Genomic DNA, 57,671 nt, shown 5'->3' with positions numbered 1-57,671 from the left:
GATACTCCCATTAAGCTAGAGAAGGCATTACCTCGGACAAAGGGTGAAGAGGGCGACGAGCAAGCTCCTAAACCAGTTACTGTTGCTAGTAATAGTACCCCGACTCCTAGCCCCAACAGAGAAGGTAGCCGCCGCGAGAAAAGCTCTAAGAAGCCTCGTCGTGGAGGCGGTGGAGGCGGTTCTCGTGAAAGCAACAATACAACTACCGATTCAGACGCTATTCGTCCAGATCCTCGTTGGGCTTCGGAATTAGAAAAGCTGAAGCAGATGCTAGCTGCACAAACTACAAATTAATCCTCAAGGGAGAAAAACTAAAAATTAAAAATCAGAATTTTTTTGATTTTTAATTCTTAATTGTTGATAATTATCTAGCTGCTTAGTTTAATGAACTTGCAGCTAATTTTGTAAGTACGTAGGCGCAGTCTGCAGTAGGCATCGCATCGCCACTAGTACCGCAAGACGGAAGTCAAAAGGAGCCAGTGCGTTGGGGAGACAGCGCCGTGGTGAGGCAGTCGCTCAGAGGGGGTTCCCCCCAGGAGGAACTGCCTTCATGGTTTCCCGACTTGAGGCGACTGTCGTCGGCAGAGCCGCCCAACGCACTGGCTCCCCATGAGGAACTGCCGTTAGCGCAGCGTAAAGCCTTCGGCATGGCTTCGCTTAGAGCGAGCCTGCGTTCGCGCAGCGTCTCGTAGAGAGTGTCACCCGTTAGCGCAGCGTTAGCGAGTCCTCGAGCGTCAGGGGTATGTTTATTTACGCCGTGCTGTACTAGTCACATTAAGACATACCTGAGAGTTAGCAGCTAGGAGCTTGCAAACTGCCCAAGCTCTACAAAATCTATCTGGATTTCAATCAAATCAAAGACACATAAGTTTCACGAATTCATCATACTTACGTAAAAAAGTATATATTGATGCAACTATAGATTTCCGTAGACTTATTGTTAAAGCTTGCTTATGGAAAAATAAAATTAAGTTTTTGTGATTAGACACATCAAAAAACCCTGATCTTTATCAATGCGATCGCAGTAATTAGCTGGATTTGATAAATTATAGTCAGTATGCCAAGAGAACCAGAGGCGCGTAGGCGCAGCCCGCCGTAGGCATCGCTCTAAAGATAATCTACACTCAAGGAGATACCGATCATTTTCAGCTTCTGTTTATGTCCTCAACTCTAGATTCTTTGCCACCTGCGCTCGCTAAAATTGTCCAGCGCTTTCAACGCGCTTCCGAACCGAAGCGACGCTACGAACAGCTAATCTGGTATGCTCAGAAGCTCAATGAGTTCCCAGAAGCTGATAAATTACCCGAAAATAAAGTTCCTGGTTGCGTGTCTCAAGTTTATATTACAGCAGCCTTGGATGACGGTAAAGTTGTATTTCAGGGCGATTCCGATTCCCAGTTAACCAAAGGATTAGTAGGGCTTCTGGTAGAGGGATTAGATGGACTAACGCCAACTGAGATTGTTCAACTTACTCCAGATTTTATTCAAGAAACAGGTTTAAATGTTAGCCTAACACCTTCCCGTGCTAATGGATTTTACAACATTTTTAAAACCATGCAAAAAAAAGCATTGGAATCTAAAATTGGTCATTAGTCATTAGTCATTAGTCATTAGCAAAGGACAAATGACTAATGACAAAGGACAACTGACAAATAAGGTACAATTACCAAAATTTAGTCTAATGTCAACAAATTTATTATCTACCTCTGCTGCTATTGGCTTTGGTGGAGTAGTTAAAGAATATCTCTGGAACTGGGAAAATCAACAATTGCGCGTTGTTTATGAAACCCTCGGTAAAGGTTCACCGCTATTGCTACTACCAGCTTTCAGCAGTGTTTCAACGCGTTTGGAAATGGGCGAACTTGCCAGGTTATTAGTTCCCCATTTTCAAGTTGTAGCCGTAGACTGGCCTGGATTTGGTGAATCTTCTCGCCCTAGTTTGAATTACCGACCCCAAATATATCAGCAATTTCTGGAAGATTTTGTCAAAGCTATTTTTAATACTCCCATTACTGTGGTCGCAGCTGGTCATGCTGCTAGTTACGTTTTACAATTAGCTGTCAAACAACCTGCTGCTTTTTCACAGATTGTGTTGTTAGGTCCTACTTGGCGTGGTCCTTTGCCGACAATGGGAGCAAGTCAGCAAATAGCTAGTCTGGTGAGAGAATTGGTGCGATCGCCTATACTTGGTCAAGCTCTCTACAAACTCAACACTACTCAATCTTTCTTAAGTTTTATGTACCGCCGTCATGTGTTTACTGACGCGGCTAAAATTACACCCAGTTTCATTGAGAAGAAGTGGCACACGACTCAACAACCAGGAGCGCGATTTGCATCTGCTGCCTTTGTAACTGGTAATCTTGATGCTGTACGCGAACAATCTGCTTTTTTGGAACTTGTGCAGTCTTTAACCGTACCCCTGATGGTAGTAATTGGGGAATCCAGCCCTCCCAAATCACGAGAAGAAATGAACGCTTTGGTAGCCTTACCAGGAGTGAGAAGCGTTGTTATACCTGGTTCTCTAGGACTGCATGAAGAATACCCAGCAGTTGTTTTAGAAGCAGTTCAAGATTTTTTGTTCTCTTGAGAAAATTAAATTCTCATACCAAAACACAAAGAATCATGTAAGGATTCAGGTCTAATATTGAGGAAGTAAAGAAGGGCGAGACTGAAAATTATTAGAGTCAGCCAGTAGAGCTTGTGCAAAAAAATCAATCACAGACCTGGCTTGACGACGGCAAGTTTGTACCACCGTCAATAAATTTGCAGTGTGTTGAAACCGCTCCATTGAACGGGAACCACCACTAATCTTACGTTTTGTCACAGCCAAGCGAAGCGATCGTTCAGCCTGATTGTTATCAGGAGCAACTTCAGGGTTGTCAAGGAAATACCACCATTGAGTTGCTTTATCACGCAAAGAACGTAAAAGGTTTCCTGCTGTAGCTGAGGCCAAGTTAATCCATTGATCAACAGAGGATTGCAACTTAGATTTGAATTGATTGACCCAATCGTTGTAACTACTAGAGTCAAGAGTTTCAAACCATTGGGCGTAATTTCTAAAGGCTTCATCAATTAAATCAACAAAAGCTTTACCGATAGCTTGGTTGTGAAGACCTGGAAGTTGAATTAATTTTTTGAAGTGACGACGTAGATGAGCCAAGCATTTCTGCTGTGCTAGAGCTTGATAGCCATTGTAAACACTAAAATCGTCGCTGCTGAGTACCCCTGTATATTTAGCCCCTAGAATTGTTTCTAATTCGGCTCTAGAACGAGTATCAGCCGCAGTAAACAGGCAGAAATCAGAATTAGCAACTACCCACAACCATTCTTTGATTCCCTTGACTGACCAAGGTGTTTCATCCACATGAACATTAGGTTGTGTCTGTTTGACCCAATTACTTAATTGACTAACGCTTGGTTCAATCGCTTGTTGAATTCGTTCATTGGTTGCGACTAAAGTTCCTAGCCCAACTTGAATTTGCCCCAGTTCATATAGCATTTCTTGCTGTTTTTCATAGGACATATGTGCATAATTGTTTACCCATCCTAAAAACGCCTGTAAAGAAATCCCTAAATCCTGTCCTGGGATGATCTCTTGTGGCCATTGCGCTGTTTGTAAATTTCCACAGCACTCACACATACAGGTTTGGCGTTGATACTCCACTATTTCGATGGGACGTTCCACTAGTTGCGCTACCGACTGTTTTTCTACTTTCACTGCTATAGACGCAAATGCTTTTTGACCACAGTAAACGCAATCCGTAGGACGTAATATTTCATAACGAGCTATTCTGCTAAAACCCTTACGAGTTTTACCTTGATGTCCTGGCTGCCCACCTGGTTTCTTTTTGAGCTGATTTGATTCCTCTTGAGGGGGTGCTTTTTTGTTTTCGCTTTTTTTGTGGATGTCCCCAGATGGGGGCTTTGATGAGTTAGAACTATCTAAATCTCTACTGACTTTTAAACGTTCTACTTCTTGTTGTAGTTCTAAGATGATTTTCTGTAACTCACGTATTACCTTGCTCTGCTCAATAATTATCTCTACCAGTTCTTCCTTCGATAACTGGTTCAAGCTTTCTGAGTCTAATTCTTGAGGCAGGTTTTGGTTCATATTTGTGATACTCCTCCTCAAGTGTCCTCTTTGTCAATACTCTGCCACCTGAATCCTTACAGAATCATTTTGCGCCTTGGTGCGAGATTAAAATTAGTTCAAACTACTGCTGCTTCCCTACCTTGAGCGGGTTTTAGAAAACAAGCGGGAATCTTTTTCTTTTTTGAGGAAATTAAGAGAGCGACGCAAACGTTTTTTTCCTTCTGAAACTTCTGAAAACCCAGGTAAATTTGCATACTCAGACTTGGGATTTTCTGCAATATTTAAAGCCGTTTCTAAGTAGAATATGGCGAGATCCACTTCTTGATTAGATAGCTTAGTTGCGTTATCTTGCCAGCTTTCAGCGATGCGTCCCAAAGCTTCTTCTGCATTATAGCTAAGCTCCGGTTTCTTCAAAGCTTCAATAAGCACCGGGACGGCTGTTGCTGCTTTTTCCCCCATGCTTTCTAAGGCAGAGGCAGCACTTGAACGAACCTCAAGATCCAAATCATTTTTTAAAGCTTCAATAAGCACCGGGACTGCGGTTGCTGCTTTTTCACCAATGAATTTCAAAGCATAAGCAGCATTTGAGCGAACTTTTGCATTTTTATCCTGTTTCAAAGCTGTGATGAGTGCAGGCACGGCTTTTGCTACTTCTTCACTCTTGCCTTCCCAAATACCAACTCTTTGCAAGACAGAGGAAGCACTTATACGAACCAAATCATTTTTGTCTTTCAATGCTTGGATAATTATAGGAACTAGCGATGTTGTATCTTGCGCCATATTGCTCAAAGCACTAGTTGCATTTGCTCGCACTTGCTTGTTATCATCTTTGAGTGTTTCCATGAGTACGGGAATTGCTGCTTTCAGTTCGTTTGTGAGTTTTACATTAAAGTTGTCATCGGTAGAATAAGTAAAACTCATAGATTGAAAAGCCATGAGTGCAGTTAAGCGTACTTCCGTATCACTGTCTTTCACTGCTGCAATGACAACGGGGATAACTGCTTTCACTTCAGGGGTAGATTTATTTAAGTCGTTGCCAGCAATGCTAATCAAAGCTGAGACAGCACAAACGCGAACTTCCGCATCTGGATCGTTTTTTGAGGCGGTAATTAAGTTTGAAATTACCTCACTAGCTTCTTTTTTATCAATGCTTCCCAACAAGTGAGCAGCATCGGCACGCAGTTTTGTATCCCGGTTTTGTAACGCTTTAACTAAATCAGAAACAGCTTGTGAACCAATTCTTTGCCTAGCTCTAGCTGTTCTTTCAGAGCCACAATAGTTCCGGTTTGGTTCTTGGTAGCTTGAGACACCCAGTGTGCGCTCCATCTCTTGCCCCCAAACGTTGCCCATCGGCAACATAGATAACCAAAGGCATAAAAATGAAATTTCTAATGCCACTTGAAATTTAACTAAAAAGCTGACTGGAATAGATGCAGATGCTTGACCTGTTTGAGTTACTTGCTTTTTCGAGCAGGTAGTGTTTCTTGAAACCACCACACTTCTCCATCAAAGTATAGTTTTTTATGTGATGATTATCATAGAATTCCTCCTATTGTCAAGCTACTAACATGCAACTTACAGCAGAGTGGACTAGCTTGGATGCAATATTCCTACCAAGCTATGCCAACTTATGAATATTTATTACTTATTACAGATGCATAAAAATAAAATGTTTCTTGATTAAATTATGTAATTATTTTTCTGAAATCCAAAATAACAGCAAGTTCGCACAAAAATATAAAAAGATTTATCATAGGCGATAATGATTATCCATAAGGTGAGACAAGAGGAATTTAGAGTATGGTGGCTGACGTAATCAACAATTCAGTTCCCGTTACTGTTCTTACAGGCTATTTGGGTGCAGGTAAAACGACTCTACTCAATCACATCCTCACCTACGAACACGGCAAAAAAGTTGCTGTGATTGTCAATGAATTTGGGGAAGTGGGTATTGATAATCAATTGATTATCGATGCAGATGAAGAAATATTTGAAATGAACAATGGTTGTATCTGTTGTACAGTGCGAGGCGATTTAATTCGGATCATTGGCAATTTGATGAAGCGGCGTGATAAATTTGACCATTTAGTAATTGAAACAACTGGATTAGCCGATCCTGCACCAGTGATTCAGACATTTTTTGTTGATGAAGATTTACAAAGCCAACTGTCTCTAGATGCAGTGGTGACAGTCGTAGATGCCAAGCACATCTCGCAGCACTGGGATGCAGATGAAGCACTAGAACAGATTGCCTTTGCAGATGTAATTTTACTTAATAAAACAGATTTGGTAGCGCCAGAAGAATTAGATGAATTAGAAAAACGGATTCGGGTGATGAATGCGATCGCAAAAATCTACCGTACCCGCAATTCTGAACTAGGAATGGATGCTTTACTAGGTGTGAAAGCCTTTGATTTAGATCGTGCATTAGAAATTGATCCAGATTTCTTAGGCGAAGATGCCCACGTACACGATGAAACTGTTTTTTCTGTGGCTTTAGTAGAAGCAGGTGCAGTCGATGGAGAAAAATTAAACACTTGGCTTTCCGAGTTACTGCGTACCCAAGGCCCAGATATCTTTCGGATGAAAGGCATTTTAAATATTGCTGGAGAAGATAATCGATTTGTATTCCAAGGAGTACACATGATATTTGATGGCAAACCCGATCGCCCCTGGAAACCCAGCGAAACCCCCAAAAACGAACTAGTCTTCATCGGCCGCAATCTTGATGCAGCCCAACTCAAGCAAGATTTTCTCGCTTGTCTAGCTTAAAACAAGTTGTTCTTAAGCAGAAGAAGCAGGGGGTAAGAGAAGAAATAACTCATGCCCAATGCCCCATGCCCAATGCCCCTTTACAAATATGAACTCCACAACCAAATCTAAGGAATTTGAACAAAACTATTCGGGGACACTTTCAGATTATGTAACTGCGATCGCTTGGTCGCCACAAGGTCAAACTTTAGCAGCAACTTCCGCCGCTGGCGAAGTAGTTTTGTGGAATGATGGCGAACTCACAAGCTTACAAACTGGTAACGGTAAATCAGTAGACTGTCTCGCCTTTTCGCCCGATGGCAAATTTTTAGCTGTTGGCGGACAAGATGGACAGGTGAAAATCTGGTGCGACACTGAATTAATCGCCACGTTGGAAAATGCCCCTGCATGGGTTGACAAGTTAGCTTGGAATTACACCAGTAACCAACTGGCTTTTAGTTTGGGCCGTTATGTCCAAGTCTGGAATGCAGAGACTCGTGAAATTGTCGTGACGCTGAATTTCGACAACTCATCAGTACTGGGTATAGATTGGCGCATTGACGGACAGTACTTAGCAATTAGTGGTTATAAGGGAGTAAAGATTTGGCATAGTCAAAAGTGGGATGAAGAACCATACAGCTTAGATATGACTACTGTCAGTTTAGCTATGGCTTGGTCGCCCGATGGCAAATTTCTGGCTTCTGGCAACATGGATCGTAGTGTCACCGTTTTGGAATGGAACAACCCCGATCCTTGGGTAATGCGTGGCTTCCCCGGTAAAATTCGCCAATTAGCATGGTCAGAAGCTATGACTAAAGTAGGTGCGCCAATACTGGCATCTTCTAGCGTTGAAGGTATTGTAGTCTGGGAAAAGCTAGAGGATGATTCATTAGGTTGGGAAGCACGAGTCTTAACTAATCATGTGGGTGTAATCAATGCGATCGCCTTTGCACCCAAAAGCTTCCTACTCGCTTCTGCTGCTGCTGACGGCTGGTTATGTTTGTGGAACCAAGCCAAGGAAGTATCCCAAATTATTACAGGTGTCTCAGGAGGATTTTCTAGCCTAGCTTGGCATCCCCAAGGTAAGTTACTAGCCGCAGGGGGTGAACAGGGCGAATTAGTTGTATGGTCAAAGGTTTTGCGAGGTCAGGGATTCGCGCGTAGTTAAGCAATACTCACTAATTAAAGTTGAATTTCGGCAATTTATTGGCTATGCTTTATCAGCAAAGGTATATTTGTGTAAATTATGAAGATTGTCAAACTAATTTTACTTGCCTGTCCCGCATTTCTGGTATCTATGATGCTGATAGTCAATCCAGCAAATGCATCCAGCCTAAAATCTGCTTACACTACCCAAACTATGACGGTAGTATCTACACAACAAATTCCCGATTTGGCAACACCAAACTTGATTCAAACATCTAATCCGATAATCAATCAAGTTGGTTGCAATTGTCCCAACTGTGTTCAGTCTAAATTTCAGTCACTACAAGGCAAGCTGCCATCAGTTGGTTTTTAATAAAGTTAGGAGTTATAAATATTGTTGGGGCACAGCATTGCTGTGCCTTTATTAATTTTATAAGCTTTTTGTACGTAACTATCGCACTGGTTGCAGCATAATTATTTATGAGATTCGCTAAAAGTCACGCCTAAAAAACGAATTAGAAAAGTTGTTAAGTCAATAGGCTTGGGTTAGCGCCAAAAACCTTAAACTGCGTAGGTTGGGTTGAGGAACGAAACCCAACATTTAGCGTATTGGTTGTTAAGTAGAATCTCTGGAAACTGAGAAAGCTGCTGGTAAAGTATTAAGGTTGGTGCGTTCGCGTAGCGTGCCGTAGGCAATCGCCATCTGCATCCAAGCTGTTAAGCTCTTGTTAAAATAGCTAGTCTGGGGATTAGAAAACTTGCTAGAGTGAACGTAGAGTTAGCCTTAATGTCTAATCGCCAAAACCTATACATCTCATGGATTTTGCTAATATTGCATCCCAGTTAAACGCTGGAACGATTTTGCCAGAGGGGATTGTTATTCTTACCCTCTTGGGGGTTTTGATTGTTGATTTGATTTTGGGGCGTACATCCGCACGCTGGATCGGATATCTAGCGATCGCAGGTTTATTTGCTTCGATTATCGCCCTATATTTTCAATGGAACGCTGCTAATCCCATTTCTTTTAGCGGTGGCTTTAACGGTGACGACCTGAGTATTGTCTTTCGCGGTATTATTGCCTTGTCTGCGATTGTGACTATACTGATGTCAATTCGCTATGTTGAGCAGAGCGGCACCGCTTTAGGCGAATTCATCTCTATTTTGCTGAGTGCTACATTAGGAGGAATGTTTTTATCCGGGGCTAGTGAGTTGGTGATGATTTTCATCTCCCTAGAAACCCTGAGTATTTCCTCTTATTTATTGACAGGTTATACCAAGCGTGACCCCCGCTCCAATGAAGCAGCGCTGAAATACTTGTTAATTGGAGCTTCCAGTACAGCAATATTTTTGTACGGTGTATCCCTGCTGTATGGACTATCTGGAGGACAAACTGAACTTAGTGCGATCGCTAATGGCATTGCCACAGCGAACGTGGGACAATCTTTAGGTTTAGTGATTGCCCTAGTTTTTGCGATCGCAGGTATTGGCTTTAAAATCTCCGCCGCACCCTTCCACCAGTGGACACCAGACGTTTACGAAGGCGCTCCCACCCCAGTCATCGCCTTTTTATCTGTCGGTTCCAAAGCGGCTGGGTTTGCCCTAGCCATCCGCTTGCTAACAACAGCCTTCCCTCTTGTTGCTGACGAGTGGAGGTTTGTCTTCACAGCTCTAGCCGTTCTCAGCATGATTTTGGGTAACGTAGTCGCCCTAGCTCAAACCAGCATGAAACGGATGCTAGCTTATTCATCCATTGCCCAAGCTGGGTTTGTGATGATTGGCTTGATTGCTGGCACACAGGCAGGATACGCCAGTATGATATTTTACCTACTGGTTTATCTGTTCATGAACTTGTGCGGTTTTACCTGCATTATCCTATTCTCACTGCGGACAGGAACCGACCAGATTGCCGAATACTCTGGCTTATATCAAAAAGACCCACTCCTAACACTGGGGTTGAGTATCTCCCTGCTTTCCTTAGGTGGTATTCCACCATTGGCTGGGTTTTTCGGCAAGATTTACTTATTCTGGGCTGGTTGGCAAGCAGGACTTTATTGGTTAGTTTTGTTGGGCTTAGTCACCAGCGTAGTCTCCATTTATTACTACATTCGTGTAGTTAAGATGATGGTAGTCAAAGAACCCCATGAAATGTCCGACGTAGTGAAGAATTATCCACAAGTACGTTGGGATTTGCCTGGGCTAAGACCTTTGCAGGTCGGGTTGATAGTAACATTAATTGCCACTTCCATAGCAGGGATTTTGTCAAATCCACTGTTTACATTGGCTAACAATTCCATTTCCCATACTCAATTTTTGCAAGCAACAATCAACAGTAATCTAAAAGCAGAAAATCTACTGCTTTTACCAAAATTAGATTCGGTTAGTCAGTCTCAATCCTCAGTTGATTCCACTGCCAAGATATAACCGAGTCTGTACCATACTTTATACTCAAAGACACGCCTGTTTGCTAATTAGCAGACAGGCGTTGTTATATCTTTTAACTGAATTTTTATGAGACTGAGTTAATAGGTATTTTAATTACAAATTCTGCACCTTTTCCTAGAATAGAAAAACAGTTAAGTTCTCCCCTATGTTTTTCAACTATAATCTGATAACTTATATATAGCCCTAGTCCAGTACCTTTGCCCACAGTTTTAGTGGTAAAAAACGGATCGAATAGCTTTGAGAGAACTTGTTCATTTATGCCCAAACCATTATCAGCAATACTAACTGCTATCCATTTTTCATCGATTAGTTCAGTTTTAATTTGAATTTGGGGATTATTATTTCTCAGTTTTTGACTTTCAGTTTTTTGTGTATTTACTTCTGAATACTGACTGTTGAGGCCCGATGCTTCCAGTGCATCAATCGCATTAGCAAGAATATTCATAAACACTTGATTGAGTTGACCAGGATAGCAAGTTACATTCGGCAGTTGACTGTATTTTTTGATGACTTTGATTTCTGGGTACTCATGCCTAGCTTGCAGGCGATGCTCTAAAATCATTAAACTACTATCAATTCCTTCATGAATATTAACTTGCTTAAATTCTGCTTCATCAAGTCTGGAAAAGTTACGTAGTGATTTAACAATTTCCTCAATGCGTTCTGTTCCCACTTTCATTGAGTGGAAAAGTTTAGTTATATCTTGAATTAGAAAATCTAAGTCTATTTCATCTACTTGCTCTTGAATTTCTGGAGGAGTATTTGGACAAAGTTGTTGATAAATTTCTACCAATTTCAGTAAATCCTGAGTGTATTTATGAGCGTGGTGAAGGTTTCCATAAATAAAACTCACGGGATTATTAATTTCATGGGCAATACCAGCAACCATCTGACCTAAACTAGACATTTTTTCAACTTGGATAAGCTGAGTTTGGGTAAGTTGCAGTTCGTTTAGTGTTTCTTGTAAAGCAGTTGTACGTTCCTCAACCCGAATTTCTAGCTCTTGATTCGCTTTCTTGAGCGCTTCCTCTGCCTGTTTACGTCTTTGAACTTCTTTTGCTAACTCATCGATTTTCTCGTTCAAGAGAACGAAATTACTGATGGCTACAGCTCTATTTTCCAAGCGTAAGAGAATTAAAGCTGAACATTCAGCAGACCAAGGTTGAATAACTGCTCCTTGACTACGGCATATTAACGTTTGTCCATCATTCTTTCGTAAAGTCAAAGAGCCAATAACCATTGCCCTGCTACATGAACAAGCTTGCAGGTACTTGACAATATCATTGGTAGACTCAGTTACAAGCTCAAAGAGCATTCTTCCCCGCAGTTCCTGACGGCGTAACCCCAACATATCTGCTACTGGTTGATTGGTAGCTAACAACTGACCATCTCCACTCACCAGGAGTAAAGGTTCTGGTAAAACTCTGGCAAGTTCAAGAAATTGTTCAGGAGTCATGAGGCTTCAACTTTCACAGTTTGACTCTACTTTACATATCTGCACTAAGCTTATATCCTGGAGTTATTTTGTTTGATGCTGAAGGATTTACACAGATTCTATTCCCCTAAAGTATTCTCGACCTTCTGCATCTTCTGCCTCTTCTGTAAGTTTTAAGTAAACAATAACTCTACATCCAGAAGCACCTTGTGCTATGGTCTCTTGCAATTCTACTTTGGCATATCCTAAATTATTAGCTGCGATCGTTCCAAAAACGTTTGAAGTCATCATGCACATGCCAGGGCGATTAAGTACTTTGTCGCCAAATGGGCAAACACGGTTGCCAAAGACAATTTTTTCATCATTCTGCTCAATAATATAAAAATCGCCTTGGATTCGTTTTTTTAAATCAATCAAGACATCAGCTACCTGCTTACGAGAAAGGTTAGAGATTTCCAGGGCAGATTTATAATCTTGGTTAATCTGCCTTCCCATCCTTTCACCAACGACGCTAATAAATCCCGAAGCTTCTTCTAAACCAACTACATCCTGCAAAGTACCAGATAATTCTCTGATTAGTGTACGTAAAAATATATCGCGTTCTAAAGAAAGATTAAGCGTAGCTATTGAGTGCTTGGGTGTATTGATCATAAATTTTGAGGATACCATCTTGGAAGTACAGTTATAGAGTTCCCCAAAATGTCTCTAAAGTAACTACTTAATCTTTTTATTGTGAGAATTTAATGTTTGCTTTTAGTTTTAATGAAAAAAATGTCCATAACAAATTCTGAACCTTATCATTGTGACAGTTTACGGTTTGGCATAGTCTTTTCTATGTTACGTCCCTATTATCCTTTCTAACTCTAACCCTCCTTAAAAAGTAGGGAATTAGATCAAGTCTTAAAAAGGTTAGCCAGCAAAATATTAAGTGTTTTCCCATGAGCAGTGGGCTTGGGTTGGGAAAATCTTTTGGGGAAAAATATCGTTAACACTAAACATATTTTATTATTAACTAATGCAGATAATGCAGAAATGTACTATTTGGTAATCAAAATACACTTTTTCTGATTTATATAAATAAACTTTGATATCTTGATTGATCGCCTGCTAAACCACCGAATATCGGCACATATTGACCAAGAGCTAGCTTTAAGCCATTCAATATAGAGACACCACTAGTTGTGAGGCTCTCTGGATGAGTTAAGCATAGCTTTGCAGGTGCGGTACTTTTTGCTTTGGCTTGATCTACAGCTTGTTTAGTTGCAGTAATTGGATCGTCTGAAACTTTGCGTCCAACTCCTGCATGAATTTCAATTTCGTCTGAGCAAAACAACATCAAGGTGATTGAATCTTGCTGAAACTCTAAGACTGAAGAAATTTCTCCATCTGTGGTTCCACCAATCAACTCAATCCCCGGAAAAGCCTGATTTATTTGCTGCAAAATGAGAGAATGATCGAAGTCGATTGCAGCAAAAATAATTCCAGCTTTTGGTTTATCTCCTGCAAGAGAACTGGCACATTGCTGAAGAACTTCTTCAACTGCTGCTAGAGAATCTGGATCGTTACTGTGACCTACTACTGCTTTAAACATACATTTATTTATTATGTTGATGAACGTAACTTACTATAATTATTAAATAGGAAGTTTAATGATAAACTCTGAACCTTGCCCTATTGATGAATTTACCTCTAGAGTTCCTCCATGTTTTTCGACAACAATTTGACGAGCAATTGATAACCCTAATCCTGTACCTTGACCCACAAGCTTAGTGGTGAATAAATAGTCAAAGATTTTTTGTTGAATATTAGCCGACATTCCTACGCCATTATCTTTAATCTTAATCAAGATATAACTTTTATCTTCAGTAAGAGTAGTTTGAATCAAAATTTGATTAGGATTTGCTTCAATTTCCATATAAGTAAGTCCTACATTAGACTCCTCTAAAGCATCAATAGCATTAGCTAATAAATTCATAAATACCTGATTTAGTTGTCCGATAAAGCATTCTAATTCTGGCAAGATATCGTAATCTCTAATTACTTGAATATCGGGTCGAGTTTCGGATGCTTTTAAACGGTGTTTGAGAATCATAATTGTACTATCTATGCCATCATGAATATTGCAATAGACTTTGCGATCGCTATCTGCTCGAGAAAAGGTTCTCAAGCTAGTACTAATGTTGCGAATGCGCTGAACTCCTTCTTTCATTGAGGAAATTAAATTAGGTAGATCGGCAAGTATATACTTCAAATCTATCGCTGCAATTTCCTCTTGAATTTCTGGAACTGGATTAGGATAGTGCTGCTGATAAAGGTCAATAATCTTAATCACGTCTTGGAAATATATTGAAGCGTGTCCAAGATTGCCATGAATGAAACCAACTGGATTATTAATTTCATGAGCAACTCCTGCTACTAATTGACCAAGGGCAGACATTTTTTCTGTCTGTACAAGCTGAAGTTGAGACTCTTGTAAATCTTTTAATGCCCTAGATAATGCTGAAGTCCTTTCTAAAACTCGTTTTTCTAAAGTTTTTGTGAGATTTCGTAATTGAAGATGAGTTTTAATTCTAGCTAATAATTCTTCTTCATGAAAGGGTTTTGTGATGTAATCAACTGCTCCTATGTTTAGACCCTTTACCTTACTATGAGTATCAGAATTTGCTGTCATAAAAATTACGGGGATATCACAAGTAGCTGAATTCTCTTTCAGTCTTTTACAAGTTTCAAATCCATCTATTCCTGGCATCATAACATCTAATAAAATTAAATCAGGAAGTTGAAACTCAACCTGCTTAATTGCTCTTTCTCCATCATTTTCTGTTATAACTTTAAAACCTACATTATTTAATGTATTAAAGACAATTTCTAAATTAGTAGTAGTGTCATCTACCACTAAGATTAAACTATCTTTTGGGGTATAAAGCATTTTCATATCTGGTTTTTCATTCATATATTTAAATTAATTTTATTTATTGTTAGTTATTCCCTATTTGCCCTCGCAGCTAAGTCACCTCTATTTTATTGGCAGACTGACTGCAAATCTCTCGTCTGACAACCCTATAGTTCCCAAAAACTCTGATAACAGCAACATTCTCACACTAAATTGGCTACAGCTTTTTGCTGAAGCGATCGCTACATAAAGCATATTAACCACCAATCTTCGTTTTGAGTGGAGAAAAACATCTTCTTTTATAAAGGATATCGCACTAAAATTAGTTATTAATACCCTTGTATTTTTAGAGAAGTAACATTAATGCAGAAAAATATTGTTGATGCCATAAGTTAATTTTTTTAAATAGTCAACAGTATTTATCATTATTTTTAAATATTATAATTTTTCTTTAAAAACAAAATATAAATAAAGATAATTACGGTTATGTTTTTTAAAAAACTATTGAACAATACTAATTAGCTTTGAAAATATTCGTATAGATTTACACATCACTGGCAGTAACCTAAATATGATTTACACACTGTAGAACATGTGGTATTAAAGTGACTTATTTTCAAAAAAATTTCATAGGCTCTCTATGAGTCTATTGATTTTGTTCTGTTGTAATTAATGTTTTTTACTTCTAACCAATATATTTCTATGAAGGAACTACTTTCCTCTGATTTGCACTGTCCATTTTCATCCCATATCAATAAGCATGTTGATGTTTTGGAAGAGTATGCTTTGGAATGGGTACTACGCTTCAATCTCCTAACAAATAAATCGTCTTATCAGCGTTTCTCCAAGGCAAAATTCTTTTTACTAGCCGCAGGTACTTACCCTTCCTGTCAGCTTGAAGAACTGAAAATTGCAAATGACTTATTGAGCTGGTTATTTATTTGGGATGACCAATGCGATTTGTCAGATTTAGGAAAACAACCTGAACTGCTAAAGGGTTTTCACAATAGATTTTTGGAAATATTAAATGGGGAAGAACTTACAAATCAAGATGCACCCCTTGCTCATGCCTTAAGTAACTTAAGACATCGAATCTTGGAAAGAGGAAACACAAAATGGTTTCATCACTTTGTCCGTAGCTTTAAAGGCTACTTCCAAGGATGTGTCGAGGAAGCAACTAACCGTATACAAGGAGTTGTACCTGATATTGACACTTATATGGCAATACGTATATTAGCCGGAGGGGTGGAGCCTGTTCTCGAATTGATTGAATTTTGCGACCATTTAATAATTCCTGATTTTGTACGAGAACACGACATCGTAAAAGAATTAAAACTGATAGCAAACAAGGTTCTTTGCTGGGGTAACGATGTTTTCTCAGCACCTAGAGAAATGGAAGATGGCGACGTTCATAATTTAGTATTGGTACTGCATTATCAACATAATTTGCCTTTAGTACAAGCAATGCAGCGTGCTGCTGAAATCCATGATCAAGACTTGTTAACTATGATGAATTTAGAAGCATCTATTCCAAGTTTTGGAGAAAAAGAAGATGCTGAACTCGCAAAGTATATATCAGGATTGCATAGCTGGATAAGTGCCAACCTTGCTTGGTGTGCTCAATCTACTCGCTATCAGACTGCTGAAAAGCTAGAAGTAATTAAATGTTAGAATTGCAACTTTCTAATCAAAGTAGGAAAATATTGCGTATTTTTTTACTTATACTTTTTGCTGCTTGTAGTTCTGAAATTTGAGCATTTGAACATAAAAATTGAATAGCCACTTATTACTTTAAAAATAAGTGCGGAAAATTAGCACAATTTCAGAATGAAACTTAAATGCAACTACCTAATCCTCTCAAAACTCCCTCTTTGCTACAAAAATTTCAGTGGATTACTGATCCTGTTAGCTATATGGAAAATGCAGCTCAACAGTATCCCGATATTTTTACTGGGAAGATAATCGGTTTTGGTGACACAGTAGTCTTTGTGAACCATCCCAAAGCAATCCAGGAAATTTTAACTAATGATAGAAAAAAGTTTGCCGCTGTTGGGGAACTCAATGGGATTTTGCAGCCGCTTTTGGGGAATAATTCAGTGGTGATGCTAGAGAGAGATCGTCACAAACGCCAGCGACAATTGGTGACACCCTCTTTTCATGGAGAGCGGATGCAAGCCTATGGTCAGCTAGTCTGTAATGCGTCTGAAAAAATCTTTAGTCAGTTACCACTAAATAAGCCATTTTTAGCACGTAATCTAACACAAGATATATCCCAGCAAGTCATTTTACAAGCTATTTTTGGCTTGTATGAGGGAGAAAAAATTCAAAAACTTAAGCAACTATTGCCGTTGCTGTTAGAGCTTTTCCAGTCACCTTTTACTTCTAGCTTATTCTTTTTCTCATTCTTGCAACAAGATTTAGGAGCTTGGAGTCCTTGGGGGAAGTTCCTACGCAATCGAGAACAAATTGATCAATTTCTCTACACTGAAATTGCCGAGTGTCAGCAACAGCTCGATCCAGAACGCATCGATATTCTCTCTTTGTTGATATCATGTCGGGATGAAGTGGGCCAACCGATGACGGTTCAGGAGTTGCGGGATCAGTTAATAACTTTAATACTTGCCGGTTACGAAACAACAGCATCAGCAATGGCTTGGGGATTGTACTGGATTCACCAAAAGCCTTCAGTCCATGAAAAACTGCTCCAAGAACTGGACACTCTTGGTGATTCTCCAGACCCTATGAGTATTTACCGACTGCCATACCTCACAGCTGTCTGTAATGAAACCTTGCGAATTCACCCTGTTACAATGTTTTCATTTCCCAGAGTAGTGCAAGAACCTGTTGAATTATTGGGATATTCTTTAGAGCCTGGAACTGTGCTGCTTTCCAGTATTTATCTTACTCATCAGCGAGAGGATTTATATCCCCAGCCTAAGGAGTTTCAACCAGAGCGCTTTCTTAAACGTCAATTTTCTCCCTATGAATTCCTGCCTTTTGGCGGTGGTGCCCGTCGTTGTATCGGCGAGGCTTTGGCTCTATTTGAAATGAAGCTAGTATTAGCAACCGTTTTGTCACGCTATCACTTGGCGCTAGTTAATCAGCGTCCAGAGCGGCCTCAGCGTCGAGGTTTTACCCTTGCGCCTTCCAGTGGAGTCAAGATGGTAATTACAGGACGACGTGCGCGTCAAGAGTCTTTAGTTAATACAACAACTGCACCCATATCCTAGTAGCTTGCCTGAGTTGTTTTGATAAGTCTTAGAAATCACCCAGTTTTTATGACAAACTGGGTTTTTAGAATTTTACTAGTCTAAATATCTGACTGTTGCATTGGGATCTCAATCACGAACTCAGTCCCTTTTCCTAATGAAGAATCACAGATTAAGCTACCCTTGTGTTTGTCCACAATAATCTGATAGCTAATCGACAACCCCAACCCAGTGCCACTTCCTACCGACTTGGTAGTGAAAAATGGGTCAAATATTTTCTGCTGCACCGCTTTTGTCATACCAGAACCGTTATCGGCAATCCGAATTATCGCCGTATTATAATCTGTTAGTTCAGTAAAGATATGAATTTTTCCTACTTTATGAGGAGCTGCTGACGCGTCTATGCCCTTTGTTATTTGTTCTTTATCATTTACCAATGCTGGATGATCAATGGCAAATAACTCTTCTAAAGCATCGATTGCATTACTCAAGATATTCATAAATACCTGATTGAGTTGACCAGGGTAACAAATAACTTCCGGTAATTTCCCATATTCTTTAACGACTTCAATTTCAAGTAAATTGCTCTTTTCTTGAAGTCGGTGCTGCAAAATCATTAAGGTGTTGTCTATACCCTCATGAACATCTACAGGCTTCATTTCAGCTTCATCTAAGCGAGAAAAGTTGCGTAAGCCCAAAACAATATTTCGGATACGCGAACTCCCCATTTTCATTGAATCTAGAATCTTGGGCAGGTCTTCTGATAAAAAATCTATGTCAATCTCCTCAGTTTTCTCCTTAACTAAAGGCAAAGGATGGGGATATTCTTGCTGATAAACAACTATCAAATCCAGCAAATCTTGGACATACTCAGTAGCATGATTAATATTGCCATGAATAAAGTTAATGGGGTTATTTATTTCATGAGCAATTCCCGCCACCATTTGTCCCAAAGAAGACATTTTTTCACTTTGAATCAATTGGATTTGGGTACGTTGCAATTCTTGCAGAGTTTGTTGTAAACAGTGATTTTTGTCATTGAGTTCCTGCGTTCTTTTCTGGACTTTTTCCTCTAAAGTATGGTTGTATTCCTCCAAGCTTTCTTTAGCTTGTGCCAAATTTTTGTAGAGTATAGCATTCTCTAGAGATATTGCTGCTTGAGTAGTGAGAAGATTGAGGACTTCTACGCGATCGCGTGTAAATGCTCCTGTCGTTAGATGATTTTCTAGATAAAGAATCCCAATTAATTTACCTTGATTTAGAAGAGGTATAGACAATAAACTCTTAGGTTCTTCACTAATGATATAACTATCACCTGCTAAAAAAGAAACAGCCATTACATCATCAATAACTAAGATTTCTCTGGAGCGTTTAACATAGTTAATTAAAGTAATGGGAACATCATAGCTTGACTCAAGACAAGTTGATGGAAATTCAGTATAGGTATGCTCAAAATTTGAACTTGAACAAACTGCTGTGACAGTTAATGCTAAGTTGTCACCTTCACTCAAAATTAAAACGCATTTAGAGGCTCCTGCATTCTCCATAACAACTTTCATCAAAGTAGAAACTAGTAGCTCAAGCTCGATTTCTCCAGAGAGTGCTTGAGATGCTTTGATGAATGCGGCTAAATCCAGAGAGTCAGAAATACCTGTCTTCGAGCCAATAACGGTTTGTTGATTACTTAGGGTAGATAAAGACGATATAGATGTGTTATTGAAAAAAGTACTTTCCTCGCTGGAATGGATACTCAGTTTTTCTTGCTTAAATATGGGAGCCAGTAATTGGGGATAGCGTTTTACCAAATCGTCAACTTTGGCTAACGCTCCCCAGCGAACGTAGCTATAGTAGGCATCAGTTAGGTAAGTTTGAGCAATCTTATCTTTGTCCCACTCTAGATAAAATTTAGCCGCAAGTTCATTAGCCAGAGCTTCTTCGTTGATATACTCATGTTTTTTCGCGAGGGAGATAGCACGATCATACAATTCCATTGCTTCAATATATTGATCTCCAATTCGATGCCGTTCAGCTTCTACAAGATAATATTTGTGTAAATAATTCATCGGGGCATGATGCGCCCATTTTTGCATCTTATCCTGATTGGCTTGTACTTTATCAAGAATAAACTTTTGCTCAGAAGCAGATGCCTCAAAATACACTGCAAGTCTAGCCAATGAATCGTAAAAATGGAAAAGAGGAAAAACTAACTGTCCTATACCACCATCTAAATACTTTTCTGCTAAAGTAGCATTTTCAACCGCTTGAGAGAACTCATAAAATGAGTAGCATAATTGCAATTTATTGTAATATAAATATAAAAGTCCTATAGCATCCTTCGTTTGAAGATGAAGCGGTTGTGTTATCTCCTCATTATATGCTTTACCGATCAGGTAGCAGGGATTTACAACATTTCCTAGCCAGTTTAAAGTACTCTGCTGATATATCCTATTCCAGTTAAATACCGTTTCTTGCTTGATTTGTCTGATAGCATTGCTGTAAGTTGCCATCTCCCATTCCAACTCTGTCAGTTCTTTACCGATAAAATATGTAGAGTAGCAATAATTATTAAGACAGTAGGCTGCATATTCTAAATCTCCAGTTTCTAGACCGACAGAGTAAGCCTCAAGCAAAGGTTTTAATATTTCTCTACTATGCTCCTTCCAATGCCAGATAGATGTATAGAATACCATCATGATCTTAGTTTTAACTTCTTTAACATTGGATTTAACTAAAAGGCTCAAAGCTAATTTGCCAAATTGATAGCCAGATTCAATATCTCCCACTATCCCGCAGAGAATTACCCCGTAAGCAACATAGGCATAAGCAGACGAGGAAGCATTACCATATTTGAGTGATAAGTTGATTTGTTTAATAACAATCAGCGGAAACAGTTCAGGAGTAACTGAATAGGTCACGGCTGTAACAGCCGATAAAATACGCATAGCTGCTATCTGCTGGGCTTCTGTCATCTGTGGTAGGTTCATTAAGTCATCAATGCGCCTGCCGTTGAGATTTAATGCTAATTCCGCCATTGCTAACTGAATATCAGACTGACTTGGATGTTTAGGAAACTCCACTCCCAAAAGTTTTAAAAAGGTTAGAGCAGTATTTACAGCCTTCAGTGCTTGGTTCTGCGCCCCATAAGCCTGAATTTTGACTTCACAAACTTTTATTTTTTCTAGCAGTGGTTTACGTACCAACACTACCTCTGCTAATTTCTCCATCTGTTCAAAGTTGCCAGCTAGGTATGCTGCCTCTGTCGCAGTCTCATATAAAGCCAGGGCGAGATGATGTTTCGTCTCCCAACTATTTCCTGCCAGCAGTTGGATGCCAGTAGTTAAATACTTCACAGCAGCGGGATAAGCTGTTGATGCTAAAGCTTTACGTCCAGCAATTAGATTCATCTGGGCCAGTTCATCTCGTTTAGCTTGAGGGGAGATGAATTCTACTGCAATATTAAACTGATTGACAAGCTCAAAAATCTTTTCTTCCTGTTCTGAAATAGGAATATTTTTCAATAACAATAGCCCAATTTTTAAGTGAATTGGCTTTTTTTGTTCTTCAGAAATTAAAGAATAAGCGGCTTGGTGCACTCTATCATGGACAAATTTATACTTGGGTAGTTGTAAATTAGAATTGGAAAATTGTGTAGATTCTATTCCATGAACAACGAATTCTTGATTAGCATTATTTTTTGAAAAGATGTTGTAATTCTCAGTTTGTGGTAAAACTAGCCCATCAAGTAATGCTTGCCACAAATCTGATGCTGTATCTACTACAGATTTTTCATTGACGATCGCCAGAGTTTTTAAGTCAAATTGATTCCCAATACAGGCAGCCAGTTTCAAAACTTTTTGGGTATATATTGGCAATTTTTCTATTTGCAGGGCAATAAATTCCACTACATCATCCGTGAAAGCTAAATCTTTAACTTTGGAAATATCATACTGCCAATAACCAGCATCAAAATTTAATACAATTAGCCCATTATCGTGTAAAGATTTAAGAAATTGAACAGAAAAGAAGGGGTTACCTTTAGTTTTAGCAAACACCATCTGGGTGAGAGGAACAGCAACTAATTCAGGACAATGAAGTGTATCAGCAATTAAATGATTTAAATCACTCTGACTTAAATGTGCTAAGGTAATCGTATTAATAATTGCTCCTGTTTTTTGAATCTCCTGTAGTGTCAAATAAAGCGGATGCGCCTTAGAAACTTCATTATCTCGATAGGAACCAACTAATAAAAGGCCTCCTTTTATTTCACGCATCTGTTCTGTCTCTTCTGAAAGAGAAGACAACCTGCTGTCACACATTAATAACTGAATTAATTTCAAGGAAGTCGTATCTGCCCATTGCAAGTCATCGAGAAAAATAACTAAAGGATGTTCTTTCGTTGTAAAGATTTGGATGAATTTTTGAAATAATAAATTGAAACGATTTTGGGCAGCGCTGCCAGAGAGTTCTGTAACCTGAGGTTGTTTACCAATAATCTTTTCGAGTTCAGGGATGACATCAATAATCACCTGAGTTTGTGTACCCAATTCCCGCAGAATTTTGACTTTCCATTGTTGAATTTGGGCATCAGTTTCTGAGAGCAGTTGCCCGATTAAGTCTCGAAAAGCTTGTACTAATCCTGATAAGGGAATGTCACGTTGAAACTGGTCAAATTTTCCTTTGATGAAGTAACTACGCTGCCGCACAATCGGTTTGTGGATTTCATTGACTACAGCAGTTTTGCCAATGCCAGAGAAACCTGCGACTAATATCATTTCTGTTGTTCCGTCTGTCACACGCTTAAAAGCAGCGAGTAGGGTTTCAACTTCACTTTGGCGACCGTAGAGTTTTTCGGGGATTACAAAATGGTCTGAAATGTCTCTCACACCGAGTTCAAAGGATGCAATATTTCCTGTTTCTTGCCACTGGCTTTGGCACGTCTCCAAGTCATGCTTTAACCCCAAAGCACTCTGATAGCGGTCTTCGGCATTTTTTGCCATCAGCTTGCCGATTATGTCAGACAAAATTGGCGGAATATTGGAGTTAATCCGACTAACTCTTAGCGGTTGTTTGGCAATGTGAGAGTAAACTAACTCCGTCGGATCTTTGCTGGTGAAGGGTAACTGTCCAGTAAGGAGTTGAAAAAAGGTAACACCGAGGGAATAAAAATCAGTGCGGTAGTCAATACCTCGGTTCATCCTTCCAGTTTGTTCTGGGGAAATGTAGGCCAGAGTGCCTTCTAATATGTTGGGATTCGTGAGAAATTGAATTTCTTTTGGCAGAAACGTGGCAATACTAAAGTCGATGAGTTTGATTTCATCTGTGGTAGGGTTTATGAGGATGTTGCCAGGCTTGATATCTTTGTGAATGATGCGATCGCAATGCAGTCTTTCCAAGGTAGAAGCAATTTTAATCGCAATGTGGAAAAACTCGTTCAGAGAAAGCCAGTTTTCCTTTTTTCCCTTGTTCTCTATTCGCCAGTTTTGGAGGGAAATACCGCCAAAATCTTCCATGACTAAGACATAGCTGTTATGGTAATTTTCTAAACTATAGGTTTTGACTATACCAGGAAGATCGAGGTTTTTGGTGATGATATATTGATTTCGGAACTGAACTATTTCTGCAAAGGTAGGATATTCATTCCGCATCAATTTGAGAACGACTGATTTTTGGTCTTCTTCTCTAATACCCCGATAAACCAGGGTTTTACTGCCTGAGTAGATTTGTTCAGTAATGCGATAGCCAGGAAACGAATATAATGTATCCAATACTACTAACATTGTGGACTATGCTCATAATTATTGTTTCTATGGCTTATTATTCCCGCGCAAAGACTATCCTCATCATGCAATAGGATTTTTTTGTTTAATTTGTATTATAAAATATGACTTTTAATATATTTTTATTACTAAATATCTGAATCTTGAGCTGTAGCGTTTTCTGATCGAGTTAAGTAGATATCAAAACTTCAACCACAACCCCTCTTTGAACTTACGAAGAGGGAAGATAAAGTACAGCCTTACCGAGCTAAGGTAAAGCTGTACCTCACTAAATAATGATGATTTGTCAACATAAGTGTTTTTGAACTAACTATTTTTATCCGCTTTTAATCGGACACCAGTATAAATGGTGTATTTTTGGCTGCGATAATAATAACGAGCACAAATACTACTTGATTTTTTGTTTAATAAAAGTCACAACCTGAGTTAGCTGTTTCTTCAAACCATCAATTTCTGCTTGCATTTTCACAATTTTTTCATTCAATGCATTAATTTCTGCCTCGGAGACTCCTCCAGTACTGGGGATTGCGACGCTAGGGGCTACTACCGTACCATTGGTGACATTAGAGGTTGTTGATGTACCATTTTTGACAGCAACCGTTGCTCCTACTGAAACTAGTTCTGGGCGTGGCTGTTTCGCCTTAGCCATAGCTAACTTAATCGCGCCAATTAGTTGTTTCTGATCAAAAGGCTTGCCCAAAAATTCAAAATATTCAAATGGTTCTGTGATTTTCTCAGTTACTTCTTCCTTGCGACCAGACATAATCACTAAAGGAATTTTCCTTAGTTCTGGGTGAGCTTGAACTTGCTGAAAAACTTCCCAGCCACTCATTTTAGGTAACAGGAAATCCAGCATAATCAGGCTGAGTTTTTCCTGAAGGATGAAATTTAGTCCTTCCACACCGTCTTTTGCTTCCAGTACCTCAAAATTGCCCGGAGGCAACATTTCTCGTACTTTTACCCTGACAACTGTAGTGTCATCGATAACTAAAATCTTGTTGCTTGCCACGACTGTTTGCTCTAACAGAAACTATAAGTGTAAATAGCGGCTTTGCCGATTGTCCTTGAGAATCCTCCCACTATATACATAATTTCTAGCAATTGGGGGATAGTATATTTCGGTATAAATGACATTGTTAGAAGTGTTTTGCAAAACTTTTGCTCGCACTCTTTTCAATTTGTGTCATGGTGATATTTAATCAACAGACCACTACATCTATATCCGCATCTTGCTTGGATGTCTATGATTTCGTCACAACAAGCCGAACTAAAGTCTGAAATAATGGCAATGCCTAGCTGGTTACGTCGCCCAATTGGTAAAGCCAGTGAAATCTCTACCGTACAACGCATTATTAAGCAGCGCCAAATTCACACGATTTGCGAAGAAGGACGCTGCCCTAACCGGGGAGAGTGCTATGCCCAAAAAACTGCAACTTTTTTGCTAATGGGGCCTACCTGCACACGCTCTTGTGCTTTCTGTCAAGTAGATAAAGGTCATGCACCAATGCCTCTTGATTTAGAGGAACCTGAAAAGGTTGCCCAGGCGGTGCAGCTTTTGGGATTGCGTTATGTGGTGCTGACTTCTGTAGCCCGTGATGACTTGCCCGATCAGGGGGCAGGGCACTTTGTAAAGACGATCGCGACTATCCGCCAATTGAACCCAGAGACTCAAATAGAAGTGCTGACCCCAGATTTTTGGGGTGGTGCTGGTGTTGGGGAAGAAGGTCAACGCCAGCGAATAGCGATGATTGTCAAAGCCAAACCAGCTTGTTTCAATCACAATATCGAGACAGTGCAACGCTTAACTGGCCCAGTGCGCCGGGGAGCCAAGTACAATCGCTCGCTCTTGGTGCTGGCTATGGTTAAAGAAATCGATTCGACAATTCCCACCAAATCAGGTTTGATGCTGGGACACGGAGAAACAGTTGATGAAATCATTGAAGCAATGGCTGATTTAAGGACTGTGGAATGCGATCGCTTGACTATCGGGCAGTATATGCGTCCTTCTCTAGAACATTTGCCAGTCCAAAAATATTGGACTCTAGAGGAATTCGATCAACTCGGCAGATTAGCATGGAAAATGGGATTCAACCATGTTCGTTCTGGGCCTCTGGTTCGCAGTTCCTATCATGCTGGAGAGGAGAGAGTGGGGGAATGAGGGAGATGAGGGGGACAAGGGAGAATATCTCCCCAATGCCCTATGCCCAATGCCCAATTTTCAACTTCACACAAATATTCTTAAAGAATTTGAGTATTTGGTACGCCAGTTTGGTATTTCTTAAAAAGTCATGACATAAGGAGAATCACATTATGACTGCTAAAGCTAAGAATCCGCCAGTTGCCGACAGCGGAGCTAAACCTCCCTACGCCTATCGCACAGGCTGGGCACTGTTCTTATTAGCAATCAATTTACTGGTAGCAGCCTACTATTTCCACATTATTGAATAATTAGAAGTGGAGTGTTGCTGCTCAAATCGTTCCTTTGAATAGACCTTTGGGACGAATGAGCAGCACCAAAATCATGATCAACAGTGCGACACCTTGTTTATACTGTGAACCCAGCCAAGGAGTGCTGATTTCCTGGACGATGCCAATGATAAAAGCTGCTGCGATCGCACCGTAGGGATTGCCAATCCCACCAAGAATTACTGAGGCAAACAATGGTAATATTAAGAACCATCCCATATTCGGGCGCACGGCTGTAATTAATCCATACATACTGCCGCCCAATGATGTAAGAGCACCAGCTATTAGCCAAGTCCAGAAAATTACTCGGTCAACATTGATGCCTGAAACCCTGGCTAAGTCCAGATCGTCCGCAACTGCTCGCATCGCCTTACCAATTTTGGTATTTTGCAACAGGTAATGCAGCGCTAAAATTGCTAGCACCGCCAATCCTAATACCAATAATTGATTTTGCGGTATCTTTAAACCTAAAATATCTAAAGCCGGAGTAACAGGTAAATTATAATTTTGGTTCTTGCCGCCCCAGATAAAGATAATCCCATTGCGAAGAAATAAGGCAAGTCCGATAGAAATAATAATCAGCGTAGTGGAAGTAGCACGGATAGAGCGCATTTTTGACCACAGTAACTTTTCCGATAACAGCATTGCTGCTACTGTTCCCGCCGCCGCTAGGATCATCGACAGCCAAATATTGACTCCAACAGTGTTTATTAGCCAAGTCAGATAGGCTCCTAAAGTTAGAAAGTCACCATGAGCAAAGTTAGATAGCCGTAAAATTCCATAAGTAAGAGTCAGTCCGACTGCGGCTAGAGCAATAATGCTCCCCACTGCAATCCCATTCACGATTAGTTGGGCAAATTGTGCATCCATAAGTCTTAAGTTACGTTTAAAAAATTTTAGGTTAGTGGTTCATACAATAATTTTTTTTTAGACTAGCTGCTAAACTCGATATCATAAGTTATGGTTTATAACAACATAAGTTATCGTTTATAAATAAAAAAGAATTGTCCGCTAATATACATAAAATCCTGTTGGGATTTTTATGCGTAGCTAAACTTGTTCAGCGGTCTAGTTGACCATGCAGCAGTATTCAAGCTTACCAGACCAGAACTCACTGATAGATGCAACGCCAAAACTTTTGATAACAATAGAGCAACTTCGCGCGCAACTGTGGCTGGAGAGCAGCTTAAACCAGTTGCAAAGTCGTCTTAATGATTGCTTGCTTTCTGCTTGTAACACTGTCCCACAGACAGAAGCCGCACAAGCGGAGATTTTCCAAACCGTGGTTAACGAGATTAACAGTGCTGTTCACAGTAGTAGCAATCTGGCACTTACAGAATGTGCCGTAGGCATCGCTATGTGTCAACCACAAGAAACTGTTGCCACAGTTTGTTATATTTCTCGTTCTCTATCCCCAAATTCACCACCTTTATTTCTAGAAGTGCTGAGAGCAGAAAAAAAGCTGCTATTGAGGTTGCAAGAAGTCATAAAACTTGAAGATTTGCAACAGCTTGAGAATCAACAACTACCAAGCGCTTGGCGGTTAGCTGATGATTCTGGCAGCGTTATGGGCTGGCTAATTATCGCCACAGCGTCCCTAAGCTCCGATCATGAGTCGCTCATAGAATCACAAGCTCAACTCAGATCGCAATTGATGGCAAGGTCTGCTAGGTACTGTACTAAAGCCTTATTACAACTTAGACATATCCTATCTTTGCAGCAACAATGTCAACAGTTAAGTAACTCTAATCAAGAATTGGAGCGCACCAATCAACTGAAAAATCAGTTTCTGGCAAACACCAGCCATGAAATTCGCACACTGCTTAGTTGTATTACTATGCCGGTTTCCATGCTTTTAACCCCAGGGTTTGAAGCAACTATAGAAAGCCTGCGAAACTATTTAAATATCATTCAGTCTAGTGCCAAGCACTTGCTAACTCTGATTAATGATATTTTGGATCTTTCTAAAATTGAAGCAAATCAGTTAGAAGTGAATTGGAAAACACTAGATGTGCAATTCGTATGTGACAGTGTTTTCGCACTGGTGAAAGAGAAAGCTGCTAATAAGGGTTTAAAGCTACGTCTAGAAATTGACTCCGATATCACAACCCTAGTAGCTGATGAATTGCGACTCAAGCAGATGCTGTTAAATTTACTCTTGAATGCCCTAAAGTTCACCAAGGAAGGAAGTGTTGGCTTAGAGGTTGTTCTTGAAGGTGTATTTGTGCATTTTACAGTTTGGGATACTGGCACTGGCATTTCTCAAGAAGACCAAGTTCAACTGTTTCAACGCTATTTTCAAATTGCTAAGGCTGATGGTGTTGAAGGTACTGGTTTGGGTTTAGCACTGACTCAAAAACTCGCCCAAATTCACGGTGGTTCTGTGAAAGTGGAATCTGAAGTAGATCGCGGCTCCCGTTTTACCCTCATACTTCCCCTTAAGCAAGAGGCGGGAGCAGAGGGAGCAGGGGAAGCAGGGGGAGCAGAAGAAGCAGGAGAAGCAAAATTTTCCTCATATCCTCTGCCTTTGACTCCTAGTTCCTCTGTAGATATTTTGCTGGTAGAAAATGATTTACCCAATGCTGACTTGATGCAAATTTATCTACGTAAATTGGGATATCAAGTGACTTGGGTTAAGAATGCTGCCGAGATGTGGGAAGCTCTAACACACTTAGATCCAGCGGTAATTTTAATGGATGTTTTTCTGGCAGATGAAAATGGTCTGAACTTGGTGCAACAATTACGAGAACATGGGCAATATCGGGCGATTCCGGTAATTGTTCAAACAGCAATGGCAATGAAAGGCGATCGCGAAACCTGTCTAGCAGCTGGAGTAAATGACTATATTTCTAAACCGATCGATTTACCGCTTTTAGCCAGTCTGGTGGCCAAGTACAGTCAAGCACCAACCTTGGTTGATGGGGAGTGAGGGAGACAAGAAGAAACCATGCCCAATGCCCCATAACTAATGACTACAATATAATGATTGGGTGCTATAGGGTTTTGGCAGGATTGGGAAATGATGCTAACAGAAAAATTTGAGCAATTAAGGGCCTTATTTAGAGAAATGGAGCAGGCGTTGATTGCCTACTCTGGAGGCGTTGATAGCACTTTGGTTGCCAAAATTGCTTATAATGTGTTGGGTGATCGCGCTTTGGCTGTCACGGCTGTTTCTCCTTCGTTGTTGCCAGAAGAATTAGAAGATGCCAAAATTCAAGCTGCAACTATTGGGATTCCTCATAAAATCGTCCAGACTCACGAGATGGAAAATCCCAATTACACCTCTAACCCTGTTAATCGCTGTTATTTTTGCAAAAGTGAGTTGCACGACACTCTCAAACCTTTAGCTTTAGAACTGGGTTATCCTTATGTAGTGGATGGGGTGAATGCTGATGATTTGCATGATTATCGCCCAGGAATTCAGGCAGCTAAGGAAAGAGGGGCGCGATCGCCTTTAGCAGAAATTGGTGTCACCAAAGTTGAAGTTCGGCAACTTTCGCAACAACTCAGTTTACCTTGGTGGGATAAACCTGCTCAACCTTGTCTGAGTTCCCGGTTTCCTTACGGTGAAGAGATTACTGTCGCTAAGTTGCAACGAGTTGGTAGAGGAGAAATTTTCTTAAGAAAGCTAGGTTGGCAGAATTTGCGCGTGCGTTCAGAAGGTGATACAGCACGCATTGAATTACCACCAGAACAAATTAAAGAATTTGTGTTGACTACCGATTTACAAAGATTAGTTTCCGCATTTCAAGATTTTGGATTTATCTACGTAACCTTAGATTTGGAAGGTTATCGCAGTGGGAAGTTAAATCAGGTTTTAATTAAATCAGGTTTAAAATAGGGAAGCCTTGGGTGTTAAACTATAGCATTTTCCTGGACAGTAGACACAGTTGTGCTTTTTTCACCTGCCTTACTTGTCTTGGCTAACTGCATCAGTGTCTCATACCAATCCGTAATCGGCAGATCGGCAGGTGCTGTTAGCTCTTGATAAACCTGTTGGCAGAGTTCTCGAAAAGCAAAGTAGCGCTCTTGACGCCAATGGTTAGTGAGTTCACTCAGAGATGCCTGATTAAGATTTCCTAGAGCATAATTGCGGTCAAAACCATGTTGCATTGGCACAACTGTCCCATCTGCTTCAATAATTAGGGGTGATATGAGGTCAGCAAAGCTGTAGTCTTGCTCATTTAATAGCGATTCGTCTGCAAAAAAGCTATCGGGATTTGAACGCAGCAAATCTTGGTGAGTTAAATCAATCTGAACAAATAGCTTGTCACCAAGCGCTTCTCGCAGACGCGTGGCTTTTAGGTAAGTATAGGATAAGATGCTCGTATTGGGTCTATACCCGACGAGGCTTTGGGTAGCATGTCCGACTTCCGCAAGTGGATGAATCTGCAATAATTTCGCCCCTTGCTCTAAGGCAAAATTTGCAACCCAGTCTAACTCTCGAAAATTTTGTTTTGTAAGTGTAAAAATAAACCCGAATGGGATACCAGATTGGCGAACCCCTTCCAGTCGAGCCGCCATTTTTTCAAAAGCTTGCTCTGAAGAACGCATACGGTTATGGGAGGTTGGCATTCCATCAAGACTAATGGCGAGTACATCAACCGCTCCAGTCAGCTGCTCTAAGTGTCGCTCGTCCAAGAGTATACCGTTGGAAGTAACTGTTGTCCGCATTTGGCATTGATGAGCCTGTTTTAGCAGTTCGGGCAGAGGTTTGTAGACAAGGGGTTCTCCTCCTGAAAAGCTAGCAATGGTATATCCTTGTTCACTTGCATCGGTAATTGCTTGTAAAAGGAGCGGGACACTGAGTTGGTCACGCTCCTCCGGGCCAGAAGAAGAGTAACAATGGAGACAGCGCAGATTGCACCGTCTGGACGGGTGGATTTGTAAGATGCGGTTAAACTTTCCAGTAGGTGCCATAGCTTACTAACTCCAATTACTTTTTGTGATCTAAAATTCTATAAAAGCTTTGCAAAAGTCTCGTTTGCAATGGTTAAGGAAAGGGTTAGAGACTGACAAAAAATAAATTATCCAAAAATATTTGTACATTTGTAGGGGCGCAAGGCTTTGCACCCCGGAGATGGGATGTTTTTTTAACTACAAGTCCCTTAAAGCAATACCTTTGGCAAAAACAGAGGTAGTCTAAGTTTTGCCAAAACACCCCAAGATAAGCGTCTGCTTAACTATTAGGGAAAACCTAGAACCTTTACTCAGATGTACAGCATAGTCAAAATTACTTCCACTAAAACCATACAGGATTTTACCCGCTCAGTTTATTGCCTAATGACAAAAACAAGCGTGTCAAATCTCAGGTTTGTTCTATATCAAATTTTGGGATGGGGGAAGGAATCCCAAGAGGAAAAAAGCCTGGTGGATCTAAAGGTAATCCTGTTGTTTCCGGGATGACAATCCCAAGAGGAAAAGAGCCTGGTGGATCTAAAGGTAATTCTGTTGTTTCCGGGATGACAATCCCAAGAGGAAAAGAGCCTGGTGGATCTAAAGGTAATCCTGGTGTTTCCGGGATGACAATCCCAAGAGGAAAAGAGCCTGGTGGATCTAAAGGTAATCCTGGTGTTTCCGGGATGACAATCCCAAGAGGAAAAGAGCCTGGTGGATCTAAAGGTAATCCTCCTTTCAACTCTTGTAGTTCTTCTAGGGTCAGATCCATCAATTCCTCACCTTGAATGTCTTGCCCTTCCAGAGGGTTTTCCATGATATTCTCCTTTGTTTTACACAAAGTGCAATCGCTGATTTCTGTGAGCGATCTGCACACGTTTAATTTCATTTCCCTCTGAGGAACTTACGCAAATTTACTGTTGAAATTACAAATATTTATATTTACAGGCACTATTTGGCAGCCTGTCTACGTAATTCCATAACTTATGGTAATGCGATCGCTCCAAGTGTCGGCAAAGCGATCGCTCAATTCTTAAGCTGAGTGAGCTTGTATTCTATCTGCTGTAGTGCCGTTCGCCACACATCATATCCTTCTTGAGACAGGTGCAACCCATCTGTGGTCAACTCTGGACGCAAATTGCCTTCCATATCCGTAAACCAGCTATAAATATTCAGATAATTAGCGCCTTCTTGTTTGGCAATCACGGTCAGTTGGATGTTGATGTGACGAATGCGGCTATTGGAAATTTTTGGTAGACGAGTAGGCAAAATTGATTGGACAATGATTTGAGCTTGAGGGTGAGCCTGCCGTAAATGACGGACAATTCGGCGATAATTACGCAAAATTGTTTCATCACTAGCGCCTTTTCGTAAGTCGTTAATCCCAGCCATAATGTAAATTACATCTGGCCGCGTTTGTGAAAATGCTCCCAATCTTTTTAAAACGCCACTAGAAGTATCTCCAGATATGCCTTGGTTCAGCCACAACTTACCAGCAGGCAGTTTTTCTCTGGGAAACCACATACTCAAAGAATCACCAACTAAAATACTTAGATGATTGCCTCCTTGACCTTGAGCGATCGCTCTAGCTTCTAAAGCTAATAAACTTTTCCAGTCGTCATAAGTTAGTTGACGTTTCTTGATCGACTCCCACAATGATTGCAAATTATCACTATCTACGCGTGTATAAATCTGACCTGTTTTCAGAGCTGCCAATCTTTGGTAGTAAAGTTGATTCCCAGATGTCAATAAGAGGCTTGTTGCTTGGGCGCTGGGGTTGAGTGATGACTCTGTTGATACTGGTAATGCCTGACTGCTGAATTCTGGTACGCTAGGGACGTTTTTCTCACCTACTATTGGCTGCGAACTTTTTAGGGGTTGGAACGCTTGACCGCTGAGTTCTGGTAAGGAGAGATTGACGCTATTGATAATTTTTGTACTGGCTATTGTCTGCGAACCCTGTTTTAAATCCCACAGGAATCTAGAACTTTCTGGGAGGACAATTGACAGATGTGGAAGAGCCGATGCTGGTATTGCTAATCCTGTTAACAAGCCTGCTGCCAACAGATAAGGGTCCCTCATCGCTTTCTCTCTCCTCTACTCACTGCTTTTCCATATCACGGCATTAGTTGCCTGTATTCAGGAAAATTTTACTTCGGTTAAGTATTATTCTTATTTACGCTGTATAGTTCTGTAAAGCGTGTTCATAAGATTATATTTGACAATTTACGATCTCTTTAAAGTACGGTTTTCCCGGTGGTATACAAGTCTTATTTGTGCGAATACTTCTACCGAAAGCACTGTTTTCATCAGCCGACCACTTTTTCTACTCAGTTATCACAAATATTACTAGTACCGCAAAGCGGAATTCAAAATTCAAAATTCAAAATTCAAAATGAATACAACGTAAGCGTTTCGTTGATTTGGAATGGGTGGTTTATTTACGCCGTGCTGTACTAGTGTTTGCAAACTTGGCGATTAGTGAGTGATTCTTGAGTATCTCAGGACAGAGGTTTTTGCTTTTGATGTTGCTAACATGTGAAATAAACATCAGATTTTAGGTTTTTAGATTTCAGTCAATTGTCGCGATCGCCTGAGAGTTTGCTAGGCCAAAAGGCTATATCTGACGACAAGCAGTTTCTTTGCGAGAGGCTACGCATAGTTTGCTTTTTTGCAGGAGTACACTTCTACATTTTTCACTTTGTCATGTTAAATTAAGCAGTGCAAATGCACCAGTTATTAAAGATGTGACTAGTTCAGATTAAAGATTCGAGAACCTAAAAGAAGTTTTTGGCCGTTCTGGAATAATTTCCAGCACAGTTATAAGTTATGCGCGTCGTCGCAAAATGACAACAGTTCACTTTCCTGCTATATACAAATTAGCTCGTGCCTTTAATATGACGATTGAGGACTTGGTAGAAATTTTGGAGAAATAGGCAAAATTATAACTGTTGAGAATATTGATATCATACGATGATGTGTACTCAATGAGCAAGTATGACGTTTGCCATACTGAGAATTTGAGAACTCACTATACGTAATTTAAATTTTATGTTTACTAATTGAAGTATGAGTTGAAACACATTTAAATTAAGTTTTAACTCTAGAGAATAACCTCATTGAAAGTGCTAAGATTTAGGCTGAATCATTAGTGTTTTCCTTTTCTTCTGTGGCAAGAGCTAGTACAGCGATTGGTGTCAGTCCCATTATTAAGGAGATTGTGCAAAAACAGGCACATTCCACACGTTTAACCCTAAAAGAAGTTATTCTCATGGGGATGTTAGCTATTGATAAACTAGATGATCAAGGTCGTCAAGAACTAGCCGATCAAGTTCATCAAATGCAGGTAAATGGAGAAATTTAATTGAGTAGTTATGAGTTAAGAGTTATGAGTTATAAATTGTAACTTTTCACTCCTGACTCTTTACTTAATTTAGTTATTGGCTAAATCGATAACGATTTCCAATTACATAACTTTCATTAATTTCAAAAGATATCCATCGGCGTTGCAGAGTTTCAGCAACAAAGCTGATTGTATTAGAACCTGCAAATGGATCTAATACCATATCACCTTCATCATTAAGAATTTGATGAAAAACTCAGCGAACCCTTGAGGAAAACGTGCTGAATGGGGTCTAATTTTTGCTGCTTTGCAGCGTTGTAAACAAGCGCTATTAGATTCAGTATTAGCAGTTTCTAGTAAATTTGGCGGAATTGCACTTTGGTTATCCTTTTGAAATTTATCAGAAATATCATGTCCATTAGGACGTATTATAGAGGTGAGATAATGAATTTAATAAGTTTAATGCTATCATCTAAATATGCTGCACCGTTCTGCTGGGTATAAAAGGGATTAAAAATTATTTCTTTTTGTGGCGTTATTGGTTATTGTTGCAAGAGTGATAAAATTATCTCGTTTTTTTTAGTTATAACTTGTTTTAATATTGTCTGGATATTTTATTTTAAAAGTTATTTTTTTAACGCAGAAGAATACAGGGGGAAGCGCAAAGTAATGCAGAGGAGTATATTAAGTTTGTATCCCTTTACATAATAATATCCTCCTGAAATGTTTGGTGACAAATCAGTACAGAGGTTTTAAAAACTTTACGGTTTTCATTAGCTTAAAGTGACATCATTGCCTATAGTGTCTATCCATAAAACTAAACCAGGGCGTAGCTTTGTTCCACTCAAGTCTGTAAATGGAAATGGAACCAAGACGATATCACCTTTTTGGAGAGACATTAGTTAGATAGGTTCTCCGTCGTCAAGTGAGTATATATCTGGTTCATTTTCAAGAAATTTAAAGGCTTCTCCAGTCTGGGCAAGTAGCATTAAATCATGAGTTGAAGCCTCTGATGAATTAAAAAATAGTTTTTCTTCCAAAAGCGATCGCTCCTCATCAGAGAGAGACAGGATAGCTTGCAACAGTGATTCAACAAGTTTAGTGTTCATTTTTTATTTCGGTTTGTTTTACATACATTTTTTCTATTAATTCCTTTTCGTTTTTTCCTCTTGGTATTTGTATTAGACACAACGGCATACCGAGTTGTTGTTCATCTTCTTCATCAAGTGATTCAAATTGTGTGAATTCATCCTCCATTAAGTAGTAACGTGCCTCTTCTTCATTAAAAAACGTATACTTAGAACCATCACAATCTAATATTTCAGCAGAAAATCATTATAAACTCTTAACCTTGCCCAATTTAATTTAGGAAAACTACACCACATCAGCCACCAATTTTCTTTGAGAATAGGTTTTTGTTGGAATTGCATTTTATTTCAATTTATTTTTATAGTATCTTCAACTTCTATTACTGTAATTTTAAACTTAACTAATTTCACAAAAAATCCCCCACCTTGCGGCAGGGGATTTTTATTACTTACCTACAAAACTAGCAGCCGAATTAACCGAACTTACCAGCAGTAGAAGCAATCAAGAATGCAGCGTAAGTCACGATATAGCCAACAGTGAAGTGAGCTAGACCAACTACACGAGCTTGAACAATAGACAGAGCCACGGGCTTGTCTTTCCAGCGAACTAGGTTAGCTAGAGGAGTGCGTTCGTGTGCCCAAACAAGGGTTTCAATCAACTCTTGCCAGTAACCTCTCCAAGATATTAAGAACATGAAGCCAGTAGCCCAAACTAGGTGTCCAAACAGGAACATCCAAGCCCAGACAGACAGGTTATTCACGCCATAGGGGTTGTAACCGTTAATCAACTGAGCGGAGTTTGCCCACAGGTAATCGCGGAACCAGCCCATGAGGTATGTAGAGTTCTCATTGAACTGAGCTACGTTGCCTTGCCAAATACCGAGATGCTTCCAGTGCCAGTAGAAGGTTAACCAACCAATGGTATTGAGCATCCAGAAAGCAGCTAGGTAGAAGGCATCCCAAGCAGAGATGTCGCAAGTACCACCACGACCAGGACCGTCGCAAGGGAAGGAATAGCCGAAGTCCTTTTTATCGGGCATCAGCTTAGAACCACGGGCATCTAAAGCACCTTTGACCAAGATCAAGGTGGTAGTGTGCAGACCTAAGGCGATCGCATGGTGTACCAAGAAGTCGCCAGGGCCAATTGTTAAGAACAGGGAGTTAGTACCTGCATTGATAGCATCTAACCAGCCTGGCAACCAAACGTTAGCGTAATTGGGCCATGCTGTGTAAGCAACACTATCTGGGTTAGATAGTAAGGTATCTAAACCGTACAGTACTTTACCGTTAGCAGCTTGGACGAACTGAGCAAACACTGGCTCAATCAAGATTTGCTTTTCAGGAGTTCCAAAAGCAACTACTACGTCGTTGTGTACGTATAGACCAAGAGTGTGGAAGCCCAAGAAAAGGGATACCCAACTAAGGTGGGAAATAATCGCTTCTTTGTGCTTCAATACGCGGTCAAGAACGTTGCCTTTATTTTGCTCTGGATCGTAATCACGCACCCAGAATATTGCTCCGTGAGCAAAAGCACCAAGCATCAGGAATCCAGCAATATACTGGTGATGCGTGTACAACGCTGCCTGAGTAGTGTAGTCCTTCGCAATAAATGCGTAGGAAGGCATGGAGTACATGTGCTGTGCTACCCAGGAAGTGACAACACCTAATGCTGCTAAGTGCCATCCCAATTGGAAGTGTAGGGAGTTGTTGTAGGTGTCGTAGATACCTTGGTGAGGTAGGTTGAACGGACCTTCAACGGGAATACCGAAGAAATTCTTGGCATTCAAGGCTTCTTTGAGACTGTGACCAATCCCAAAGTTTGTCCGGTACATGTGACCAGCGACGATGAATAGAACTGCGATCGCTAGGTGGTGATGAGCTATGTCAGTCAACCACAAAGCTTCTGTCTGGGGATGGAAACCACCCAAGAAACTCAGAATTGCAGTTCCTGCACCTTGCGATGTCCCAAAGATATGTCCAGGTGTGTCAGGGTTTTGAGAGTAAACACCCCAGTTACCTGTAAAGAATGGTGTCAAACCTGCTGGGTGTGGTGGTGTGGACAGGAAGTTATCCCAACCTACGTGCTGACCGCGAGATTCGGGGACAGCAACGTGAATTAAGTGACCAGCCCAAGCCAAAGAACTAACACCAAACAAACCTGCTAAGTGGTGGTTTAGGCGATGTTCAGCGCTCTTAAACCATGCCAAGCTTGGACGGAACTTGGGTTGCAAGTGTAGCCAACCAGCGAATAACAGTACAGCTGCGAATAACAGCAAAAACACTGAACCGTTATACAGTTCGCCGTTCGTCCGCATTCCGATGGTATACCACCAATGGTAGAGACCAGAGTAGGTAATGTTTACCGGATTACTAGCGCCAGCTTGGGTAAAAGCTTCGATCGCTGGTTTACCGAAGTGGGGGTCCCAAATAGCATGGGCGATGGGACGGATGTGAAGGGGATCTTTAATCCACTGTTCAAAGTTACCTTGCCAGGCTACGTGGAACAGGAGGCTGGATGCCCACAGGAAGATGATTGCCAAGTGACCGAAGTGAGTTGCGAAAATCTTTTGGTAAAGATTTTCTTCCGTCATGCCATCATGGGTTTCAAAGTCGTTGCCTGTAGCGATCGCATACCATATCCGACGAGTCGTCGGGTCCTGTGCGAGATCCTGGCTAAATTTGGGAAATTTTGTCGCCATAGGTTTAATAAATCCTCTGACCTTTAGCCATCAAGTATCAGTTCAATTTCGGATTTGAGATTTTGGATTCAATCCAAAATCTCAAATCCCTTCGGGTTCAGCAGTCCCACACCTACGGAAACCGCCAAGACGGGGGCTGCCTTACCATCCAAAATTTTGCTGATTGCTACCCTACTGAAAGGATGTGTGCATGGAAGAACGCCCAAGTAGTAGCAATCCCTCCCAAGAGGTAGTGAGCTACCCCTACGGCCCGACCCTGAATAATGCTCAGAGCGCGAGGCTGAATTGCTGGTGCTACCTTCAATTTATTATGTGCCCAAACAATGGACTCAATCAGTTCTTGCCAGTAGCCGCGACCACTGAACAGGAACATCAAGCTGAATGCCCAAACAAAGTGAGCGCCTAAGAACATGAGTCCATAGGCAGATAGCGCACTGCCGTAGGAATTGATGACTTGTGTAGCTTGTGCCCACAAGAAGTCTCGCAACCAACCGTTGATGGTAAGTGCACTTTGGGCAAAGTTACCACCAGTGATGTTAGTCACAGCACCATCTGCATCTACGGTTCCCCAAACATCTGATTGCATCTTCCAGCTGAAGTGGAAAATTACAATCGACAGGGAGTTGTACATCCAGAAGAGTCCGAGGAATACGTGATCCCAACCAGACACTTGACAGGTACCGCCACGACCAGGACCGTCGCAGGGGAAGCGGAAGCCCAAGTTTGCCTTGTCTGGAATCAGACGAGAGCTACGGGCGTATAGCACACCTTTGAGCAGAATTAGGACGGTGACGTGAATGGTGAAAGCGTGAATGTGGTGAATTAGGAAGTCCGCTGTGCCCAAAACAATGGGTGCAGCTGCCACTTTACCGCCAACAGCCAAAACACCGCCGCCAAATACGTAGCTAACTGGTTCTATGGCATTGGGTGCAGTTGTACCAGGAGCCAAGGTGTGGATATTTTGTATCCACTGGGCAAATACTGGCTGCAATTGAATCCCTGTATCAGAGAACAAGTCTTGAGGACGACCCAATGCACGCATTGTGTCGTTGTGGATGTAAAGTCCAAAGCTATGGAAGCCGAGGAAAATACACACCCAGTTCAGGTGAGAAATAATTGCATCCCGGTGACGAATCACCCGATCCAGCAAGTTATTTTGGTTCACAACTGGATCGTAATCCCGCACCATGAAGATAGCAGCGTGAGCCGCTCCACCAACGATCAAGAAGCCACCGATCCAAACATGGTGAGTGAATATGCACAACTGCGTAGCGTAGTCAGTTGCCAAATATGGATATGGGGGCATCGCGTACATGTGATGCGCGATGATGATGGTCAGCGAACCCAAGAAGGCTAGGTTAGTAGCCAATTGAGCGTGCCAGGATGTGGTCAGATTTTCGTAGAGACCTTTGTGACCTTCACCGGTGAAAGGTCCTTTGTGGTTTTCCAGGATCTCTTTAATGCTGTGACCAATACCCCAGTTGGTACGGTATTGATGACCAGCAACGATAAAGAGAACTGCGATCGCTAAGTGGTGATGAGAAATATCAGTTAACCACAAGCCGCCTGTTACTGGGTTCAGACCGCCCTTGAAGGTGAGGAAGTCAGCATACTGACCCCAGTTCAAGGTGAAGAAAGGTGCTAAACCAGCAGCAAAGCCAGGGTACAACTCGGTCAACAAGTCTTTGTTCAAGATGAACTCGTGGGGCAAGGGTATATCTTTGAGAGCAACGCCTGCATCCAAAAGCTTGTTGGTCGGTGCGGACACGTGGATTAAGTGACCTGCCCATCCCAAGGAACCACAACCTAGCAAGACTTGCAAGTGGTGATTCAGCATCGACTCCACATTCTGGAACCATTCCAGTTTGGGAGCGCGTTTGTGGTAGTGGAACCAGCCGGCAAATAGGAACAAGCCTGCTAATACCAATCCACCGATCGCAGTGCAGTAAAGCTGGAAGGAGTTTGTAATCCCCCACCCACGCCATACTTGGAACAAACCGGAGGTGATTTGAATGCCGTGGAAACCACCGCCAACATCACCGTTTAAAATGTCTTGTCCCACAATAGGCCAAACGACCTGAGCACTCGGCTTAACGTTTAACGGGTCGGTTAGCCAAGCTTCGTAGTTAGAAAACTTCGCACCGTGGAAAATCATCCCGCTCAACCAAATTGTCACTACGGCTAGGTGGCCGAAGTGGGCTGAGAATATCTTGCGGGAGATGTCTTCTAAATCGCTTGTATGTGTATCAAAATCATGGGCGAGTGCGTGCAGGTTCCAAATCCATGTGGTGGTTTTGGGACCTCTGGCTAAGGATCTGTCAAAGTGCCCAGGTTGTGACCATCTCTCGAAAGAGGTTGCAACTGGATCATTATCGACGATTACTCTTGCCTTTTTTTCCTCTCGCTCCGGAGGACTTATTGTCATTCGACCTCCTCTCTTGATCAGGAATGAGGAATCATTAATACCACAAAATGTACAATTACCGCATACTCCAGAATTTTTTTTACTGAAGCCGCGATGAAGACCCGATGTGGATAGTTGTTTCTCGTTGAATTATAAAGTCTTCACTTGTACATTGTTAGAGATATTTTAACAATAATTCAAACTTGCTCAAATATTGCTGGAATTCCTGCCTGTTCTGGCTTTTAACTGCAAACTCGTTGTCAAAAAGTCAATAGATTATCTATTTAATTTACAAAGAATAACAATTCGTAAAATTTATAGTTTTGCTGTATGTAGCCGATGTCGTAACTTTTACTAGTATTACTTATGAACATTTATGTCATATTTCAATTTTTGCAAGTAAAACACTGTAAACAGATGGACAGTTTGAGCCAAAATAATCTGTCAATTGTTGAAGACTATCACTGGGTGCAACGCATGAACTCGTGGCAGAAAAGGGTGTTAGAGAAGCTCTTCCCTGAGAGGTTCCCGATTCTCAGGTGGGTAATAACATTGGTGCTGGTATTAAGCTTGACCAGTTGCGGCGAGAAAGCCGACAGCCAGGAAGTATCTACTGGCTATAAAAAAGAAAACTCCCCACAGATTTCTCAAATTTCAAAGCAATTTTCGGAAGTTTCCCCACCATCTGTTATCCAAGAACTGCGTTCAATTTTGGAAGTTTATCAACCACAGGTGACAATTATTACTCCAAAAGTTGATGAAGTTCTTCAAGATAACAAAGTTACAGCCAGTTTTCAGGTTAAGGATCTACCTATATTTAAAGACCCACAATTACAACTGGGCCCACATCTACACGTAATTCTGGATAATCAACCTTATATACCTGTTTACGATCTGAATCAGCCCTTGGTTTTACCAGACTTATCTCCAGGTAGTCATACTCTGCGTGTTTTTGCTTCTCGTCCTTGGCATGAAAGCTTTAAGAATGAAGGTGCTTATGCCCAAACAACATTTCACGTCTTTACCAAAACCGACGACAACACCCCAGATCCTAAATTACCTCTGCTAACCCTAAGCCGTCCTCAAAGTAGCTACGGGGCAGAACCAATTTTACTGGACTTTTACCTAACTAATGCTCCTCTGCACCTCATTGCTAAGGAAAACACCAACGACGAGTTCAGTGATTGGCGCATCCGCTCCACTATTAATGGTGAAAGCTTTATTTTTGATCGCTGGCAAGCAGTTTACCTTAAGGGCTTTCATCCAGGAAAAAACTGGGTAAAGCTAGAATTTCTCGATAATCAGGGAAATACTGTCAAAAATGCCTTTAATACTACAGTTAGATTGATTGACTACCAGCCAAAGGGTAAAGACACTCTATCAAGAATTGTCAGAGGAGAACTCACAGCAGCTGAGGTACGCCCTATCGTAGACCCGAATTATAAACTTGCACCTAAACCTATACCCACACCTTCTGTTGAAAAAACACCCCCAACACCGCCCAAGGTAGAAAAACAGCCGATTCCTGAAACTGAAATTCCAGAAAAATCCAAAATACAGCCAGAACAACCAAAATTAGAAGTTCCAACGGCTACACCAACTCCCAACTTGTCTCCAACACCACCAGAAATTATTGAGTCCCCAGCATTAGAACCACAGCCGCAGGTAATACCAACTCCCGAATCAACACCGTTACCTGAAAAAGTAACCCCTCAGCCAACAAAACCTAGATTTGGTGGATTTTTTAACCGTGGGGCTGGTAAAGTTCCCACCCCAGAAGCACCAGTTGCACCATCTCCTAGTTTGCCACCAACGCTGCCAGAGATTATTGAGTCTCCGACACCAGAACCACAGCCAACGGTAACGCCAACTCCTGAATCAACGCCGTTACCCGAAAAAGTAACGCCTCAGCCAAAAAAATTTAGATTTGGTGGATTTTTTAACCGTCGAACGACTAAGACACCTACTCCCCAAGTAACTATTGCCCCATCTCCTAGTTTGCCACCAACGCTGCCAGAGATTATTGAATCTCCAGCACCCAAAATCATTACGCCAACACTAGAACCACAGGCAGAGGTAACGCCAACACCTCCTTCTGCTGAATTACCCGAAAAACAAGTGCAACAGCCATAAAAAACAGGATTTAGTTATACCTTGAAGGCTGGTAGAGGCAGCAGAAAAGTGATTTATTTCACTTTTCTTCTGCGTCATTGGACTCAGCAATATGCGTTAGAAAGTTTCAAAATTTTTGCTTTTACTGAATAACTGGGAATTCTAAGTAAGCATTGACTCTTATTTTACTTAGGATTAATATGGCTTTCCAGACTCCAGATTCAGATTTTCCATCAGTTTCCAGTGATATCGCCGTCGTTCAATCGAGCCAAAAAGGGTGGTTCTCAAAAATTACCAACGGTCTGAGTATTGGCAACAAAATTAAATTTGGCTACAGTCTTGCTCTCGGTGTGGGAATTGTCGGAACCACAATTGGGTTAGTTTTAGGAGATCGCTATCAGCAACAGGCGTTACAGCAGCAACAAAATGCCTTTGAGGAACTCAATTTGCTCTATCGCCTCCAGACAAGTATCCTGCAAACCCGGACGCACCAGCAGCAACTCATTCCCTTAGTGGGAAATCTAAAGCTGTACACAGAGGAATATACCCACATTACTAATACACATGCACCTGAAATTAAGCAGGTTTGGTTGGAACTTGAAACGTATATAAAAACTGTAGATTATGCCAACCAAAAGAACACTGAGAATATTCCCCGGCTGCTAAAAACTTATGAAGGTGTAACACAAACTTATATCCAGCAACTTGAAGAACTATTTCAGCAACTTGATTTATCTCCTCCAACTGAGAATAAAATTGCGATCGCTCAACGACGACTGTTGAAGTTTACCAATAGTGAGTTAGCACTTAAGTTTGACAGTATCTCCGATGAATTGGTTACTGTCATTGATACCTCTTATGAGGAATTACAAGCTGCAACAACGACGTTCAAGACAGTAGCACAAATACGCATTCAAATTATTGTTGCTAGTATTCTGTTGTCAGCAGTAATTGCTACTCTTTTAGCTTTTTTGACGAGTCGAACCATTACCCATCCCGTTGAAGTGCTGACGAATGTAGCGCAGCGAGTCACCAAAGAATCTAACTTTGATCTGCAAGCACCCGTCATAACTACAGATGAAATTGGCATACTTGCTACTGCATTTAACCAAGTTTTGCACAGGGTTAAATGCTTACTGGAAGAACAGCAAGCAGCTGCCTTTCGTCAGCAGCAAATGCAAGAAGCGCAATTGCTTCAAAGTGAGAAAATGTCTAGTTTAGGACGAATGGTAGCTGGCATTGCCCACGAAATTAATAATCCGGTAAATTTTATCTACGGCAATTTAGATCCTGCTATTCAGCATGTAGATGATTTATTAGCATTATTACAAACTTATCGCCAAGAAATATCTAGTCCACCTCTAGCGGTACAAAACCACGCCACCGAAATTGATGTAGAATTTGTGGAAGAAGATTTACCTAAAGTTTTGCAGTCAATGAGGTTCGGCGCTGATCGCGTCCGACAAATTGTCTTGAGTTTGAAAAACTTCTCTCGTTTAGATGAAGCAGAAGCTCATGCAGTCAATTTGCATGAATGTATTGAGAGTACGCTACTTATCCTCAATAACCGGATCAAAAAAGGGATTACAATTGAGCGCTGCTACGGTGATATTCCCAACATTGAAGGTTTTTCTAGCTCGCTTTACCAAGTATTCATGAACATTATCAACAATGCGCTTGATGCTTTGGAAGAACAGCACAATACTCAAGACAAACCACGAATTACGATCGCTACCGAACTTCAAGATAAAAACTGGGTAATTGTCCGTATTGCTGATAACGGTTCTGGTATTGCCCCTGATACTCAAGAGAAAATTTTTGAGATGTTCTTTACCACCAAACCAACAGGCGTTGGCACTGGGATGGGACTTTCGATTAGTCATCAGATTGTTGTCGAAAAACATGGAGGACAACTAATTTGTAAATCTGAGGTGGGTAGTGGTACGGAATTTATCATTTCTCTCCCCATTCAAAAGTAGGATTTAGCCAAAAATACTCAACTGCAACTCTTGTGCTAAAGCCTCAACAAAGACAAGCCCTGCTACCGGATTTCCTACCTGATCCAAAGCTGGACTATAACAAGCGATCGCTCCCTCACCTGGTACTATTGCTACAAGTCCACCACCAATCCCTGATTTCATTGGTAAACCAATTCTGACTGCAAACTCGGCAGAAGTTTCGTATAGTCCACAAGTTAACATCACAGCATTGACAATCCGACGGTTTTGTGATGATAAACAGCTATTTTCACAAGCTAGCAGTTTTCCTAACAGGGCTAAATCTTCAACTCGTCCAGAAAGACAGCATATTTGTTCATAAGTGTCAAGTGCTGTATCAATATTTTCTAAATGACCGCTTTGGGTGAGATGATTAGCGATCGCTTCATTGGCTTTTGAGCGGGTTAATCGCACTGAAGCCAGCATCACCTCATCTAAGCTTAGTTGACAACCTACTAATTGGTTGAGCCATTGACAAAATAAAAAAGTGCGTTCGTTCGCGTCCTTTCCTGGTAACTTATCAGACAGGGTAATTGCTCCACTATTAATCATCGGGTTGCGGGGATGGCCGCGATCACTAATTAATTGTTCTAAAGAATTGAAGGGTGCATCTGATGGTTCAACCCCAACCGAGCCGAAAACCGTTTCTGCTCCTAGATGTTCTAGCAGATAAAGTAGAGAGAATGTCTTAATGACGCTCATTAGCGGGAAGACACAAGCTGTATCCCCAAAGCTGATATTTTTCCCCGATGCACAGCAGATGTGAACTGCAAACCAACTAGGATTAGCTTTAGCCAATTGCGGAATGCGATCAATAACTTGTCCTCGTTCAGCCTGAATTTTAGCTAATTGAACCCAGGATAATAAGTCCGTAGTAGTTAGTTTGTTAAGTTCTTTCAAAGTGCAAATTTTCTAAAACTTTATTTATTAAATAGCAAGTATAGAGTACACTCTGAACCTGATCAGGGCTTTGTAATACCGCAGAAACACGAGATTAACGAGAAAAAACTTGTGAAACCTAATTTAAAAAAGCGTACAGCGATCGCAGTTGGCTTGGTCGGGTCATTGTTATGGGGAGCAACTTGCATTCTAGAAAATCAAAATGCTATTGCACAAGTAGGGGGAATGTTTATAATAAACGAACTATCAAACAGGTGTATTGATGTATCTGGAGATCCTGGAACAGCTAATGGTACGCAATTAATACTTGCTAATTGCGAACTATCTGGATCTAGCGCTTCTGGTAGGATGACAGATCAGAAATGGGAATTTATTCGTGGGGGATTTATCAGAAATAAATTATCCAACAAATGCATTGATGTAGAGGGACAGCCTGGCACAGTTACTGGTGCGCGATTGATACTTTCTGATTGTGAACTATCTGGATTTAGCAGTTCTTCTGAAACCACAGATCAGAGGTGGGAATATATTGGTGCAGGATTTCTTAGAAATGGATTATCCAACAAATGTATTGCTGTATTTGGAGATCCTGGCATAGCTAATGGTACGTCATTGGTACTTTCTGATTGTGAAATATCTGGATTTAGCAGTTCTGGTAGAAGCTCAGATCAGAGGTGGCGGTGGCAACCAAGTTTTTAAGAGATTAAGGGATGGGTGCAACGCTAAAAACATTTCTAATTTATGCAGTTCCTGAAAGTTAGAAACTGGCAGTTTTCAAGACTAGCCAGTTTTTAACTTTAAACTTGTTGGCGTTTTAACTCTTGTATCAATACTTGGCAGCGCTTGCTAGCTTCTCTTGCCTGTTGCCTAAACTGTTTGGCTTGCTCTTGGTTAGTTAAATACACTTCAGATGCTTTTTGCCTGAGTTCAACAGCTTGTTTACTGAGTTCCTGAATCCGAATCTTTAATTCTTCAATTGTTTTCATCTTTCCTCCTGTTCTGAAATCACAATATCCAAATTTTCTGCTTCTTCATAAAGTCTATCTGCTCTACTAGCCAGCAAGCTAGCATCATCAAAATCATTGTTTGCTATTGCTCTGTCATGAGCTTCGTACAACTTATCAATGATTTCTTGTAATTGTACGTAAGCTTGTAACAAGACATTTCGTGTTTCTGACTTCATATTTACCGATTAAATATCTAATTCTCCTGGAATTAAACTGCGGTTTAATTTTGTCTAAGTCTTTAGTAGCAACACACGGTAATATATCATTATTTTTCATCGGTCTATTTCAGAAATTTGGTATAAACATCCTCTAAGAGCAAAGTATACTTTATGATTCCCCGTGTCAGAGCGCCAGAATTACCACAAAACTACTATTGGCTTAATACTGATAAACCTTTGTCTCTTAAACAGTTCAAAGGTAGAGTCGTAATTTTGGATTTTTGGACATACTGCTGTATTAATTGTCTGCATATTTTGCCAAACCTGAAATATTTAGAACAAAAATATAAAGATAGTCTTACCGTTATTGGCGTACATTCTGCCAAATTTGACAACGAAAAAGAAACAGAAAATATCCGCCAAGCTATTCTGCGTTACGACATTGAACATCTTGTTGTAGTTGACAACGGTTTTCGGATTTGGGAAGAGTATGCTGTGCGTGCTTGGCCTACGTTAATAATTATTGATCCAGAAGGTTATGTGATTGGCCAGATTTCTGGTGAAGGAAATCGTGACACTTTAGACGAGTTGATTCAAAAGTTAATTCAACAACATCAAGACAAAGGTACAATTAATTTCCAAGAAATTAGCTTGACTTTAGAAAAACAGCGCCAACCATTAATCACACCTTTAGCTTTTCCTGGTAAAGTTCTAGCTACTGCAATGGGTTTATTCATTGCTGATTCTGGACATCACCGCCTAGTTATGAGTAGTTTCGACGGAGAAATTCTACATTTAATTGGTACTGGAAAATCTGGCTTAACCGATGGTGCTTTTAATGAAGCACAATTTTTTGCACCGCAAGGAATGGCTTATGATGCTGAAAATCAGATTCTTTATGTTGCTGATACAGAAAATCATGCACTGCGGCGAGTTGATTTAAAGCACCAAATAGTCAAAACTATTGCGGGAACTGGCGAACAAAGCCGTAATATCAATCCTCATGGCGGTGCTGGTTTACAAACCGCACTCAATTCCCCTTGGGATTTAGTAAAAGTAGGAAATACTCTATTTATTGCAATGGCTGGGCCGCATCAAATCTGGCAAATGAATTTAGGAACTGGCATCATCAAAACTTATGCTGGTACTGGTGCAGAAGCGTGTATCGATGGTTCACTTACTGAATCTGCCTTTGCTCAACCTAGCGGTATTACTAATAATGGGCAAGAATTATATATTGCTGACAGTGAAGTTAGTTCAATTCGTGGTGTTGGAATTGTCGAACCGTACCAAGTAAGAACTGTTTGCGGTAGTGGCGGTTTATTTGGTTTTGGCGATGTAGATGGACAAGGTGAAAATGTCCGTTTACAACACTGTTTAGGAGTGGAATTTGCTCAGAATTTTTTGTGGGTGGCAGATACTTATAATCATAAAATTAAATTAGTAAGTCCCAGTGGCAATTGTCAAACAGTTTTAGGAGATGGTTCTGCTGGTTTACAAGATGGTCAGGGTAAGAATACTCGATTTTTTGAACCTTCAGGATTGAGTGCTATGAATTCATATCTATATATTGCTGATACCAATAATCATGCCATCCGCCGCATAGATTTAAATAATTATAAAGTAATAACGCTTCAATTTCCTAATTTATGTGCCCCAGATGTTTGTATTCCGCCAAATTTATAGAATAATAATCTTACGCAAAGGCACAAAAAAACTCTGAATTTAGAGCGTCTGTCTGTGAGATTTTAAATAATAATATTGTAGAGCGATCACTTATATGCAACTAGTCATTTTTGATATTGATGGTACACTAACAAATACCGACAAAATTGATGAAAATTGTTTTGTACGAGCCTTGGCATTGGAATTTGGTATTTTTGGTATAAATACAAATTGGTCTGAATACGCATACACCACAGATTCTGGAATTACTCAGGAAATTTTTAAAGAAAAATTAGAACGTCTTCCTTCAAATGAAGAGGTAGTTAGACTCAAAGCACGTTTTGTTAGCCTGCTCCAGGAAGCATTTATTAATAACCAAGATTTATTCAGCGAAATTCCTGGTGCTGCAAATGTATTAGTTAAATTACAGCTAGATTCTGATTGGTGTGTTGCGTTCGCAACTGGTGGTTGGGGTGAGTCTGCTAAATTAAAACTTCAAAAAGCTAATTTACAAATAGAAAACATTCCGTTAACTTCAGCGAATGATGCACTTTCGCGGGAAGATATTATTAAGATAGCTATTATCAAAGCGGAGAACGTTTATCAAGTTGAAAAGTTTTATAAAGTTGTTTTTGTAGGTGATGGTGTTTGGGATGTAAAAGCAGCCTATCATTTGAATATTGCTTTTATTGGAATAGGAGATAATAAATTAACAAATTTAGGTGCTACCAAAGTAATTAGAGACTTTACACATTTAGAAGATTTCTTAAAAATATTACAATCCGCAGCAATTCCTAGATTTTCTATGAACACCATTCTCCACATTACCAAACGCCAACAATGGGAACAAGCAAAAAATATCGGTACATATTGTGCTGATTCGTTAGACAGCGAAGGTTTTATGCATTGTTCAAAATCAACGCAAATACTGAAAGTTGCAAATAAATTTTTTGATAATCAAAAAGAATTGGTACTACTTTTTATTGATTCTGATAAAGTTCAAGCTGAAATTCGCTATGAACCTGCTGAAATAAATGAATTATTTCCTCATGTATATGGTGAGTTAAATATTGATGCTGTGTATCAGGTGATTGATTTTGAAGCTGGGGAAGGTGGTTTATTTGAGTTGCCGCAAGAAGTTATAAATTTAGAATAACGAACCGCAAAGACAAGGCAGTGCGTTGGGCGGGTTCCCCGACTTGAAGCAACTGCCGCGCAAAGGACGCGAAGGAGGAGAAATGAAAAGTCAAGGGTTTGATGTGGTGCGATCGCATCCCTAAGATTTTGCTCCAGCGACACGCGATCGCCAATTCATAACCTCAACTCAAAGGATTCCGCGCTTTACTTAAAGAAGGGGAATTAATAATCTAGAGCAATTGTGACCGAATTTAATTTACAAATCCAAAAAAATAGTGATGGCTCCGCCAACGCCAAGGGCGAACACTTGTCAACTCCACTTGAGGATGCTACACCTAGCTTGCTTCCCCTTAAGAGTACAATATACTGCGTCAACACTAAAGGCGATCGCCTTGACCGTTACCTTTCCCAAGAATTACCAGACTTATCCCGTTCCCGCATCCAACAGTTAATCGAACAGGGTAACGTCCAACTTAACGATCAAGTTTGTACATCTAAGAAGATCAATGTCAAGCTAGGCGATCGCATAACTCTCGAAATACCAGAAGTTCAACCTTTAGAACTGCAAGCAGAAGACATTTCCTTAGATATCCTTTACGAAGATGACCAGTTACTTATTCTCAACAAACCCGCAGGTTTAGTTGTCCATCCTGCGCCTGGTCATCCTGATGGCACTTTGGTAAATGCCCTATTGGCTCACTGTCCCAATTTACCAGGAATTGGCGGAGTCCAACGTCCGGGAATCGTCCATCGATTGGATAAGGATACAACAGGGGCGATCGCGATCGCTAAAACAGATATTGCCCATCATCATCTACAAGCACAACTCAAAGCAAAAACTGCACGGCGAGAATACTTGGGCATAGTTTACGGTGCGCTAAAAACTGAAAGTGGCACTATTGACTTGCCCATTGGTCGCCATCCCCAAGACCGCAAAAAAATGGCTGTTATGCCTGTTGAACAAGGCGGACGAGTCGCCGTCACTCACTGGAAAGTACTAGAACGTCTTGGTAACTTCACCTTAATTCACTTTCAATTAGAAACTGGACGCACCCATCAAATTCGTGTCCACAGCAGCAAAATAGGTCATCCCATTGTCGGCGACCCAGTTTATAGTTCTGGCCATTCCGTCGGGGTAAATTTGCCTGGTCAAGCACTACACGCTTGGCGACTAAAATTGCAGCATCCCTTATCTGAGGAGTTAATTGAGGTGACAGCTACTCCTCCCGCCCATTTTAAAAAACTTTTGGAGATGCTAAAAAGACGAACAAAGTAGAACCATTTCACAGATATTAAGCATCCAGAAAAAAACCATGCCCAATGACGCCAGTTGCTTTAAGTCGGCAAAGCTGACGACAGTTGCCTCAAGTCGGGAAACCCTTTCGGCAGTTCCTCCTGGGGGAAACCCCCAAGACCGGACTGCCTCACCACGGCGCTGTCTCCCCAACGCACTGGCTCCCCAATTCCCATTAACAACTAGCGTGCATTAGACATGGGATAGAGTCTGTTTCACTTAGTTATATCTAAATAAAACTCCTACATAACCCAAGACTTATGCACGCTATAAAGCGATCAAATGGATGTACTAGCCAGCCATCGACCAAAAATCGTTGTTATTTAATTCCTGACAGTTGCCGATAAGGTACGGACTTTTCAATATCGATGTTATATGGCGAGACCCGTTGTGGAGCATTGCCAGTTGCATTGATATTTTGTGCCATACCCAGGAATAGAGATGGATCGCCAGCCTTGGGCTTTTGCTCTTGTGGCAGGAATCTGCGTACTTCGACCTGCCAAATAATTTGGGGGAAACCCAGTTTCGCACGGTGGTAATCTTCGTATCGCGGAGATTTAATATTGAATGGCAACTCACCTTGAGATTGAGATGGCAGTATCCGACGACGGTGATAAGGCACTGTGGAGTATCCAAAATTGCTCAGGTACTCTTCAGTGTTGAGCACTTCATCAATAAAGCCTACAATACCCTTGGTAGCGACTACAATTGACCAGGCGATTTTTTCCCGCTCGTTGTATGGGTCACGTCCCAAAACACGCTGGATTACTTGCTCAACAAAGCGATAATTATTGTTGAGGTCGTAAAAGCTTTTCTTAAAGGTATTGGAAAGCACCAAACCACGAATAAAGTCCCGTACTGTAATTTGTCCATTACGGAGTTGAGACTCTAAAAATGTTTCGCGATCGGCAGCAAAAGCACAAAAGAAAATTTGACGATATGCTGCTTCGATCAGATCGCCTAAATCTGATGGAGACAGTATATTGTCTGTAGTAAAAATCCTGGGTTGTTCATCACCCGGTACTTCGTATGCAGCTACACGCTGATTTTGACTTGAAGGTTCATACTCTAACAGAGGAATTGCCACTCTAAAGCCTCCATGTTCTTAATTAAAGTTAATAACTTTTAATCATATATTAAGGGAGTAGTCGTATCAGAACCTGACTTTCTGAATAAAATTTCACGAAACTTAACTAAGGGTAATTTTAAGTATTCGTAGGATAAATGATTAGCCTGCTGGATTAAACCTATAGCTAAAATCAATAAATAGGGAGTTAGGCTTCGAGGTTAATGACTACGTAAATGACTAAAAAATTTTATTCACATATTTTAGATTAGGAGATTCAGTTTCACCTTTTTAAACCGAAGTAATAATTTTTAACATTTAGCAAAAGAAATTAATGGGGCATGGGGCATGGTTATCGTACATTCAAGGGTTTAAGACCCCAACTATACACGTAGCATATTTTGAGTCGGGTTTAAATCCCCAACTCAAAATGTCTTGAATTTTGAATTTTGAATTTTGAATTTTGAATTTTGAATTGTTAATTTCCTTGTCCCCTGCCCCCTTCAGCGACCTATCCAAAATTCCAGGGGATCTATGGTTGATTGACAGTGAGGCCAGCTACGCAAAGTTGCTTCCATTCCTGCCTCCCAGTAGGGTGGTTCCAATCCTAGCCCTAAGCAGAGATGAGATAGAATGCTAGCAAACTGCTCATTGTGACCAAAGTCTCCTAGATGGGCATGGGCGTATTCATGGACGACTATACCAAACCAGTCTCTAGGTACAACTCGACCAACATCTACCAGAATAGTGATTGGGTTTGTGAGAATGTTGCACAGCCCATCTATGCCGAAGGATTGAGCTATGGGAACTGCAAAAATTTGGATGTAACGACGCTCTTGGGGATGAAAGCACTGATGACAAACTTCTAGATAGGCGTTGATCTGAGCGTTTACGGCGTTAATATTGTCGCCGATCCAAGTGCAAATGGGGATGCGATCGCGCAGGTTCTCAAACACATTCACCATACCCGGTTCTAGGGCAAGTCCCTGTACCAGACGCAGATAATCTTGCCCACGAGTAAAAGCATCACTCTGCTTGAGAATCATTCACCAGCCCAAAACTGAGTAAAACTGTTTTTTTTCTAAAACATCCGCTCCTTGTCTTTCTGTTACTTCTTCTGAGCTAGAAGCATCACCAGAAGTTTCAATGCGGCTTTCAGTACAAAACGATGCGGTGCTAAAGCCGCCAAACCGTTTGACTGTACTAGTTCGCATTCGCATATTTGGGCTGGCGAACCAAAATCGCTCAATGGAACTCATTGTTTCATATTCGGTTGTCAACACCAGTCCGTCTTCATCATCCATGTGAAAAAGACCAACTACAGGCATTATTTCGGCGTAACCTCTTTCACGGAGTAATTTACCTTGCCTTGGGTTATCACCATCAGGCACGATCGCAAATATGGTTTTCCCCTGATGATTCTCCTCATCCTCTCGATCCCAAGCCATTGTCCCTAGCCAACGTACACGCGAGCCACCGACTGAAAGGCTGGGGTCAATCTCATGATATCGGCACAGTTCAATGATTTCTGGATGATCGGCATCTAGAGTTTCTACCTGTATATCCGATTCTCCTGTTTCTGAGCGTTTAAACGCCAGATGATGAGTTGCACGTTGCGATCGCCACTTACCAGCACTTAGCCGAAAAAATTCCATTGCGTCTATCAATCTTCTGACTCCTACTTATTACTCCTGCGGATGATGTTTACCTTGTTCTTTGTTTTTAGAGTAGTTGGGATATAAACATTCTAAACATTACAGCGATTAGTGGTCAGCTTCAATAAACACCCTAGAAAGGGAGAGAAACATATTGTCATTTGATTGTAAACTTTTATGAGTGTGATTTATTATCGCTTGACAAAGTAGACATTTTAATATGTGAGTGCTAAACTAGTAGAAAGCGATCGTCTTCTACAACAACAAATACCCTTCGATTCAATCAATCACAGGAGTGAATGATGGACTTTCCCGTGGAATTAACTTTAGAACAACAGTTTCGCTTACAAAATTTGAAAGACCAGGTAAAAAATTTGAGCCAAGAAGAGGCTCAAGAATTTTTGTTAGAAATTTTACGGCAGATGATGGTGAAAGATAATTTGGTTAAACATCTGCTAAAACAAGCTTGATAAGCTCGAGCAAGTAAAAAATAAGATTTTTTCCTTAAGACTTACGCAGGGGTAGAGTTCCAGTCAAACGCGTAAGTCTTAATTTTTTGGGCATTGGAAATTGGGCATGGGGGCTAAAGAATAGACTCACCATAAATCCCTCTCCCAAGCTTGAGAGAGGGACTAATGACGCCAGTTGCTTCAAGTCGGGCATTGCCCGCCCAACGCACTGGCTCCCCAATGCCCAATTCCCAATGCCCCATGCCCAAGGTAAATATTACAGATTATTACTTTGTCTCTCATAGTAAAGACTAGGGTACTATTGATCCCCTATGTTTTTCTTTGGCTACTCGCAGTTAATCTGATCGAGAACACGCCAAAAATAATATCCGCCATTTGTGAATATTAAGGAGAACTCATGGTTCTTGACGCTTTTTCTAAAGCTGTAATTACAGCAGACGCCAAAACTGCTCCTATCGGTGGTGCTGATTTAGCAGCCCTCAAGACTTTCATTTCTGATGGCAACAAGCGCCTTGACGCTGTAAACGCGATCGCTAGCAACTCTAGCTGTGCCGTTTCTGATGCCATTGCTGGAATTGCCTGTGAAAACCAAGGTTTAATTCAAGCTGGTGGTAACTTGTACCCAACTCGTCGCCATGCTGCTTGCCTACGTGATGCCGAAATCATGCTGCGTTACGTGACCTATGCGCTATTGGCTGGTGATCCTTCTGTTTTGGATGATCGTGCTCTGAATGGGCTAAAAGAAACCTACACAGCTTTGGGCGTCCCCACTGGTTCTTCTGTACGTGCTGTACAGCTCCTGAAGGCTATTAGCGTCGCTCACATCACCAACACCAACACTGAAGCTAATGCTGGTAAAAGGTTCCGCAAGCAAGAAGTAGTTCAAGGCGACTGCTCTGCTCTAGCTTCTGAAGCTGCTAGCTACTTTGATCGCATTATTTCTGCTCTGAGCTAATAGCTCATGGCTAACGGCTATTAGCCAAACGAACTGAAATTCAAACCCGATCAAATCCCATCTGGAGTATAAAAAGTAATGAAATCAGTTATCACCACGGTTATTACATCTGCTGATGCAGCAGGTCGTTTCCCATCCACCTCTGACCTTGAATCCGTCCAAGGTAGCATTCAACGTGCTAACGCTCGTCTAGAAGCTGCTGAAAAGCTGGCTTCTGGGATCGATAATGTAGCTAAAGAAGGTTATGATGCAGCCTTCAAGAAGTATCCTTACTTGAACCAAGACGGTGAAGCTGGCGACACCCAAGTTAAAAAAGATAAGTGCCTCCGCGACATCAAGCACTACCTGCGCCTAATCAACTACAGCTTAGTTGTGGGTGGTACTGGACCTTTGGATGAGTGGGGTATTGCAGGTGCTCGTGAAGTGTATCGCTCTTTGAATCTGCCTACTGCTCCCTACGTTACCGCAATGACTTACACCCGCGATCGCGCTTGCGCTCCTCGTGATTTGTCTCCTCAAGCGTTGGTTGAGTTCCGCAATCTCCTCGACTACGTAATCAACTCCCTGTCATAGTGACATGGATTGACTAGACCTAGACGAGCGATAGTCACACTCTAAAACTAGGGACTCTCGGTCAGTTGCTTTGCCTAAATTAGGTTGAGTAATCGACTTAGAGTCCCTCAGTTGTGACTAATATTTATCATTTATCTCTATCTTGAACTCAAGAAATTTAAACAGCGAAATTTTCTCTTATGACAATAGATTCTCTATTTGAACAATTGAAACATCCCAACCCCAATCTGCGCGAGCGAGCTATGTGGGAACTGGCTGATGTGCGTGATGAAAATACTGTTCCTCGGTTAATGAGTATTTTGGATCAAGAAGATATAACCTACCGTCGAGCTGCGGTAAAGGCACTGGGTGCCATTGGTATAGATGCTGTACCGCCACTGGTAGAGTCATTACTGAACAGCGATAATGCGACCATTCGGGGCAGTTGTGCTAAAGCCCTGGCACAAGTCGCCGCTAACCATCCAGACGTAGCCTTCCCAACTGAGGGCTTACAGGGATTAAAAACAGCGCTCAATGACCCAAATGGTGTTGTTTATCTTGCATCTGTGATGGCTCTGGGTGAGATTGGTTCCCCTGCCTTTGAAATTTTAACTGAAGCTCTAAAAACAACGGATAATGTGGCGGTGGCTGTAGCGATCGTCAATGCACTCGGTTCGATGGGTGATATTAGGGGAGTGGAAGTGCTGAAGGCATTGACTAATGATGAATCTGTCGATCCATATGTACGAGAGTCAGCAGTGAGTGCCTTACCACGATTAGATCAGGTGATTAGTTATAAGAGAGGGTAGCGCGATCGCTACACCTCTAGTCCTTAATTCAGTGGACAAAACTGGACTATAGGACATAACTATAACCATCAATCGGATGATCAACTAGGGTCAGTAGAAACGCCTCCAGAGGGGGTATGAGTCATTGGCTCGAGAAACCGCGGTATTACAGGAGGGGGTATATCAATTGGGTCTGGGTCGGTTGGGTCTACTTCCGAGGTATAACTTGAAATTGAAATCGAAACGTTTGAAGATTTACCTCCACCTACAATTTTTTCCGCCTCTGCTAGTGTAATTTCCTGCTTAGTAATTGATTCAACATTATCTAAATCGAGTATTTTTATTTGAGGAGAATAATGCATTTGAATTACCTAATTGGCTATTTGTCCTAGACCCCAAATTACCTTTGTTTACTTTTTATTTTTCATCTTCTAGCAGAAATTTTTCTACCAATTGTATCATTTACAAAAATTTATATTTGCTGTAAAAATAGCACTGCTATCAAAACAGCACAAAAAGTCACACTGATTAATATTGTTAAGAGGATGTCTGAAAAGTAAGAAAGCCCACGTAACGGTATCCTGTCATTAAAAAAATACTTAAGTATGACAGCGTTACGAGAGCTATGACTCCATCGTACCCAAGTAACTTGACTTCGGAGCAGTGGGAACTGCTATCAGGACTAATTCCAGCGGGGAAAAAAGGCGGTAGAAAACGTAGTGTTGACATGGAAGCAGTAGTGAATGCAATTTTTTACATTTTGTGTGCAGGTTGTGCATGGCGGATGCTTCCTCACGACTTTCCAAGCTGGAAAACCGTTTACCATTATTTCCGGCAGTGGCGTAAAGACGGCACATGACAACAAATTCATGAACGCTTGCGGAGAGTGGGTACGTGTTAGTCAAAACCGAGAACCATCACCATCTGAAGTAATTATGGACAGTCAATCAGTTGAAACAGCAACAATGGTATCCAAGGAAGTTGGCTATGACTCAGGAAAGAAAATCAAAGGACGTAAGCGACACATACTGATTGATATCTTGGGCAAGAATAATAATTGTTGTGATCACTGCCGCAAACGTCAGTGAACAAGCAGGAGCCAAACAAGTTTTGTTTAAACTTAATCAAGTACGCGTAGGCGTAGCCCGCCGTAGGCATCGCATCGGTAGATTAATTCGACGTAAGTTCGACGGTTATAAAAAGGCAAAAAGTTTGCTATGTATGGATTTGCACAACAGAGCATTCACGGCAGCGATCGCTACGATTGAGTGAG

The 57,671-nt window shown here is 41.0% G+C and carries 54 protein-coding genes and 3 pseudogenes (1 of these 57 running past the window's edge); 32 read left to right on the top strand and 25 right to left on the bottom strand.

The window, feature by feature from the left end:
• The 4 genes from V7K56_RS31525 to V7K56_RS31510 all read left to right on the top strand — a co-directional run.
• On the top strand, positions 1-294 hold the 3' portion of the coding sequence (locus tag V7K56_RS31525; protein ID WP_334917155.1) for an RNA recognition motif domain-containing protein. Its footprint begins 213 nt before the window's first position; 294 of the gene's 507 nt are visible here — the last part of the coding sequence; its start codon lies beyond the left edge, outside the window; the stop codon is at positions 292-294.
• Between the two features lie 190 nt (positions 295-484).
• A complete protein-coding gene (locus tag V7K56_RS31520) occupies positions 485-613 on the top strand; it encodes a hypothetical protein (RefSeq protein WP_334917153.1) in 129 nt (42 codons plus the stop codon).
• Between the two features lie 545 nt (positions 614-1,158).
• The gene (locus V7K56_RS31515; protein ID WP_104907546.1) at positions 1,159-1,593 is read left to right on the top strand and encodes a SufE family protein; all 435 of its coding nucleotides are present in this window, start codon (positions 1,159-1,161) and stop codon (positions 1,591-1,593) included.
• A gap of 88 nt (positions 1,594-1,681) precedes the next feature.
• Positions 1,682-2,587, top strand: coding sequence for an alpha/beta fold hydrolase (locus tag V7K56_RS31510; protein WP_334917177.1), 906 nt, complete (start codon positions 1,682-1,684; stop codon positions 2,585-2,587).
• 51 nt (positions 2,588-2,638) lie between these two features.
• Here the strand turns inward: V7K56_RS31510 and tnpC are convergent, their stop codons facing one another.
• Together tnpC and V7K56_RS31500 are read right to left on the bottom strand one after the other, a co-directional pair.
• Positions 2,639-4,111 (bottom strand): IS66 family transposase, encoded by a 1,473-nt coding sequence (gene tnpC, locus V7K56_RS31505; RefSeq protein WP_334917151.1) that lies wholly within the window; start codon positions 4,109-4,111, stop codon positions 2,639-2,641.
• Between the two features lie 117 nt (positions 4,112-4,228).
• Positions 4,229-5,587, bottom strand: a complete 1,359-nt coding sequence (locus V7K56_RS31500; RefSeq protein WP_334917149.1) for a HEAT repeat domain-containing protein — start codon at positions 5,585-5,587, stop codon at positions 4,229-4,231.
• A gap of 306 nt (positions 5,588-5,893) precedes the next feature.
• Between V7K56_RS31500 and V7K56_RS31495 the strand changes: the two genes are divergently transcribed.
• The 4 genes from V7K56_RS31495 (at position 5,894) to V7K56_RS31480 (ending at position 10,411) form a co-directional block, all read left to right on the top strand.
• Positions 5,894-6,865, top strand: a complete 972-nt coding sequence (locus V7K56_RS31495) for a CobW family GTP-binding protein (RefSeq protein ID WP_334917147.1) — start codon at positions 5,894-5,896, stop codon at positions 6,863-6,865.
• An 88-nt stretch (positions 6,866-6,953) separates the two neighbouring features.
• Complete coding sequence (locus tag V7K56_RS31490; RefSeq protein ID WP_334917145.1) at positions 6,954-8,012, top strand: WD40 repeat domain-containing protein; 1,059 nt, start codon at positions 6,954-6,956, stop codon at positions 8,010-8,012.
• A 78-nt stretch (positions 8,013-8,090) separates the two neighbouring features.
• Complete coding sequence (locus V7K56_RS31485) at positions 8,091-8,363, top strand: hypothetical protein (protein ID WP_334917143.1); 273 nt, start codon at positions 8,091-8,093, stop codon at positions 8,361-8,363.
• A 443-nt stretch (positions 8,364-8,806) separates the two neighbouring features.
• Entirely contained in the window at positions 8,807-10,411 is a 1,605-nt protein-coding gene (locus V7K56_RS31480; protein ID WP_334917141.1) for an NAD(P)H-quinone oxidoreductase subunit N, read from the top strand.
• 85 nt (positions 10,412-10,496) lie between these two features.
• Here V7K56_RS31480 and V7K56_RS31475 read toward each other — a convergent pair whose 3' ends face one another.
• From V7K56_RS31475 to V7K56_RS31460, 4 genes and pseudogenes are all read right to left on the bottom strand, one after another.
• On the bottom strand, positions 10,497-11,888 hold the full coding sequence (locus V7K56_RS31475; protein WP_334917139.1) for an ATP-binding protein: 1,392 nt from the start codon (positions 11,886-11,888) through the stop codon (positions 10,497-10,499).
• 87 nt (positions 11,889-11,975) lie between these two features.
• A complete protein-coding gene (locus tag V7K56_RS31470; RefSeq protein WP_334917137.1) occupies positions 11,976-12,518 on the bottom strand; it encodes a methanogen output domain 1-containing protein in 543 nt (180 codons plus the stop codon).
• Positions 12,519-12,942: 424 nt separating this feature from the next.
• A pseudogene (locus V7K56_RS31465) lies at positions 12,943-13,458 on the bottom strand (FIST signal transduction protein); the annotation flags it as partial.
• Positions 13,459-13,500: 42 nt separating this feature from the next.
• Positions 13,501-14,820 (bottom strand): hybrid sensor histidine kinase/response regulator, encoded by a 1,320-nt coding sequence (locus V7K56_RS31460; protein ID WP_334917135.1) that lies wholly within the window; start codon positions 14,818-14,820, stop codon positions 13,501-13,503.
• A gap of 642 nt (positions 14,821-15,462) precedes the next feature.
• Between V7K56_RS31460 and V7K56_RS31455 the strand changes: the two genes are divergently transcribed.
• Together V7K56_RS31455 and V7K56_RS31450 are read left to right on the top strand one after the other, a co-directional pair.
• Complete coding sequence (locus tag V7K56_RS31455) at positions 15,463-16,431, top strand: terpene synthase family protein (protein ID WP_334917133.1); 969 nt, start codon at positions 15,463-15,465, stop codon at positions 16,429-16,431.
• 167 nt (positions 16,432-16,598) lie between these two features.
• Positions 16,599-17,990, top strand: a complete 1,392-nt coding sequence (locus V7K56_RS31450; protein WP_334917131.1) for a cytochrome P450 — start codon at positions 16,599-16,601, stop codon at positions 17,988-17,990.
• A gap of 80 nt (positions 17,991-18,070) precedes the next feature.
• On the opposite strand, the gene V7K56_RS31445 is transcribed toward V7K56_RS31450, so the two are convergent.
• Both V7K56_RS31445 and V7K56_RS31440 read right to left on the bottom strand, forming a co-directional pair.
• Positions 18,071-23,746 carry an ATP-binding sensor histidine kinase gene (locus tag V7K56_RS31445; RefSeq protein WP_334917129.1) on the bottom strand — a complete coding sequence of 1,892 codons (5,676 nt, stop codon included), beginning with the start codon at positions 23,744-23,746 and terminating at the stop codon, positions 18,071-18,073.
• A gap of 388 nt (positions 23,747-24,134) precedes the next feature.
• Positions 24,135-24,755 (bottom strand): response regulator, encoded by a 621-nt coding sequence (locus V7K56_RS31440; RefSeq protein WP_334917127.1) that lies wholly within the window; start codon positions 24,753-24,755, stop codon positions 24,135-24,137.
• 234 nt (positions 24,756-24,989) lie between these two features.
• Between V7K56_RS31440 and lipA the strand changes: the two genes are divergently transcribed.
• Together lipA and V7K56_RS31430 are read left to right on the top strand one after the other, a co-directional pair.
• On the top strand, positions 24,990-25,904 hold the full coding sequence (lipA, locus tag V7K56_RS31435) for a lipoyl synthase (protein ID WP_334917125.1): 915 nt from the start codon (positions 24,990-24,992) through the stop codon (positions 25,902-25,904).
• Positions 25,905-26,056: 152 nt separating this feature from the next.
• On the top strand, positions 26,057-26,194 hold the full coding sequence (locus tag V7K56_RS31430; protein WP_334917123.1) for a photosystem I protein PsaX: 138 nt from the start codon (positions 26,057-26,059) through the stop codon (positions 26,192-26,194).
• Between the two features lie 21 nt (positions 26,195-26,215).
• Here V7K56_RS31430 and V7K56_RS31425 read toward each other — a convergent pair whose 3' ends face one another.
• Positions 26,216-27,082 (bottom strand): branched-chain amino acid ABC transporter permease, encoded by an 867-nt coding sequence (locus V7K56_RS31425; RefSeq protein ID WP_334917121.1) that lies wholly within the window; start codon positions 27,080-27,082, stop codon positions 26,216-26,218.
• A 208-nt stretch (positions 27,083-27,290) separates the two neighbouring features.
• Here V7K56_RS31425 and hrmK point away from each other — a divergent pair, with 208 nt between their 5' ends.
• Positions 27,291-29,141 carry a hybrid histidine kinase/response regulator HrmK gene (gene hrmK, locus V7K56_RS31420; RefSeq protein WP_334917119.1) on the top strand — a complete coding sequence of 617 codons (1,851 nt, stop codon included), beginning with the start codon at positions 27,291-27,293 and terminating at the stop codon, positions 29,139-29,141.
• A 90-nt stretch (positions 29,142-29,231) separates the two neighbouring features.
• Positions 29,232-30,053, top strand: coding sequence for an ATP-dependent sacrificial sulfur transferase LarE (gene larE / locus V7K56_RS31415; RefSeq protein ID WP_334917117.1), 822 nt, complete (start codon positions 29,232-29,234; stop codon positions 30,051-30,053).
• Positions 30,054-30,067: 14 nt separating this feature from the next.
• Here the strand turns inward: larE and V7K56_RS31410 are convergent, their stop codons facing one another.
• From V7K56_RS31410 to V7K56_RS31400, 3 genes are all read right to left on the bottom strand, one after another.
• On the bottom strand, positions 30,068-31,132 hold the full coding sequence (locus V7K56_RS31410; protein WP_334917115.1) for a radical SAM protein: 1,065 nt from the start codon (positions 31,130-31,132) through the stop codon (positions 30,068-30,070).
• Positions 31,133-31,520: 388 nt separating this feature from the next.
• The gene (locus V7K56_RS31405; RefSeq protein WP_334917113.1) at positions 31,521-31,925 is read right to left on the bottom strand and encodes a hypothetical protein; all 405 of its coding nucleotides are present in this window, start codon (positions 31,923-31,925) and stop codon (positions 31,521-31,523) included.
• A 209-nt stretch (positions 31,926-32,134) separates the two neighbouring features.
• A complete protein-coding gene (locus V7K56_RS31400) occupies positions 32,135-33,190 on the bottom strand; it encodes an SGNH/GDSL hydrolase family protein (protein ID WP_334917111.1) in 1,056 nt (351 codons plus the stop codon).
• A gap of 722 nt (positions 33,191-33,912) precedes the next feature.
• On the opposite strand from V7K56_RS31400, the gene V7K56_RS31395 reads away from it, so the two are divergent.
• Both V7K56_RS31395 and V7K56_RS31390 read left to right on the top strand, forming a co-directional pair.
• Entirely contained in the window at positions 33,913-34,044 is a 132-nt protein-coding gene (locus V7K56_RS31395) for a helix-turn-helix domain-containing protein (protein WP_334917175.1), read from the top strand.
• Between the two features lie 215 nt (positions 34,045-34,259).
• Positions 34,260-34,472: a hypothetical protein gene (locus V7K56_RS31390; RefSeq protein WP_190728355.1), complete on the top strand. Its 213-nt coding sequence runs from the start codon at positions 34,260-34,262 to the stop codon at positions 34,470-34,472.
• A 73-nt stretch (positions 34,473-34,545) separates the two neighbouring features.
• Here V7K56_RS31390 and V7K56_RS31385 read toward each other — a convergent pair.
• From V7K56_RS31385 to psaA, 6 genes and pseudogenes are all read right to left on the bottom strand, one after another.
• Positions 34,546-34,880 (bottom strand): annotated as a pseudogene (locus tag V7K56_RS31385) (DNA methyltransferase); the annotation flags it as partial.
• A gap of 344 nt (positions 34,881-35,224) precedes the next feature.
• Positions 35,225-35,350 (bottom strand): hypothetical protein, encoded by a 126-nt coding sequence (locus tag V7K56_RS31380; RefSeq protein WP_334917109.1) that lies wholly within the window; start codon positions 35,348-35,350, stop codon positions 35,225-35,227.
• Between the two features lie 3 nt (positions 35,351-35,353).
• Entirely contained in the window at positions 35,354-35,560 is a 207-nt protein-coding gene (locus V7K56_RS31375; protein WP_334917107.1) for a hypothetical protein, read from the bottom strand.
• The gene (locus V7K56_RS31370) at positions 35,550-35,708 is read right to left on the bottom strand and encodes a hypothetical protein (protein WP_334917105.1); all 159 of its coding nucleotides are present in this window, start codon (positions 35,706-35,708) and stop codon (positions 35,550-35,552) included. The genes V7K56_RS31375 and V7K56_RS31370 overlap by 11 nt, the downstream gene beginning before the upstream one ends.
• 304 nt (positions 35,709-36,012) lie before the next feature.
• On the bottom strand, positions 36,013-38,238 hold the full coding sequence (gene psaB / locus V7K56_RS31365) for a photosystem I core protein PsaB (RefSeq protein ID WP_334917103.1): 2,226 nt from the start codon (positions 38,236-38,238) through the stop codon (positions 36,013-36,015).
• Positions 38,239-38,404: 166 nt separating this feature from the next.
• Positions 38,405-40,663 carry a photosystem I core protein PsaA gene (gene psaA, locus V7K56_RS31360; RefSeq protein WP_334917101.1) on the bottom strand — a complete coding sequence of 753 codons (2,259 nt, stop codon included), beginning with the start codon at positions 40,661-40,663 and terminating at the stop codon, positions 38,405-38,407.
• A gap of 456 nt (positions 40,664-41,119) precedes the next feature.
• On the opposite strand from psaA, the gene V7K56_RS31355 reads away from it, so the two are divergent.
• Complete coding sequence (locus V7K56_RS31355; RefSeq protein WP_334917173.1) at positions 41,120-42,775, top strand: hypothetical protein; 1,656 nt, start codon at positions 41,120-41,122, stop codon at positions 42,773-42,775.
• A gap of 179 nt (positions 42,776-42,954) precedes the next feature.
• Positions 42,955-44,733: a HAMP domain-containing sensor histidine kinase gene (locus V7K56_RS31350; protein ID WP_334917099.1), complete on the top strand. Its 1,779-nt coding sequence runs from the start codon at positions 42,955-42,957 to the stop codon at positions 44,731-44,733.
• A 3-nt stretch (positions 44,734-44,736) separates the two neighbouring features.
• On the opposite strand, the gene glsA is transcribed toward V7K56_RS31350, so the two are convergent.
• Positions 44,737-45,651, bottom strand: coding sequence for a glutaminase A (glsA, locus tag V7K56_RS31345; RefSeq protein WP_334917097.1), 915 nt, complete (start codon positions 45,649-45,651; stop codon positions 44,737-44,739).
• Between the two features lie 111 nt (positions 45,652-45,762).
• Between glsA and V7K56_RS31340 the strand changes: the two genes are divergently transcribed.
• A complete protein-coding gene (locus V7K56_RS31340; RefSeq protein WP_334917095.1) occupies positions 45,763-46,350 on the top strand; it encodes an RICIN domain-containing protein in 588 nt (195 codons plus the stop codon).
• A 98-nt stretch (positions 46,351-46,448) separates the two neighbouring features.
• Here V7K56_RS31340 and V7K56_RS31335 read toward each other — a convergent pair whose 3' ends face one another.
• Together V7K56_RS31335 and V7K56_RS31330 are read right to left on the bottom strand one after the other, a co-directional pair.
• Positions 46,449-46,637, bottom strand: coding sequence for a hypothetical protein (locus V7K56_RS31335; RefSeq protein ID WP_334917092.1), 189 nt, complete (start codon positions 46,635-46,637; stop codon positions 46,449-46,451).
• On the bottom strand, positions 46,634-46,834 hold the full coding sequence (locus tag V7K56_RS31330) for a hypothetical protein (protein ID WP_334917090.1): 201 nt from the start codon (positions 46,832-46,834) through the stop codon (positions 46,634-46,636). The genes V7K56_RS31335 and V7K56_RS31330 overlap by 4 nt, the downstream gene beginning before the upstream one ends.
• 153 nt (positions 46,835-46,987) lie before the next feature.
• Here V7K56_RS31330 and V7K56_RS31325 point away from each other — a divergent pair, with 153 nt between their 5' ends.
• The 5 genes and pseudogenes from V7K56_RS31325 to V7K56_RS31305 all read left to right on the top strand — a co-directional run bounded on the left by V7K56_RS31325 (position 46,988) and on the right by V7K56_RS31305 (position 51,108).
• Positions 46,988-48,502 (top strand): thioredoxin-like domain-containing protein, encoded by a 1,515-nt coding sequence (locus V7K56_RS31325; protein WP_334917088.1) that lies wholly within the window; start codon positions 46,988-46,990, stop codon positions 48,500-48,502.
• 94 nt (positions 48,503-48,596) lie between these two features.
• A pseudogene (locus V7K56_RS31320) lies at positions 48,597-49,166 on the top strand (HAD family hydrolase); the annotation flags it as partial.
• Positions 49,167-49,286: 120 nt separating this feature from the next.
• Positions 49,287-49,637 carry a DUF952 domain-containing protein gene (locus V7K56_RS31315; RefSeq protein WP_334917171.1) on the top strand — a complete coding sequence of 117 codons (351 nt, stop codon included), beginning with the start codon at positions 49,287-49,289 and terminating at the stop codon, positions 49,635-49,637.
• Between the two features lie 342 nt (positions 49,638-49,979).
• Positions 49,980-50,894, top strand: a complete 915-nt coding sequence (locus tag V7K56_RS31310) for an RluA family pseudouridine synthase (RefSeq protein ID WP_334917169.1) — start codon at positions 49,980-49,982, stop codon at positions 50,892-50,894.
• Positions 50,895-50,931: 37 nt separating this feature from the next.
• Positions 50,932-51,108 (top strand): hypothetical protein, encoded by a 177-nt coding sequence (locus V7K56_RS31305; RefSeq protein ID WP_334917086.1) that lies wholly within the window; start codon positions 50,932-50,934, stop codon positions 51,106-51,108.
• A gap of 123 nt (positions 51,109-51,231) precedes the next feature.
• Here the strand turns inward: V7K56_RS31305 and V7K56_RS31300 are convergent, their stop codons facing one another.
• The 3 genes from V7K56_RS31300 to V7K56_RS31290 form a co-directional block, all read right to left on the bottom strand.
• Entirely contained in the window at positions 51,232-51,999 is a 768-nt protein-coding gene (locus V7K56_RS31300) for a phycobilisome rod-core linker polypeptide (RefSeq protein ID WP_334917084.1), read from the bottom strand.
• 482 nt (positions 52,000-52,481) lie between these two features.
• Positions 52,482-53,024, bottom strand: a complete 543-nt coding sequence (locus tag V7K56_RS31295) for a hypothetical protein (RefSeq protein ID WP_334917082.1) — start codon at positions 53,022-53,024, stop codon at positions 52,482-52,484.
• Positions 53,025-53,633, bottom strand: coding sequence for a phycobiliprotein lyase (locus tag V7K56_RS31290; protein ID WP_442940305.1), 609 nt, complete (start codon positions 53,631-53,633; stop codon positions 53,025-53,027). It lies immediately after the preceding gene.
• A 299-nt stretch (positions 53,634-53,932) separates the two neighbouring features.
• Here V7K56_RS31290 and V7K56_RS31285 point away from each other — a divergent pair, with 299 nt between their 5' ends.
• The 5 genes from V7K56_RS31285 (at position 53,933) to V7K56_RS31265 (ending at position 56,419) form a co-directional block, all read left to right on the top strand.
• The gene (locus V7K56_RS31285; RefSeq protein WP_442940304.1) at positions 53,933-54,103 is read left to right on the top strand and encodes an NblA/ycf18 family protein; all 171 of its coding nucleotides are present in this window, start codon (positions 53,933-53,935) and stop codon (positions 54,101-54,103) included.
• Between the two features lie 165 nt (positions 54,104-54,268).
• Positions 54,269-54,397 carry a hypothetical protein gene (locus V7K56_RS31280; protein WP_334917080.1) on the top strand — a complete coding sequence of 43 codons (129 nt, stop codon included), beginning with the start codon at positions 54,269-54,271 and terminating at the stop codon, positions 54,395-54,397.
• Positions 54,398-54,500: 103 nt separating this feature from the next.
• Entirely contained in the window at positions 54,501-55,058 is a 558-nt protein-coding gene (locus V7K56_RS31275; protein WP_334917078.1) for a bleomycin hydrolase, read from the top strand.
• Between the two features lie 78 nt (positions 55,059-55,136).
• The gene (locus V7K56_RS31270; protein WP_334917076.1) at positions 55,137-55,631 is read left to right on the top strand and encodes a bleomycin hydrolase; all 495 of its coding nucleotides are present in this window, start codon (positions 55,137-55,139) and stop codon (positions 55,629-55,631) included.
• Between the two features lie 179 nt (positions 55,632-55,810).
• A complete protein-coding gene (locus tag V7K56_RS31265; RefSeq protein ID WP_334917074.1) occupies positions 55,811-56,419 on the top strand; it encodes a HEAT repeat domain-containing protein in 609 nt (202 codons plus the stop codon).
• Between the two features lie 80 nt (positions 56,420-56,499).
• On the opposite strand, the gene V7K56_RS31260 is transcribed toward V7K56_RS31265, so the two are convergent.
• Positions 56,500-56,760 (bottom strand): hypothetical protein, encoded by a 261-nt coding sequence (locus V7K56_RS31260; RefSeq protein WP_334917072.1) that lies wholly within the window; start codon positions 56,758-56,760, stop codon positions 56,500-56,502.
• Positions 56,761-57,023: 263 nt separating this feature from the next.
• On the opposite strand from V7K56_RS31260, the gene V7K56_RS31255 reads away from it, so the two are divergent.
• Genes V7K56_RS31255 through V7K56_RS31245 form a run of 3 tightly spaced genes read left to right on the top strand, consistent with a single transcriptional unit; the run spans position 57,024 to position 57,670 of the window.
• On the top strand, positions 57,024-57,257 hold the full coding sequence (locus V7K56_RS31255) for a transposase (protein ID WP_334917070.1): 234 nt from the start codon (positions 57,024-57,026) through the stop codon (positions 57,255-57,257).
• A gap of 10 nt (positions 57,258-57,267) precedes the next feature.
• Positions 57,268-57,486, top strand: a complete 219-nt coding sequence (locus V7K56_RS31250; RefSeq protein WP_334917068.1) for a hypothetical protein — start codon at positions 57,268-57,270, stop codon at positions 57,484-57,486.
• Positions 57,461-57,670: a hypothetical protein gene (locus V7K56_RS31245; RefSeq protein WP_334917066.1), complete on the top strand. Its 210-nt coding sequence runs from the start codon at positions 57,461-57,463 to the stop codon at positions 57,668-57,670. The genes V7K56_RS31250 and V7K56_RS31245 overlap by 26 nt, the downstream gene beginning before the upstream one ends.
• Position 57,671: the final 1 nt, after the last annotated feature.

Source organism: Nostoc sp. (assembly GCF_036917535.1).
GTDB lineage: Bacteria > Cyanobacteriota > Cyanobacteriia > Cyanobacteriales > Nostocaceae > Nostoc.
The sequence above is the reverse complement of the archived record's forward strand: the minus strand, read 5'-3'. Positions and strand labels throughout refer to the sequence as shown.

Coding starts and splice junctions, on each gene's coding strand:
- V7K56_RS31490 (WP_334917145.1), top strand. CDS start 6,954: ATGAACTCCACAACCAAATCTAAGGAATTTGAACAAAACTATTCGGGG.
- V7K56_RS31400 (WP_334917111.1), bottom strand. CDS start 33,190: ATGAGGGACCCTTATCTGTTGGCAGCAGGCTTGTTAACAGGATTAGCA.
- V7K56_RS31495 (WP_334917147.1), top strand. CDS start 5,894: ATGGTGGCTGACGTAATCAACAATTCAGTTCCCGTTACTGTTCTTACA.
- larE (WP_334917117.1), top strand. CDS start 29,232: ATGATGCTAACAGAAAAATTTGAGCAATTAAGGGCCTTATTTAGAGAA.
- V7K56_RS31470 (WP_334917137.1), bottom strand. CDS start 12,518: ATGATCAATACACCCAAGCACTCAATAGCTACGCTTAATCTTTCTTTA.
- V7K56_RS31280 (WP_334917080.1), top strand. CDS start 54,269: ATGACGCCAGTTGCTTCAAGTCGGGCATTGCCCGCCCAACGCACTGGC.
- psaB (WP_334917103.1), bottom strand. CDS start 38,238: ATGGCGACAAAATTTCCCAAATTTAGCCAGGATCTCGCACAGGACCCG.
- V7K56_RS31290 (WP_442940305.1), bottom strand. CDS start 53,633: ATGGAATTTTTTCGGCTAAGTGCTGGTAAGTGGCGATCGCAACGTGCA.
- V7K56_RS31480 (WP_334917141.1), top strand. CDS start 8,807: ATGGATTTTGCTAATATTGCATCCCAGTTAAACGCTGGAACGATTTTG.
- V7K56_RS31425 (WP_334917121.1), bottom strand. CDS start 27,082: ATGGATGCACAATTTGCCCAACTAATCGTGAATGGGATTGCAGTGGGG.
- hrmK (WP_334917119.1), top strand. CDS start 27,291: ATGCAGCAGTATTCAAGCTTACCAGACCAGAACTCACTGATAGATGCA.
- V7K56_RS31455 (WP_334917133.1), top strand. CDS start 15,463: ATGAAGGAACTACTTTCCTCTGATTTGCACTGTCCATTTTCATCCCAT.
- psaA (WP_334917101.1), bottom strand. CDS start 40,663: ATGACAATAAGTCCTCCGGAGCGAGAGGAAAAAAAGGCAAGAGTAATC.
- V7K56_RS31255 (WP_334917070.1), top strand. CDS start 57,024: ATGACTCCATCGTACCCAAGTAACTTGACTTCGGAGCAGTGGGAACTG.
- V7K56_RS31460 (WP_334917135.1), bottom strand. CDS start 14,820: ATGAATGAAAAACCAGATATGAAAATGCTTTATACCCCAAAAGATAGT.
- V7K56_RS31410 (WP_334917115.1), bottom strand. CDS start 31,132: ATGGCACCTACTGGAAAGTTTAACCGCATCTTACAAATCCACCCGTCC.
- V7K56_RS31285 (WP_442940304.1), top strand. CDS start 53,933: ATGATGGACTTTCCCGTGGAATTAACTTTAGAACAACAGTTTCGCTTA.
- V7K56_RS31270 (WP_334917076.1), top strand. CDS start 55,137: ATGAAATCAGTTATCACCACGGTTATTACATCTGCTGATGCAGCAGGT.
- V7K56_RS31355 (WP_334917173.1), top strand. CDS start 41,120: ATGAACTCGTGGCAGAAAAGGGTGTTAGAGAAGCTCTTCCCTGAGAGG.
- V7K56_RS31335 (WP_334917092.1), bottom strand. CDS start 46,637: ATGAAAACAATTGAAGAATTAAAGATTCGGATTCAGGAACTCAGTAAA.
- V7K56_RS31370 (WP_334917105.1), bottom strand. CDS start 35,708: ATGGAGGATGAATTCACACAATTTGAATCACTTGATGAAGAAGATGAA.
- V7K56_RS31475 (WP_334917139.1), bottom strand. CDS start 11,888: ATGACTCCTGAACAATTTCTTGAACTTGCCAGAGTTTTACCAGAACCT.
- V7K56_RS31350 (WP_334917099.1), top strand. CDS start 42,955: ATGGCTTTCCAGACTCCAGATTCAGATTTTCCATCAGTTTCCAGTGAT.
- V7K56_RS31380 (WP_334917109.1), bottom strand. CDS start 35,350: ATGTCTCTCCAAAAAGGTGATATCGTCTTGGTTCCATTTCCATTTACA.
- V7K56_RS31315 (WP_334917171.1), top strand. CDS start 49,287: ATGAACACCATTCTCCACATTACCAAACGCCAACAATGGGAACAAGCA.
- V7K56_RS31275 (WP_334917078.1), top strand. CDS start 54,501: ATGGTTCTTGACGCTTTTTCTAAAGCTGTAATTACAGCAGACGCCAAA.
- tnpC (WP_334917151.1), bottom strand. CDS start 4,111: ATGAACCAAAACCTGCCTCAAGAATTAGACTCAGAAAGCTTGAACCAG.
- V7K56_RS31260 (WP_334917072.1), bottom strand. CDS start 56,760: ATGCATTATTCTCCTCAAATAAAAATACTCGATTTAGATAATGTTGAA.
- V7K56_RS31305 (WP_334917086.1), top strand. CDS start 50,932: ATGCCCAATGACGCCAGTTGCTTTAAGTCGGCAAAGCTGACGACAGTT.
- V7K56_RS31445 (WP_334917129.1), bottom strand. CDS start 23,746: ATGTTAGTAGTATTGGATACATTATATTCGTTTCCTGGCTATCGCATT.
- V7K56_RS31510 (WP_334917177.1), top strand. CDS start 1,682: ATGTCAACAAATTTATTATCTACCTCTGCTGCTATTGGCTTTGGTGGA.
- V7K56_RS31250 (WP_334917068.1), top strand. CDS start 57,268: ATGAACGCTTGCGGAGAGTGGGTACGTGTTAGTCAAAACCGAGAACCA.
- V7K56_RS31330 (WP_334917090.1), bottom strand. CDS start 46,834: ATGAAGTCAGAAACACGAAATGTCTTGTTACAAGCTTACGTACAATTA.
- V7K56_RS31485 (WP_334917143.1), top strand. CDS start 8,091: ATGAAGATTGTCAAACTAATTTTACTTGCCTGTCCCGCATTTCTGGTA.
- V7K56_RS31295 (WP_334917082.1), bottom strand. CDS start 53,024: ATGATTCTCAAGCAGAGTGATGCTTTTACTCGTGGGCAAGATTATCTG.
- V7K56_RS31515 (WP_104907546.1), top strand. CDS start 1,159: ATGTCCTCAACTCTAGATTCTTTGCCACCTGCGCTCGCTAAAATTGTC.
- V7K56_RS31375 (WP_334917107.1), bottom strand. CDS start 35,560: ATGAACACTAAACTTGTTGAATCACTGTTGCAAGCTATCCTGTCTCTC.
- V7K56_RS31430 (WP_334917123.1), top strand. CDS start 26,057: ATGACTGCTAAAGCTAAGAATCCGCCAGTTGCCGACAGCGGAGCTAAA.
- V7K56_RS31325 (WP_334917088.1), top strand. CDS start 46,988: ATGATTCCCCGTGTCAGAGCGCCAGAATTACCACAAAACTACTATTGG.
- V7K56_RS31265 (WP_334917074.1), top strand. CDS start 55,811: ATGACAATAGATTCTCTATTTGAACAATTGAAACATCCCAACCCCAAT.
- V7K56_RS31405 (WP_334917113.1), bottom strand. CDS start 31,925: ATGGAAAACCCTCTGGAAGGGCAAGACATTCAAGGTGAGGAATTGATG.
- V7K56_RS31450 (WP_334917131.1), top strand. CDS start 16,599: ATGCAACTACCTAATCCTCTCAAAACTCCCTCTTTGCTACAAAAATTT.
- lipA (WP_334917125.1), top strand. CDS start 24,990: ATGATTTCGTCACAACAAGCCGAACTAAAGTCTGAAATAATGGCAATG.